Origin of the sequence: Pseudomonas edaphica (genome assembly GCF_965277385.1) — a bacterium.
Taxonomy (GTDB): Bacteria; Pseudomonadota; Gammaproteobacteria; order Pseudomonadales; family Pseudomonadaceae; genus Aquipseudomonas; species Aquipseudomonas edaphica.
The window spans coordinates 1,080,000-1,137,500 of the sequence record NZ_OZ255725.1 but is presented as its reverse complement, the minus strand read 5'-3'; the positions used below and the strand labels follow the sequence as shown (position 1 = coordinate 1,137,500).

Annotated in this window: 48 protein-coding genes, 2 rRNA genes and 1 pseudogene (2 of these 51 running past the window's edge); 26 read left to right on the top strand and 25 right to left on the bottom strand. The window is 59.6% G+C overall.

Features of this window, described 5'->3' with window-relative positions; translation table 11 throughout:
* The 3 genes from ACQY47_RS04860 to mrdA form a co-directional block, all read left to right on the top strand.
* Positions 1-1,816: ribosomal RNA gene (locus ACQY47_RS04860) — 23S ribosomal RNA — on the top strand (it extends 1,076 nt beyond the left edge of the window).
* 172 nt (positions 1,817-1,988) lie between these two features.
* A 5S ribosomal RNA gene (gene rrf, locus ACQY47_RS04855) occupies positions 1,989-2,104 on the top strand.
* A 347-nt stretch (positions 2,105-2,451) separates the two neighbouring features.
* Positions 2,452-4,344 carry a penicillin-binding protein 2 gene (mrdA, locus tag ACQY47_RS04850; RefSeq protein WP_099550099.1) on the top strand — a complete coding sequence of 631 codons (1,893 nt, stop codon included), beginning with the start codon at positions 2,452-2,454 and terminating at the stop codon, positions 4,342-4,344.
* Here the strand turns inward: mrdA and ACQY47_RS04845 are convergent, their stop codons facing one another.
* Entirely contained in the window at positions 4,345-4,746 is a 402-nt protein-coding gene (locus ACQY47_RS04845; RefSeq protein ID WP_017135350.1) for a GFA family protein, read from the bottom strand.
* Positions 4,747-4,846: 100 nt separating this feature from the next.
* On the opposite strand from ACQY47_RS04845, the gene ACQY47_RS04840 reads away from it, so the two are divergent.
* Complete coding sequence (locus tag ACQY47_RS04840; RefSeq protein ID WP_099550098.1) at positions 4,847-5,314, top strand: SRPBCC family protein; 468 nt, start codon at positions 4,847-4,849, stop codon at positions 5,312-5,314.
* A 44-nt stretch (positions 5,315-5,358) separates the two neighbouring features.
* On the opposite strand, the gene ACQY47_RS04835 is transcribed toward ACQY47_RS04840, so the two are convergent.
* On the bottom strand, positions 5,359-7,581 hold the full coding sequence (locus tag ACQY47_RS04835) for a TonB-dependent receptor (RefSeq protein WP_017135348.1): 2,223 nt from the start codon (positions 7,579-7,581) through the stop codon (positions 5,359-5,361).
* A gap of 324 nt (positions 7,582-7,905) precedes the next feature.
* Here ACQY47_RS04835 and ACQY47_RS04830 point away from each other — a divergent pair, with 324 nt between their 5' ends.
* From ACQY47_RS04830 to ACQY47_RS04815, 4 genes are all read left to right on the top strand, one after another.
* On the top strand, positions 7,906-10,263 hold the full coding sequence (locus ACQY47_RS04830) for a DNA polymerase II (protein WP_428556173.1): 2,358 nt from the start codon (positions 7,906-7,908) through the stop codon (positions 10,261-10,263).
* Positions 10,264-10,335: 72 nt separating this feature from the next.
* On the top strand, positions 10,336-10,914 hold the full coding sequence (locus tag ACQY47_RS04825; RefSeq protein WP_099550095.1) for a GNAT family N-acetyltransferase: 579 nt from the start codon (positions 10,336-10,338) through the stop codon (positions 10,912-10,914).
* A gap of 13 nt (positions 10,915-10,927) precedes the next feature.
* Positions 10,928-11,548: a glutathione S-transferase family protein gene (locus ACQY47_RS04820; RefSeq protein ID WP_428556169.1), complete on the top strand. Its 621-nt coding sequence runs from the start codon at positions 10,928-10,930 to the stop codon at positions 11,546-11,548.
* 176 nt (positions 11,549-11,724) lie between these two features.
* Complete coding sequence (locus ACQY47_RS04815) at positions 11,725-12,300, top strand: DUF4174 domain-containing protein (protein ID WP_428556166.1); 576 nt, start codon at positions 11,725-11,727, stop codon at positions 12,298-12,300.
* A 59-nt stretch (positions 12,301-12,359) separates the two neighbouring features.
* Here ACQY47_RS04815 and ACQY47_RS04810 read toward each other — a convergent pair whose 3' ends face one another.
* The 15 genes from ACQY47_RS04810 to ACQY47_RS04740 all read right to left on the bottom strand — a co-directional run bounded on the left by ACQY47_RS04810 (position 12,360) and on the right by ACQY47_RS04740 (position 32,012).
* Entirely contained in the window at positions 12,360-13,766 is a 1,407-nt protein-coding gene (locus ACQY47_RS04810; protein ID WP_017135342.1) for a lipid II flippase MurJ, read from the bottom strand.
* The gene (locus ACQY47_RS04805) at positions 13,766-14,587 is read right to left on the bottom strand and encodes an acyltransferase (RefSeq protein WP_017135341.1); all 822 of its coding nucleotides are present in this window, start codon (positions 14,585-14,587) and stop codon (positions 13,766-13,768) included. Before ACQY47_RS04805 ends, ACQY47_RS04810 begins: the two co-directional genes overlap by 1 nt.
* Complete coding sequence (locus ACQY47_RS04800) at positions 14,584-15,987, bottom strand: O-antigen ligase family protein (RefSeq protein ID WP_017135340.1); 1,404 nt, start codon at positions 15,985-15,987, stop codon at positions 14,584-14,586. Before ACQY47_RS04800 ends, ACQY47_RS04805 begins: the two co-directional genes overlap by 4 nt.
* Entirely contained in the window at positions 15,987-17,090 is a 1,104-nt protein-coding gene (locus ACQY47_RS04795) for a glycosyltransferase family 4 protein (protein WP_169987004.1), read from the bottom strand. The genes ACQY47_RS04800 and ACQY47_RS04795 overlap by 1 nt, the downstream gene beginning before the upstream one ends.
* Positions 17,081-18,295: a glycosyltransferase family 4 protein gene (locus ACQY47_RS04790; RefSeq protein ID WP_017135338.1), complete on the bottom strand. Its 1,215-nt coding sequence runs from the start codon at positions 18,293-18,295 to the stop codon at positions 17,081-17,083. The genes ACQY47_RS04795 and ACQY47_RS04790 overlap by 10 nt, the downstream gene beginning before the upstream one ends.
* Positions 18,296-18,317: 22 nt before the next feature.
* On the bottom strand, positions 18,318-19,658 hold the full coding sequence (locus tag ACQY47_RS04785) for a beta-xylosidase (RefSeq protein ID WP_032865434.1): 1,341 nt from the start codon (positions 19,656-19,658) through the stop codon (positions 18,318-18,320).
* Complete coding sequence (locus tag ACQY47_RS04780) at positions 19,655-20,836, bottom strand: glycosyltransferase (RefSeq protein WP_017135336.1); 1,182 nt, start codon at positions 20,834-20,836, stop codon at positions 19,655-19,657. The genes ACQY47_RS04785 and ACQY47_RS04780 overlap by 4 nt, the downstream gene beginning before the upstream one ends.
* Positions 20,836-22,815, bottom strand: a complete 1,980-nt coding sequence (locus ACQY47_RS04775) for a GumC family protein (RefSeq protein ID WP_169987008.1) — start codon at positions 22,813-22,815, stop codon at positions 20,836-20,838. Before ACQY47_RS04775 ends, ACQY47_RS04780 begins: the two co-directional genes overlap by 1 nt.
* A gap of 70 nt (positions 22,816-22,885) precedes the next feature.
* Positions 22,886-23,713, bottom strand: coding sequence for a polysaccharide biosynthesis/export family protein (locus ACQY47_RS04770; protein ID WP_017135334.1), 828 nt, complete (start codon positions 23,711-23,713; stop codon positions 22,886-22,888).
* Between the two features lie 6 nt (positions 23,714-23,719).
* Positions 23,720-24,631 carry a glycosyltransferase family 2 protein gene (locus ACQY47_RS04765; RefSeq protein WP_099550091.1) on the bottom strand — a complete coding sequence of 304 codons (912 nt, stop codon included), beginning with the start codon at positions 24,629-24,631 and terminating at the stop codon, positions 23,720-23,722.
* On the bottom strand, positions 24,631-26,091 hold the full coding sequence (locus ACQY47_RS04760) for a mannose-1-phosphate guanylyltransferase/mannose-6-phosphate isomerase (protein ID WP_099550090.1): 1,461 nt from the start codon (positions 26,089-26,091) through the stop codon (positions 24,631-24,633). The genes ACQY47_RS04765 and ACQY47_RS04760 overlap by 1 nt, the downstream gene beginning before the upstream one ends.
* Positions 26,091-27,530: an undecaprenyl-phosphate glucose phosphotransferase gene (locus tag ACQY47_RS04755; RefSeq protein WP_017135331.1), complete on the bottom strand. Its 1,440-nt coding sequence runs from the start codon at positions 27,528-27,530 to the stop codon at positions 26,091-26,093. Before ACQY47_RS04755 ends, ACQY47_RS04760 begins: the two co-directional genes overlap by 1 nt.
* Before the next feature lie 430 nt (positions 27,531-27,960).
* Positions 27,961-30,447, bottom strand: a complete 2,487-nt coding sequence (locus ACQY47_RS04750) for a TonB-dependent siderophore receptor (protein WP_176992332.1) — start codon at positions 30,445-30,447, stop codon at positions 27,961-27,963.
* A gap of 106 nt (positions 30,448-30,553) precedes the next feature.
* The gene (locus ACQY47_RS04745; RefSeq protein WP_428556153.1) at positions 30,554-31,504 is read right to left on the bottom strand and encodes a FecR domain-containing protein; all 951 of its coding nucleotides are present in this window, start codon (positions 31,502-31,504) and stop codon (positions 30,554-30,556) included.
* Complete coding sequence (locus tag ACQY47_RS04740) at positions 31,491-32,012, bottom strand: sigma-70 family RNA polymerase sigma factor (protein WP_419789521.1); 522 nt, start codon at positions 32,010-32,012, stop codon at positions 31,491-31,493. The genes ACQY47_RS04745 and ACQY47_RS04740 overlap by 14 nt, the downstream gene beginning before the upstream one ends.
* A gap of 165 nt (positions 32,013-32,177) precedes the next feature.
* Between ACQY47_RS04740 and ACQY47_RS04735 the strand changes: the two genes are divergently transcribed.
* Entirely contained in the window at positions 32,178-32,807 is a 630-nt protein-coding gene (locus ACQY47_RS04735; protein ID WP_017135327.1) for a LysE family translocator, read from the top strand.
* Between the two features lie 50 nt (positions 32,808-32,857).
* Here the strand turns inward: ACQY47_RS04735 and inhA are convergent, their stop codons facing one another.
* Positions 32,858-33,538 (bottom strand): isonitrile hydratase, encoded by a 681-nt coding sequence (gene inhA / locus ACQY47_RS04730; RefSeq protein ID WP_017135326.1) that lies wholly within the window; start codon positions 33,536-33,538, stop codon positions 32,858-32,860.
* A gap of 90 nt (positions 33,539-33,628) precedes the next feature.
* Here inhA and ACQY47_RS04725 point away from each other — a divergent pair, with 90 nt between their 5' ends.
* The gene (locus tag ACQY47_RS04725) at positions 33,629-34,597 is read left to right on the top strand and encodes a GlxA family transcriptional regulator (RefSeq protein WP_017135325.1); all 969 of its coding nucleotides are present in this window, start codon (positions 33,629-33,631) and stop codon (positions 34,595-34,597) included.
* On the opposite strand, the gene ACQY47_RS04720 is transcribed toward ACQY47_RS04725, so the two are convergent.
* The 6 genes and pseudogenes from ACQY47_RS04720 to ACQY47_RS04695 all read right to left on the bottom strand — a co-directional run bounded on the left by ACQY47_RS04720 (position 34,567) and on the right by ACQY47_RS04695 (position 39,932).
* Positions 34,567-35,493 (bottom strand): alpha/beta fold hydrolase, encoded by a 927-nt coding sequence (locus ACQY47_RS04720; RefSeq protein ID WP_099550087.1) that lies wholly within the window; start codon positions 35,491-35,493, stop codon positions 34,567-34,569. The two genes, ACQY47_RS04725 and ACQY47_RS04720, sit on opposite strands and share 31 nt — an antisense overlap.
* A gap of 209 nt (positions 35,494-35,702) precedes the next feature.
* Entirely contained in the window at positions 35,703-36,332 is a 630-nt protein-coding gene (locus ACQY47_RS04715) for a BRCT domain-containing protein (RefSeq protein ID WP_428556147.1), read from the bottom strand.
* Between the two features lie 12 nt (positions 36,333-36,344).
* A pseudogene (locus ACQY47_RS04710) lies at positions 36,345-36,585 on the bottom strand (hypothetical protein).
* A gap of 56 nt (positions 36,586-36,641) precedes the next feature.
* A complete protein-coding gene (locus tag ACQY47_RS04705; protein WP_428556144.1) occupies positions 36,642-37,190 on the bottom strand; it encodes a GNAT family N-acetyltransferase in 549 nt (182 codons plus the stop codon).
* A 122-nt stretch (positions 37,191-37,312) separates the two neighbouring features.
* A complete protein-coding gene (locus tag ACQY47_RS04700; protein ID WP_428556141.1) occupies positions 37,313-39,139 on the bottom strand; it encodes a glycoside hydrolase family 15 protein in 1,827 nt (608 codons plus the stop codon).
* Complete coding sequence (locus tag ACQY47_RS04695) at positions 39,132-39,932, bottom strand: glucose 1-dehydrogenase (RefSeq protein ID WP_099550083.1); 801 nt, start codon at positions 39,930-39,932, stop codon at positions 39,132-39,134. Before ACQY47_RS04695 ends, ACQY47_RS04700 begins: the two co-directional genes overlap by 8 nt.
* A gap of 256 nt (positions 39,933-40,188) precedes the next feature.
* On the opposite strand from ACQY47_RS04695, the gene ACQY47_RS04690 reads away from it, so the two are divergent.
* The 14 genes from ACQY47_RS04690 (at position 40,189) to ACQY47_RS04625 (ending at position 53,785) form a co-directional block, all read left to right on the top strand.
* Entirely contained in the window at positions 40,189-40,905 is a 717-nt protein-coding gene (locus tag ACQY47_RS04690; RefSeq protein ID WP_428556137.1) for an HAD family hydrolase, read from the top strand.
* Positions 40,906-40,930: 25 nt separating this feature from the next.
* Positions 40,931-42,154, top strand: coding sequence for a transaldolase family protein (locus tag ACQY47_RS04685; protein ID WP_169987022.1), 1,224 nt, complete (start codon positions 40,931-40,933; stop codon positions 42,152-42,154).
* Positions 42,151-42,879 (top strand): sulfotransferase family protein, encoded by a 729-nt coding sequence (locus ACQY47_RS04680; protein WP_099550082.1) that lies wholly within the window; start codon positions 42,151-42,153, stop codon positions 42,877-42,879. The genes ACQY47_RS04685 and ACQY47_RS04680 overlap by 4 nt, the downstream gene beginning before the upstream one ends.
* A gap of 10 nt (positions 42,880-42,889) precedes the next feature.
* Complete coding sequence (locus ACQY47_RS04675; protein WP_017135316.1) at positions 42,890-43,615, top strand: SDR family oxidoreductase; 726 nt, start codon at positions 42,890-42,892, stop codon at positions 43,613-43,615.
* Positions 43,612-44,748, top strand: a complete 1,137-nt coding sequence (locus ACQY47_RS04670; RefSeq protein WP_428556132.1) for a hypothetical protein — start codon at positions 43,612-43,614, stop codon at positions 44,746-44,748. Before ACQY47_RS04675 ends, ACQY47_RS04670 begins: the two co-directional genes overlap by 4 nt.
* Positions 44,749-44,760: 12 nt before the next feature.
* Positions 44,761-45,531 (top strand): class I SAM-dependent methyltransferase, encoded by a 771-nt coding sequence (locus ACQY47_RS04665; RefSeq protein ID WP_428556129.1) that lies wholly within the window; start codon positions 44,761-44,763, stop codon positions 45,529-45,531.
* Positions 45,532-45,541: 10 nt separating this feature from the next.
* Positions 45,542-46,771 carry an MFS transporter gene (locus tag ACQY47_RS04660; RefSeq protein ID WP_428556126.1) on the top strand — a complete coding sequence of 410 codons (1,230 nt, stop codon included), beginning with the start codon at positions 45,542-45,544 and terminating at the stop codon, positions 46,769-46,771.
* Positions 46,768-47,382: an adenylyl-sulfate kinase gene (gene cysC / locus ACQY47_RS04655; RefSeq protein WP_017135312.1), complete on the top strand. Its 615-nt coding sequence runs from the start codon at positions 46,768-46,770 to the stop codon at positions 47,380-47,382. The genes ACQY47_RS04660 and cysC overlap by 4 nt, the downstream gene beginning before the upstream one ends.
* 94 nt (positions 47,383-47,476) lie before the next feature.
* Positions 47,477-48,121, top strand: a complete 645-nt coding sequence (locus tag ACQY47_RS04650) for a CGNR zinc finger domain-containing protein (RefSeq protein ID WP_428556122.1) — start codon at positions 47,477-47,479, stop codon at positions 48,119-48,121.
* Positions 48,122-48,212: 91 nt separating this feature from the next.
* A complete protein-coding gene (locus ACQY47_RS04645; protein WP_428556119.1) occupies positions 48,213-48,713 on the top strand; it encodes a sigma-70 family RNA polymerase sigma factor in 501 nt (166 codons plus the stop codon).
* Positions 48,714-48,745: 32 nt separating this feature from the next.
* Positions 48,746-49,696 (top strand): FecR family protein, encoded by a 951-nt coding sequence (locus tag ACQY47_RS04640; RefSeq protein ID WP_428556116.1) that lies wholly within the window; start codon positions 48,746-48,748, stop codon positions 49,694-49,696.
* Between the two features lie 97 nt (positions 49,697-49,793).
* Positions 49,794-52,199: a TonB-dependent siderophore receptor gene (locus ACQY47_RS04635; protein ID WP_177034964.1), complete on the top strand. Its 2,406-nt coding sequence runs from the start codon at positions 49,794-49,796 to the stop codon at positions 52,197-52,199.
* Positions 52,200-53,013: 814 nt separating this feature from the next.
* Positions 53,014-53,235 carry a hypothetical protein gene (locus tag ACQY47_RS04630; RefSeq protein WP_099550076.1) on the top strand — a complete coding sequence of 74 codons (222 nt, stop codon included), beginning with the start codon at positions 53,014-53,016 and terminating at the stop codon, positions 53,233-53,235.
* A 13-nt stretch (positions 53,236-53,248) separates the two neighbouring features.
* A complete protein-coding gene (locus ACQY47_RS04625) occupies positions 53,249-53,785 on the top strand; it encodes a type III secretion effector protein (RefSeq protein WP_178110951.1) in 537 nt (178 codons plus the stop codon).
* 25 nt (positions 53,786-53,810) lie between these two features.
* On the opposite strand, the gene ACQY47_RS04620 is transcribed toward ACQY47_RS04625, so the two are convergent.
* Positions 53,811-54,962: an MFS transporter gene (locus ACQY47_RS04620; RefSeq protein ID WP_017135306.1), complete on the bottom strand. Its 1,152-nt coding sequence runs from the start codon at positions 54,960-54,962 to the stop codon at positions 53,811-53,813.
* 356 nt (positions 54,963-55,318) lie between these two features.
* Here ACQY47_RS04620 and ACQY47_RS04615 point away from each other — a divergent pair, with 356 nt between their 5' ends.
* Both ACQY47_RS04615 and tssI read left to right on the top strand, forming a co-directional pair.
* Positions 55,319-56,305: a diaminopimelate epimerase gene (locus ACQY47_RS04615; RefSeq protein ID WP_099550073.1), complete on the top strand. Its 987-nt coding sequence runs from the start codon at positions 55,319-55,321 to the stop codon at positions 56,303-56,305.
* A gap of 302 nt (positions 56,306-56,607) precedes the next feature.
* Positions 56,608-57,501 carry the beginning of a type VI secretion system tip protein TssI/VgrG gene (gene tssI / locus ACQY47_RS04610; RefSeq protein ID WP_428556110.1) on the top strand. Its footprint extends 1,125 nt past the window's final position, so 894 of the gene's 2,019 nt are visible here — the first part of the coding sequence; its start codon is at positions 56,608-56,610; its stop codon lies beyond the right edge, outside the window.

The window sequence follows — 57,501 nt, the reverse complement described above, 5'->3', positions numbered from 1 at the left end:
AGAAAGCGTAATAGCTCACTAGTCGAGTCGGCCTGCGCGGAAGATGTAACGGGGCTCAAACCATACACCGAAGCTACGGGTATCACGTAAGTGATGCGGTAGAGGAGCGTTCTGTAAGCCTGTGAAGGTGAGTTGAGAAGCTTGCTGGAGGTATCAGAAGTGCGAATGCTGACATGAGTAACGACAATGGGTGTGAAAAACACCCACGCCGAAAGACCAAGGTTTCCTGCGCAACGTTAATCGACGCAGGGTTAGTCGGTCCCTAAGGCGAGGCTGAAAAGCGTAGTCGATGGAAAACAGGTTAATATTCCTGTACTTCTGGTTATTGCGATGGAGGGACGGAGAAGGCTAGGCCAGCTTGGCGTTGGTTGTCCAAGTTTAAGGTGGTAGGCTGAGATCTTAGGTAAATCCGGGATCTTAAGGCCGAGAGCTGATGACGAGTTAACTTTTAGTTAACGAAGTGGTTGATGCCATGCTTCCAAGAAAAGCTTCTAAGCTTCAGGTAACCAGGAACCGTACCCCAAACCGACACAGGTGGTTGGGTAGAGAATACCAAGGCGCTTGAGAGAACTCGGGTGAAGGAACTAGGCAAAATGGCACCGTAACTTCGGGAGAAGGTGCGCCGGTGAGGGTGAAGGACTTGCTCCGTAAGCTCATGCCGGTCGAAGATACCAGGCCGCTGCGACTGTTTATTAAAAACACAGCACTCTGCAAACACGAAAGTGGACGTATAGGGTGTGACGCCTGCCCGGTGCCGGAAGGTTAATTGATGGGGTTAGCTAACGCGAAGCTCTTGATCGAAGCCCCGGTAAACGGCGGCCGTAACTATAACGGTCCTAAGGTAGCGAAATTCCTTGTCGGGTAAGTTCCGACCTGCACGAATGGCGTAACGATGGCGGCGCTGTCTCCACCCGAGACTCAGTGAAATTGAAATCGCTGTGAAGATGCAGTGTATCCGCGGCTAGACGGAAAGACCCCGTGAACCTTTACTATAGCTTTGCACTGGACTTTGAATTTGCTTGTGTAGGATAGGTGGGAGGCTTTGAAGCGTGGACGCCAGTCTGCGTGGAGCCAACCTTGAAATACCACCCTGGCAACTTTGAGGTTCTAACTCAGGTCCGTTATCCGGATCGAGGACAGTGTATGGTGGGTAGTTTGACTGGGGCGGTCTCCTCCTAAAGAGTAACGGAGGAGTACGAAGGTGCGCTCAGACCGGTCGGAAATCGGTCGTAGAGTATAAAGGCAAAAGCGCGCTTGACTGCGAGACAGACACGTCGAGCAGGTACGAAAGTAGGTCTTAGTGATCCGGTGGTTCTGTATGGAAGGGCCATCGCTCAACGGATAAAAGGTACTCCGGGGATAACAGGCTGATACCGCCCAAGAGTTCATATCGACGGCGGTGTTTGGCACCTCGATGTCGGCTCATCACATCCTGGGGCTGAAGCCGGTCCCAAGGGTATGGCTGTTCGCCATTTAAAGTGGTACGCGAGCTGGGTTTAGAACGTCGTGAGACAGTTCGGTCCCTATCTGCCGTGGACGTTTGAGATTTGAGAGGGGCTGCTCCTAGTACGAGAGGACCGGAGTGGACGAACCTCTGGTGTTCCGGTTGTCACGCCAGTGGCATTGCCGGGTAGCTATGTTCGGAATAGATAACCGCTGAAAGCATCTAAGCGGGAAACTAGCCTCAAGATGAGATCTCACTGGAACCTTGAGTTCCCTGAAGGGCCGTCGAAGACTACGACGTTGATAGGTTGGGTGTGTAAGCGCTGTGAGGCGTTGAGCTAACCAATACTAATTGCCCGTGAGGCTTGACCATATAACACCCAAGCAATTTGACTACTCCTGACTTGGAAACAAGTAGGAGCATCATATTGCGGTGTGTGAAGACGAGATGAACCGAAAGTTCGACGCTCACAAAACACCGAAAGCTGTCACATACCCAATTTGCTGAAGCGAAGCCATTTGGCTACGACTCAGTACCCGAATTTCTTGACGACCATAGAGCATTGGAACCACCTGATCCCATCCCGAACTCAGTAGTGAAACGATGCATCGCCGATGGTAGTGTGGGGTTTCCCCATGTGAGAGTAGGTCATCGTCAAGATTAAATTCCGAAACCCCATTTGCGAAAGCAGATGGGGTTTTGTTTTGGGCGGTCGAAAAGCGCCAACTTCAAAACCTCTACGCCTTGATCAGCTCAATCGGCATCATCCCGATCGCCATTCTCACACGCGCCCGGCATAAAGCTGGAGGGTTATGTAATTGATCGCACTTGCGTGATTAAGGCCTTTTGCAGCCAAAATCGGTCCGTGTCTTACAAAACAGCATGCCGTTGGGGAAATCGATGCAAAGTGTTTCTGCATTTTTGGTATGGTGCAGCACATTTACACAAGGATTGATCTTTCAACCGCAGGACGCGGCGTCGAACTTCTTCAACGAGATGCTGTAGAAATGCCTGAACCGATACCGATCAAGGATCACGAAAAAGAAAACCGCCTGGTCAACAAGCGCTTGCTCGCCTGCGCACTCTTGGTGATTGGTATTACCTGCGCCCTGGTCGGGCGCATGTATTTCCTGCAGGTGGTGCAGTACGACTATCACTCGACGATTTCCGAGAACAACCGGGTCCACGTACTGCCGATCACGCCGACGCGCGGGCTGATTTATGACCGCAACGGCGTGGTGCTGGCCGACAACCGTCCCAGCTACAACCTGACCATCACTCGCGAGCGCACCACCGACCTCAAGGGCGAGCTGGACGCTATCGTCAGCCTGTTGCACTTACCCGCGGAAGACCGAGCAGTATTCGACAAGGCATTGAAACAAGCCCGCCATCCTTTTGTGCCGGTAACGCTGTTCTACGAATTGACCGAAGAGCAGATTGCCTTGCTGGCCGTTAACGAGTTCCGCTTGCCGGGCGTCGATGTTGAACCTCAGTTCGTGCGGCATTACCCGTTGGGCGCGCATTTTGCCCACTCGATTGGATACGTTGGCCGAATCAACGAGAAAGAATCCAAGGCCCTCGACTCGGTGGAATACCGCGGTACCCAGTCCATCGGCAAGACCGGTATCGAGCGTTTCTACGAGTCCGAGCTGCACGGCCATGTCGGCTATGAAGAGGTCGAGACCAACGCCCAGGGCCGCGTGTTGCGCGTACTCAAGCATACCGACCCGATCCCCGGCAAAAACATCGTGCTGAGCCTCGACGTCAAGCTCCAGGAAGCCGCGGAAGAGGCCTTGGGCGATCGCCGTGGTTCGGTGGTGGCCCTCGACCCGCAGACCGGCGAAGTGCTGGCCATGGTGAGTAAGCCGAGCTTTGACCCGAATCTGTTCGTCACCGGCATCAGTTTCAAGGAATATGCCGCGCTGCACGACTCCATCGACCGACCGCTGTTTAACCGCGTGCTACGCGGGCTTTACGCGCCCGGCTCGACCATCAAGCCGGAAGTGGCCATCGCCGGCCTCGACAGTGGCGTGGTGACCGCGCAAACCCGAGTGTTCGACCCCGGTTATTACCAACTGCCCGATTTTGACCACAAATACCGCAACTGGAACCACAGCGGTGACGGCTGGGTGGACATGGATGCGGCGATCATGCGCTCCAACGACACCTACTTTTACGACTTGGCCCACAAGCTGGGTATTGATCGCCTGCACGACTACCTGGCCGAGTTCGGCCTCGGTCAGAAAGTCTCTCTCGACATGTTCGAAGAATCAGCTGGCCTGATGCCTTCCCAGGCCTGGAAGCGTGCAACCCGTCGCCAGCCCTGGTTCCCGGGCGAAACCGTGATCCTCGGCATTGGCCAGGGCTATATGCAGGTCACGCCATTGCAGTTGGCCCAGGCCACCGCGTTGATCGCCAACAAAGGTGTGTGGAACCGTCCGCACTTGGCCAAGACCATCAATGGCGTGCCGCCGGTGGACGAGAACCCAATGCCTAACGTAGTGCTCAAGGATCCGCGTGATTGGGAGCAGGTCAACCACGGCATGCAGCTGGTGATGCATGACCCTCGCGGTATCGCCCGTGCAGCAGCGGCCGGTGCTCAGTACCGAATCGCTGGCAAGAGTGGTACTGCGCAGGTGGTGGCGATCAAGCAGGGTGAGCGCTATGACCGCAACAAGACGCTGGAACGGCATCGCGACAACGCCTTGTTCGTCGGTTTTGCGCCGGCCGAACATCCGAAAATCGTGATCTCGGTGATGATCGAAAACGGCGAGGCCGGTGGCCGCGTGGCGGGCCCGGTGGTGCGGCAGATCATGGACGCCTGGCTGCTTGACCAGGAAGGCCATCTCAAGCCGCAATATGCGACGCCGGCCAAGGCGCCCGGTGACCCGCACGTCTAGTCAAACCTTCCACTCATCCCAGTGCTCTACGCCTGCGTAAGCAAGCCAGGGCACATCATGGGCCGTCCAGATGTGCGAGGTGGGCCGCACGCCAGGGTCATCATCCAGTGTCGCCACCCGCACAATCACATGGGGCTGATGCCCACGCTCAGCCATCAGGTGTGACCCGCAGCGCGAACAGAAATGCCTGAGCTTGCCCGGTGAAGATTCAAACGACGACAGCAGCGCCTCACCCTGCATCCAGCGAAAGTGCTCGCGCATCACTCCGGCGGTGGCCACGAATGCGGCTGCATGCACCTTGCGGCAACTGTCGCAATGGCAGTGGCTGATGGGCATGTCCAAGCTGTCGATTTGATAGCGCACGGCTTTGCAGAAGCAACTTCCATTCAGCGGGTCAGTCATACACGTATTGCCTGATTAAGGACGGGGACAATCATCATTGCTTACAACCTGAGGTTGCGCATTGTTTGTTGTCGCCTACTTTCAATGGAGGAGGTGACTTATGCACGTGTTAGATCGCATCGAACGAAAAGTCCTGCTCAACGTACCGCGCAAGCAGATCTGGGAAGCGCTCACCAAAGCCGAGCAATTTGGCGAGTGGTTTGGCATCGCCCTCAAGGGTAAAACCTTTACCGCTGGAACAACCATCGAGGCGCCGATCACCTACCCAGGCTATGAACATGTGGTGTGGAAGGCGGAAATCGTGCGCATCCTGCCCCAAACCCTGTTCTCATTCAGATGGCACCCTTACGCTGTCGAAAAGGGCGTCGACTACGACCACGAAACTCCGACCCTGGTAGAGTTCACCCTCGAAGACCGCGCACCGGGCATCCTGCTGCGGGTGGTCGAATCCGGTTTTGACGCAGTGCCCGAACCCCGTCGACAAAAAGCCTTCAGGATGAATTCCCGAGGCTGGGACGAGCAAATGGGCAACATCGAAAATTATCTGAACCAGGCCCACCGCGCCTGAGCCAGCGATGCGCAAATCCGCTGACTCATGTGGTTACAACGCGTTTAGAAATCCACCGTCGCCGAGAACTTGGCGACCCGCGGATCACCTTGGGTCAGATAACCGCCCAGCGCCGATTCCCAGTATTTAGTATTCGCCACGTTCTCCACCGTGGCACCCAGGCTCACATCACGCTGGGCCACCTTGAAGTTGTAGCGGGCGCCCACATCGAAGCGATTCCAGGCCGGCAGGCTGAGGTTGTTCGCCGCATCGGCGTACTGGCCGCCGGTACGCAGCATACGGCCGTTGACGCTCACGCCTTGCAGACCCGGCACATCCCAATCCACGCCGGCATTAAGTTGGAAGGACGGCACGCCAATGGCGCGGTTGCCGTCGTTGGCGCCGTTTGCCGTGCCGTTGACTTCGGTGTGTATGATGGTCGCGCCGCCCAGCAGGCGCAAGCCGCTGACGGGTTCGCCGAAGACGTTCAGCTCTACACCTTTGTTGACTTGCTCGCCTTCGAAGACAAAGGTCGCGGTGCCGTCCGCATTCAGTTGGGAAAAACCCTGGGTCGGCTGTTCGATTCGGTACACACCCAGCGTTGCGCCGTAGGTGCCCATGTCGAGCTTGACGCCAGCCTCGGTCTGTTTCGAACGCGCGGGTGCAAAGGTCTGGTTGGCGTTGGTTACGATGGCGCTGCTGAAGGTGGAGGGAGCCGTCGGCCCTGACGCCAGGCCTTCGATGTGGTTGGCGTAGAGAGACACATGCTCCCATGGCTTGAACACCAGGCCATACACCGGCGTGGTGATGCCCTTGGCGTAGTTGGCGGTGCGTGTGCCGGTGCCGTAGGCGTAGCCCTGAACCACCAGCTCCTGGCGGCGCAGGCCGGCGGTGAACAGCAAACGGTCATCCATAAAGCCGAAGGTGTCCGACACCGCCGCGCTGCGGGCGAAGGTCTTGGCGGTGATGCCGGGGTCGTTCAGGTCGCTGCCGGAGGTGAAGCCGCCTTTGGCTGGAGCGGTCACATCGGCCGGGCTGTAAATATTGGTCGGCTGGCTGCCGGAGGCAAAGTCAAAGGCGTTGCGGGTCTGAGTCCAGATGCCGGTCAAGCCGAGGTTCAATTTGTGGCTGACAGCACCGGTCTGGAACTTGCCGTTCAGGCCGGCCATCAGGCTGGTGTTGTCTTCCTGATGCGCAATGTTCGAGCCGCTGACTGTGGCATTGCCCAGTGTGTCCCTCAAGGTCACCGACGAATAGCGGCCCAGCTCGTTGGTGTGCTTGGCGCCACCGGCGATGTAGGCGGTCCAGTTATCGTTGAGGTCATACTCGCCGCGCAACATGCCGAAGGTGTCTTCCAGGCTGGTGGTGCCCCAGTTCGGCGCGTAGTTGGTGTCGGCCGACGGCGCATTCGGGATATGGGTCAGCCCGCTGCCAAGCAACACCGTGTTGCGTCCGCCATTGACCTGCTGCTTCTGATAAACAAAGTCGCCGGACACCCGCAGGGCATCGCTGCGATAGTCCAGGCCGACCGAAAACAGCTTCGAACGCTGGCTTTCGTCGTCGATGGCGGTGTCGCCTTCGCGCTGGGAAATATTCACCCGCGCGCCAAAACGGTTGTCTTCGCCGAAGCGCTGGCCGATGTCCAGGTGTTCACCCACCCGGCCGTCACTGCTGATGTCGGTGCTCAAACGGCGCAAAGGCACATCATCAGCGCGCTTGGGTTGCAGGTTGACGCCGCCGCCGATGCCGGAGCCGCTGGGTGTGACGCCGTTGATGAACGCGTTGGGGCCTTTGAACACTTCAACCCGTTCCAGGGCGTCGGTGGACATGATCTGGCGCGGCAGGATGCCGTACAAACCGTTGAACGAAATATCGTCGCCGTTGAGCGGCAGGCCACGAATCACAAAGGCTTGAGCCTGGTTCGCATAGCCCGATGCCTGGCGCACGGACGAGTCATTGAGCAACACATCGCCGACGGTTTGCGCATGCTGCTCGCGGATCAACTTCTCGGTGTAGGAGGACATGCTGAACGGCGCGTCCATGATGTCCTGGTTGCCCAGCACACCTAATTGGCCGCCGCGCGCGACCTGGCCGCCAGCGTAAACCGGCGGCAATGCATTCGGTGCAGGTGCGTCGGCGCTGATGTTGGTTGCACCCAATTCCAGTGTGTTGCCGTCTGGACGGTTGTTAGTTTCTGGGGCTGCCGCGTGAGCGGCAAGGCTCAGTGAGCAGCAAAGGGCAAGCAGGGCAGGGCGAAACGGTACAGAAATTTGGTTGCAGGTGGGCATGGTCGATCCGGACGGCGAACCGTCAATGTGAGGAAAAGGGCAACAACGTTGCGCTTCCTCACTGCGCGGATACGACTCCGGCGCGAATGATAGTAATTGTCATTAATATTTCGCAACCAGTTTGTGAAATCGTTGTCCGCGCAGGCGCGAGCTGCCGACCAGCGGCGGCAAAGGTGCGTGCGGCGCACGCTTCTTCGGCCGCCTGGGCAAGGGCGATGGACCGTGCGCTGAGTACAAACGCAAAGGTAAATGCCATCGCCCATCGCGTTTGCCCGGATGCCGAGTAGAATCACGCCCTGAAAGCGATTCCTGAGGTGCGGTACGGTGGATTTACAGCAGGGTTTTGTCCTGACCCGGCATTGGCGCGACACGGCGGCGGGCACGGAGGTCAGTTTCTGGCTGGCCACCGACCAAGGCCCACGGTGCGTGCGCCTACCCGTGCAAACCTCGGTGATGTTTATTCCGCAAGCCCATCGCAAGCCGCTCGACTGGTTGCTCAAGGGCGAGCGCGAGATTGAACTGCGCCCGTTGCAATTGTGCGACTTCCATCATCGCCCTGTCCTTGGTCTCTACACCCGCCAGCACCGCCAGTTGATGGACCTGGAAAAGCGCCTGCGCGCCGCCGGTGTCGACGTCTACGAAGCCGACGTGCGCCCGCCCGAGCGTTACATGATGGAACGCTTCATCACCGCGCCCGTGTGGTTTGGCGGCACACCGGATGCCAGCGGCACCTTGCTTGAGGCGCAGATGAAACCCGCGCCGGACTACCGCCCGCCGCTCAAACTGGTGTCCCTGGACATCGAGACCACCGCCCAAGGCGACCTGTATTCCATTGCCCTGGAAGGCTGCGGCGAGCGCCAGGTGTACATGCTCGGCCCGCCAAACAAAGCCGATGCGGTGGACTTCAAACTCGACTACTGCGATACCCGCGCCCAACTGCTCGAGTGCCTCAACCAATGGCTGGCTACCCACGACCCCGATGCCATCATCGGCTGGAACCTGGTGCAGTTCGACCTGCGCGTGCTCCACGAACATGCCCAGCGCCTCAACGTGCCGTTGCTGCTCGGGCGTGGCGGCGAGGCCATGGCCTGGCGCGAACATGGCAGCCGCAACCACTACTTCGCCGCCGCAGCCGGGCGGCTGATTATCGACGGCATCGAGGCCTTGCGTTCGGCGACCTGGAGTTTCGAATCCTTCAGCCTGGAAAACGTCGCGCAAACCCTGCTCGGCGAAGGCAAGGACATTTCCACGCCGTACCAGCGCATGGACGAAATCAACCGCATGTTCGCCGAGGACAAGCCCGCATTGGCGCGCTACAACCTCAAGGACTGCGAGCTGGTCACGCGGATTTTCGCCAAGACCGAACTGCTCAAATTCCTGCTCGAACGCGCCAGCGTCACCGGGCTGCCGGCCGACCGTAACGGCGGCTCCGTGGCGGCGTTCACGCACCTGTATATGCCGCTGATGCACCGCCAGGGCTTCGTCGCGCCGAACGTGGGCGACAAACCGCCCCAGGCCAGCCCCGGCGGGTTCGTGATGGACTCGCGTCCGGGCCTCTACGAGTCGGTGCTGGTGCTCGATTACAAAAGCCTTTATCCGTCGATCATCCGCAGTTTTCTCATCGACCCGGTAGGCCTGATCGAAGGCCTCAAACATCCCGAGGACAGCGAATCGGTAGAGGGCTTTCGCGGTGCGCGTTTTTCCCGCACCCGGCATTGCCTGCCCTCGATTGTCGCGCGGGTTTCCGAAGGCCGCGAAGTGGCCAAGCGTGAACACAACGCGCCGTTGTCCCAAGCCCTTAAAATCATCATGAACGCGTTTTACGGCGTGCTTGGCTCCAGCGGTTGCCGCTTCTTCGACACGCGGCTGGCGTCCTCGATCACGATGCGTGGGCACCAGATCATGCGCCAGACCCGCGAGCTGGTCGAAGCCAAGGGTTATGATGTGATCTACGGCGACACCGACTCCACCTTCGTCTGGCTCGGCAGCGCGCATGCTGCGGAGGACGCCAGCCGCATCGGTCGGGAACTGGTGCAGCACGTCAACGAGTGGTGGCGCGCGCATCTGCACAACGAATTCGGCCTGCAAAGCGCCCTGGAACTGCAATACGAAACCCACTTCAGCCGCTTCCTCATGCCGACCATCCGCGGCGCTGAGGAGGGCAGCAAAAAGCGCTACGCCGGCTTGGTTGTACGCGCCGACGGCAGCGAAGAAATGGTCTACAAAGGCCTGGAAACCGTGCGCAGCGACTGGTCGCCGCTGGCCCGGCAATTCCAGCAGGAACTCTACCAGCGCATCTTCCATCGCCAGCCGTATCAAGACTACGTTCGCGACTATGTGCGGCGTACCTTGAGCGGCGAACTCGACGACTTGCTGATCTACCGCAAACGCCTGCGCCGCCCACTCGACGATTACGAGCGCAACGTGCCGCCGCATGTGCGCGCCGCACGCCTGGCGGATGAATATAACGACCGTCTGGGGCGCCCGCGCCAGTATCAGCGCGGCGGCTGGATCAGCTATGTGATCACGGTCAACGGCCCGCAGCCGCTGGAAGTACGCCAGGCGCCGATCGACTACGACCACTACGTCACCCGGCAATTGCAGCCGGTGGCCGATGCGATCCTGCCGTTCGTAAATGATGATTTCGGCACGCTGGTCGGCGGGCAAATGGGCTTGTTTTAAAACGCTTGCCTGTACGTGGGGCGAGCCTGCACTCTTGGCCGCTGACGACCACTCTCAGACGGCGCAGCTTCCATGACTCAGATCACGTTGACCGGCAGCACGGTCGAACTCCAGCCCCTGCAACGCGAACACAAAACCGCCTTGCTTGAAGCGGCCGCCGACGGCCAATTGTGGAACCTCAAGGTCACCAACGTGCCAGGTCCGGATACCATCGACACCTACATCGACACGGCCTTGGCCGGCCGCGACGCTGGCAGCGTGATCCCCTTCACCCTGGTGCGCGCAGGCACTGGCCAGGTGGTGGGCAGCACGCGGTTCTGGAAGGTCGATCGGGCCAATCGCAAGCTGGAAATCGGTCACACCTGGCTGGCCGAGTCCACGCAAAAAACCGGCATCAACACCGAAGCCAAGCTCTTGCTGCTGACCTACGCTTTTGAAGTGCTCGACTGTGTGCGGGTGCAGTTCACTACCGATGAACTCAACGAAAAATCCCGTGCCGCGATCCTGCGCCTTGGCGCCGTGCAAGAGGGCATTGTGCGCCACGAGCGCATCATGCCCGATGGGCGCAAGCGCAATTCGGTGCGGTTCAGCATCATCGATTCGGAATGGCTGCAGGTGAAGGCCAGCTTGCAGGCCAAACTGCAGCGATAAGGAGACAACCCCCATGTACACGCTCTACGGCATCGACGAATCCGGCTCCTGCATGATCGAAATCGCCCTGCAGCGTTGCGCGGTGGCATGGCGGCGCATCGACGCCAGCTCCTGGGAAGACGGCGAAGGCAGTGACGCCCTGGCCCGCATCAACCCACTCAAACAAATCCCCACGTTGGTGACGCCCGAGGGCCAGGTGCTGACCGAAAGCGCCGCGATCCTGATCCACCTGGGCCTGGAGTTTCCCGCCTCCGAGCTGCTCGCCGGCAACCGTGCGCAGATCCTGCGCGGGCTGGTATACATCGCCGCCAATTGCTATTCGGCGGTCGGCATCATCGACTACCCGCAACGCTGGCTCGGTAATGTGGATGAGGCCGCACAGGCGCAATTGATCAGCGGCACGCGCCGTTACCTGCACCAGGCCTGGGTGGTGTTTGCCGAGCAGTTTGCCGACCAGCTGTTCGCCCCCGGCAATGTGCCGAACGCGCTGGGCATTATGGCGGCCGCGGTGTCGCGTTGGGACGCGGCGCGGGAGGTGTTGAACAACCTCGCGCCAGGCTTTGCCCAAACGCTGGCGCGGGTGGATGCAGACCCGGTGGTGGCGCCGGTATTTGCGCGGCATTGGCCGCAATAGAACGCCTCGTAATGGTTCCGCAATCTGAAGAAACAATGACGGATAACCCCATTCGAGCCCTTGCGTGGCAGGCTTACTGACCTACGCTTCTTAACGAGGTGTAGGAATCATCCTTGAAATTGACTGTCGCAGACATGAAACTCAAGAACCCTGCATGGAATTCAAAGGAGGTGCGCATGCTCATCCGGTCGCTGACCCTGGCTACCTTGATGGCTTTTACGGGGCCGCTGTTGGCCGCTGATGATATCAACCCGCTCAAGCAGGACTTGGGCAAGGCTCGGCCGCTGGTGGTGGTGGAGCTCGATTCCGGCAACGACACCCTGGCGACCCTCAAGAAACAATTGGATGAGCCTGCTACCAAGCAGTCCTTTGAAGAGCGCAGCATGGTGTTCTACACCGTGAAGTTCGGCAGCATCGGTGCTGAAGGCGAAAAATTCGCCAAGGACCCCAAGGACAACAAGAAGCTCACGCCACCTGAAACCAACGCGCTGATCCGTGCCCTCAAGCTCGGCGCCGGCAGCGGTACAAAGGTGATCCTGATCGGCAAGGATGGCGAGAAGAAACTGGAGAAGACCGTACCGCCGGATCCCCTCGACCTGAAGGTGTTCTTCAGCACCATCGACCAGATGCCGATGGCCGAGAAAGAAGCGGCTGCTCCGGTTGTGCCAGAACCTGCGTCTGCGCCTGGCAAGAACGCTACCAAAGCGGGTAAGGCAGCCAAGCCGGCTGCACCTCAACAGCTGGATGACTGAGTCCGTGCAGGAGCTGGCTTACCAGCTCCTGCGCAGGCCGTTGCGGTGGTGGTTCCAGTTCACTGTTTCCACGGCTTGAACCACCCAGCCAACCCTCCCAATACCAGGGCTGCCGTCACGGTACTCAAGCCCAGTTGCCAGCCATCGTTTTGCAGTGGATGCAAGATGACGGCTGCAAAACCCAGTAATACCGCACTCAGCCCCCATTGCAGCGGCCAGCCCAGTTGGCCAAGCAATTGCTGGCGTTGCATCAGCAGCAGGTTGGTGACGATAACCCCGCCCAATGCCGCCAAGGCGATACCCGGTAAACCCAGAAAGTACGGCAGCAGCACCAACAGCAAAGCGTTGACCCCGCTGCCCAGCAATTCGCAGCGCAAGGGCAGGCGCGTGTCGCCGCTGGCATAGGCATAGCGGGCGAGCATGGCGTTCCAGGCGCCGAACACCAGTGGCGTCGCGAACCAGGCCAGCAGCGCCGGCAGTGGGCCGTCGGCGCTTTGGGTGGGCATCAGCAGATGAATCAGCACCGGGCTGGCGCCGATCAGTCCGAGGGCGGCCGGCAGGCTGAGCAGGGTCGCAGCATCCAGGCCGCGACGCAGCAGGGCCAGGCGCTGTTGGCCTTGTTCGCCGCTCATCATGCCCAGCAGCACCTGGTTGAGGCTCATCAGGGCGATCAATGGCAGGTTGATCAACTTGCGGGCAAGGTTGACCCACGTAACGGCACCTTCTCCCAGGTAACTGGCGATCAAGCGTTCGAGCAGCGCCAGCCCCTGGCTGGCGACATTGCTGGCCAACAATGGCCCGATGCGCCCCAACAGTTCGCGGCCCGCCAGCTTGTCGCCAGTGACTTGCCACGGTCGCCAGCCGAAAGACCAGACCGGCGCCAGCAGCGGCAGGCACATCAACACACTGCCGGCAAAAAAGCTCATGGCCAGTTCGCCGCTGTCGCTTGCGCTGCCACGGATAAACAGGTACAGCACCGGTGGCAGATTGAACAGTAAAGAGCCCAGGCCCGGCAGCACAAAACGTTGGCGTGCCTGCAAGGGAATACTGAACAACCCATGCATCACTAGGCCCGGCGCACAGGCCGCCAGCCAACGCAAGTTAGCGGCGGCTTCGGCATGGGCCTCGGCGTCCAGGCCGGGGCCGATCAGGCGCACCCACAGCGGCGCGCCCAGCGCCAGTACGGCAAACAGGGCCAGGCCCACGCCCAGCAGGCGTGGGGAAAGACTGGCCAGCCAGGCTTGCTGGCGTTGTGGGTCGCGTTGTTGATAAAGGGGCAGGGCAGCCGCCGCAAGCAAGCCGGCGGCCAGGGTCATGCGCAACGCTTCGGGCAAAAACACCGCCACCAGAAACCCGTCGCTGCGACTGCCCGCGCCCCAGGCCGCCACCAGCAGCCATTCGCGGGCAAAACCGGCGACCAGCCCGGCGAGGGTCGCGACGGTCAGCCAGAGCGTGCTGCCGAACATCAGTGGAACAGGGTGAACAGGCCCTTGCCACCCACCTTATAGTTCAGATCATGGCAGCGTTCGCCCATGATTTTGGCCCCGGAACCGCCAATGATTTTGTAGGGGGCCACAGCCTTGGCCACCACGGTATTGGCGCTGATCACCGAGCCATGCCCCAGGTGCGTGCCGTAGCCGATCAACGCCCGGCTGCCGATCCACACATAGTCGTCGATGTAGATCGGCCCGGAAATCGACCAGAACTCCGGAGCCTGCAAGTCATGACTGCCGGCGATGATCAGCACGTGGGAGGCGATTGCCACGTGGTTGCCGATCACCAGCCCGGCGCGGGCGTCCACCTGGCAATGCCAGGCGATCACCGTATCGTCACCGACTCTCAAGTTGTGGATGCCCAACACTTCGGTGTTACGCCACAAGCTTGTGCCCTTGCCGATCTTCGCGCCGCCCAGGCGCAGCCAGGCAATGCGCACATGGTGGCTGGGGATCTTGTTGATCAAAATGTTGTAGGCCATGTCCCAGGCGTTGCGCCAGCGATCCTTGATAGTTGCCCAGTTTTTGCCATAGCGCGGAAGTAGTTTGCCCGGCAGGTCCTGTTTCATACGACGGAACAAAAGGCGGGCCACCGGGTGCTCAAGGGCGGGTTCCAGGTCGATGGAGTTTATCCAGAAGCGCTTGTTGTCGCCTTCGCCCTCTTCAAACACCACGTCGTTGGCCAGGCACCAGTCCAGCGCCTCTTCCAGGTCCGGCAGGCTCACGCCTATTTCAGCGGCCAGTGTGGGGAGGCGGTCGCGCAAATCGGTGGAGTGAATCATCCGGTGCTTCATGGTTGGTTATCCTTTGGCGCAATAGCAGCAACAGGGGCGGTAATGGAGGGGCGCAGACGCACCTGTTGCAGGCTCATGCCCATCAACAGCCAGAACAGCGCGATCAGTACAAAGGTGAAGCTGAAATAGTGGTCGAAAATCCCCGTCAACAGCGCTGCCATCACGCCGCAGATACACCCCAGCCACAGGGCGTTGTCGGCGGTGACCTTGCGCACCTGGCCCAGGGGCCGCACTTCCCGCCACCACAACACAGTGACGGTGATAAACAACAGCATCCCCGGAATGCCGACCTTGTAGATGAAGTTCAGCCACAGGTTGGAGATGCCCAGCAGGTTGGTGCCGGGTACGGGTGGGTCGATCTTGAAGCCGATCCCCAGGGGATATGTCGACATTGCCTCGGGGAATCTTGCGTACTCGTCGAAGCGGATTTCGGTACTGGCATTGGTGGACGAGAAGATGGTCAGCAAGCGCTCCTGCAACGGCGGATAGAACATCACCAGCGCAACCCCAAACGCCACGCCGATACCGATGATGCGCCCGCTGTTAGGCACGCGCTTATAGGTCAGCCAGATCAGCACCAGCGCCAGGGCCACGATGGCGCCACGGGAAATACTCAGCAGCAGGCCGGCGCAACCCAGCACCGCCACCGCCAGGCCCAGCGCCCGGCGCCAGCCGCTGCGGGTCCAGCCGTAGAACAGCGCCAGGGGGATAAACAGCACCAGTACGCCACCCGTCAGGTTCGGGTGCACCCAGGGCGAGGCCATGCGCGTGTAGTTGGCGGAAAAAATATCCTTCACCGCTTCCGGGTGGGCGTACTTGAGGTCGGTGAGCACCTCGATCATCGACATGGCGTTGCGCGTCTTCAGAAACATGAAAATCGACAGCAACAGCATCGCCAGGTTGCCCAGCAGCAGGGCGACCACCACCTTGTCGCGGTCGGCGTCGGTGCGCAGCAGCAACGGCACGATAAACAGCAACGACAGGTTCATCAGCCAGCGTACCCAGTTCACCGGCCCGTTGCCTTCGGCATGGATGATGACCATGCCCCAGATAAACGGAATAGTGCTGAACAGCATCAGCCACATCAGCGCGCGCTCGGTCGGACGCCACAGGATCAAGCCGCGGGTCTTGCCGATAAACGATTGCCAGAACACCCCGACCCAGGTCAGCCCCAACACCGCTTCGCTGATGGTGGTGCGGATCCCCAGTTCCAACGTGGTGTAGGGAATGCTGGTGGCCAATACCGCGAAAATCAGCAAGCCCCACAGGGGAAAGCGGATCAGGGTCAAGGCCACACCCGCGCCGGCCACGACCAGCAAGGTCTTGATCGGCGACAGGGCCAACAGCAAAATGCCGAAGACCAGGCCCAGGAGCAGACTGATGAATTTTCCTGGCAGCATTAGCGGTCCAATTCCTTGAGCAAAGTATCCAGGCGCGAGCGATAGGCCGGTTCGGCAAATTGCCGGGCCCAGGCGCGCTGCGTTTCGGCGTCTGCCGTGTTGCCTGCGGTTGCCATTTGCTGCATGACGTTCTGCAATTGCCTGGCATCGTGTGGGTCGAAGCGCGGGGCGCCGGGCGGCGCGACTTCATCCAGGGCGGAACCGCGTGCCACCGCCACCGGCGTGCCCACACTCAAGGCTTCCACCACCGGCAGGCCAAAGCCCTCGGCATAAGACGGCTGCCATAGGCAGTCGGTATGACGGTAAAGGGCTTGCAGTTGGCCGTCGGATAAACCGCTGCACCAGTGCAGGCCCGGCAGTTCGCCAAGGGCGGACGGTACATCGCTGGCGTGGCCCACCAGTACCAGGTCCGGCACCTCAGGGTTCGCCGTACGGCAGGCCTGCCATTGGCGCAGGAAAAATGCCATGTTCTTGCGCGGCTCCCGTGTGCCCACCACCAACCAGTAACGCGCCGGCAGGTTGTCTGGCTGCGGTTCTGGCGCTGCATTCAATTCGGGCACCAGGTTGCTCAACACCCGGAACTTGGCCCGGGCCCAGGGGAATACGCGGGCGGCTTCGTTGCAGGAAAACTGCGAAGGGCACCACACCCGGTCAGCCTGCCACACCGACCAGGCAATCGAGGCACCGTCGATCAAGCGATAGGCCAGGGCCTTGAGCCTGGAGCGATGGAAGTTACGCTGAGTCAGCTGAAACAGGTCATGCAGCACCAGGACATAACGGGTGCCGGCGGGTTTGCGGCACAGCGGCAAGCCCATATTGGCCGTGGCGATGTGCAGGTCGATCTGTTGCTCATGCAAGGATCTGGGCAAAAATTTTCGCTCAAACCGCAAGCGTACCTGCGGCCGTTGCAGGCCATCCAGCGGGCTGGCCCACGGGGGGCATATGGCGGTCTGGCGTTGCGGGTGGTCCAGGGGCGCCTCAGTGAACAGCAGCACCTCAGTGTTGTCCCGCGCGCGCAGGGCATCTTCCAGCGCCAGGACCTGGCGGGCGATGCCCGACGAGGGCGCAACCGTGGCGGGGCGATAGTCCAGGGCTACGCGCATGGCTGAAATTCCTTAGAGTCGATCAAGGTGTTGTAGATGTGCTCCAGTTCGTCACCGGCCACCGCCCAGTCGTGGTACTGCCGCGCATACTCGCGTGCCGCATCGGCCAGTTGCCGGGCCAGCAGCGGCTGATCGAGCAGGCGCACGATGGCGTCGGCCAGAGCCTCGGCGCTTTCGCCCGCCAGGTAATGCGCCTGTGGTTGTACCGCCAACCCGGAAACACCCTGGGCCGTGCTGACCAGCGGCAAGCCGGCGGCCATTGCCTCCAACACTTTGAGCTTGGAGCCGCCGCCATGGCGCAACGCGGCGACAAAACCGGCGCAGCGCCGTTGCAGAGCGCACAGATCAGGAACAAACCCCAGCCACTCGACACGTTCATCCGGCCAACGGTCGCGCCAGTGTTCGGGCAAGCCGTAACCGGCCACCGCCAGGCGCGCGTTCGGACACTGCAGCCAGACCCGGGGGAATATCTCCTCAAGCAACCACTGCACAGCGTCCAGGTTCGGTGCGTATTCGTAATTGCCGACAAACAACAAACGCTGGCTCTGCGCATCGGCACTGACCTGGGCGAAGGCACGGCTGTCGACGCCATTGACCACCACGCTTACCGGCGTTGCAGTCAACGGCCGCATGGCCTGGGCGTCCGCCTCGGTCACCGCAATCACATGGGCGGCGGCATCGAACGCCTTGCGCTCCCATTGCCGGCAGCGCCATTGGTCGTACTGCACGAACGGCGCGGCCCACTTGGGGAAACGGTCATAAGTGGCGCCGCCCAGGCTTGATTCCAGGTTGTGCTCGGTCAGCACAAACTCGCGCTTGCGCTGCTGCAAGGTGCGCAGAAACGGTTGGAGGCTGTAGCTGTGTTCCACTTGAATCACGTCCCAGCGCTCGTTCAACAGTTGCGCAAATTGGGCTTGCAACGGTGCCGACAGGCCATTGACCGTGGTCAGCAGCGGCCACGGTGCGAATACGCCCGCGAGCAGGGTCATCGGGTGTTTCAGTGGCCGGCGCGGCACCACGATCAGGCGCTCGAGCAATGGTTCAAGGGCTGCGTGCGCCGCGTCATCGGCCGGTGTCTTCGATTGCGCCAGCAGCGTGATGCGATGCCCGCGCTCACTCAAGGTGCGCAGCAAATGATACTGCCGGGTCTTGCCGCCGCTGGTGGTCGGCCACGGCAGGTAGGGCACAATCCATAGGATTCTCATGTACAGCTCTCCATACCCGGGGCTACCACACCAGTATCTGCAAACTCGGCTTCACCACTGGGCGAATACCGTTGTCGTCGCTCAGGGTTTGCCGGGCTCCGGTCAGCGGGTCCAGCAGTTCTGCGCGTTTAATATCCGGCAGGCTGATGCTGCTGCCTTCGGCACTCCAGTACATCAACAGGTGTTTTCCGTCAGGCCGTGTCCAGGCCACGCTGTAGAAACTGTCCGGCACGTCCTTGAGTTGTGGCGTGGTGCCGGGTTTAAGAGAGGGACCGGTGATCTCAAGGAAGCGGGCGAGGGCGGTGTACACCGGCTTGGGTTCGCCGTCCAGGTTCAGCAGGCCGTAATGCTGGTCGCGTGGCGAGGCGCGTTGGTCGAGGTCGGACAGCGCGAACAGGAAAATCTTCTGATAGTCCTGGGACGCCATCAACGCCAGACGGCGCAAGGTGTAGTCGGCCTGCCCGTCGATACCGATCAGGTCCTGCATCTCTTTGGGGCCGGCATAGCTGGACCAGCCCCACTCGGTAGCCCATACGTTCTTGATCCCGGCACCGTGCAGCATGGTATTGAGTTGATCACCGCGCAGCAGCACTTCGTTCTTGCCCGGTTCATCGGTTTCCGGGGTCATCGAATAAGGGTGATAGGCCGCGACCATGCCCAGGTTTTGCACGCCCAGCGCGCCGAGCGCTTCGAACATCAGGGTTTTGCCACGCGGCGGCATTTGGCTGTAGTACGCCATGCCGCCCATGACCTGCAGTTTGCCAGGCGCGGCAATATTCAACGCCTGGTGACTGGCCAATAACAATTGCCCGTACTCCTTGGCGTTGACTTCGGGGCGCCAGTTGTTCGGCAGGTTCTGCTCGTTCCATACCTGCCAGGCATCAATATTGGGGTAGCGCTTGGCCAGGAGTGCCAGGCGCAGCGCATAGATTTCGGGGTCCCGCGGGCGATACTGGTCCTGGAACTTCGCGCCCTTGGGGGCGGTGGTGATAAAGGGCGCCGAGCCCACCAGGTAAAACACCGAGCGGATTTTTTCAGCGCTCAGGGTGCGGTCCAGTTCATCGAAGGTGCTGAGTTGATAACCGTCTTCTGTGGGCTCCAGGCGATCCCAGTGCAGGTCGACCCGCACCCATTGCAATCCAAGTTTCTTGTATTGCGTGATCTGCTGGCGGTACTGCTCGGGCGTGAACCACAGAAAGTGCGCGTTCACGCCGAGGAAGTCCTTCCATACCACACTGCGCTCCGGGGCCAGGTTCACCGGCTGCGCATCGACTTTTTCACTCGACAGCAGGGCGCCACCCACGGCGATTGCCAGCACCAGCGGCAGATAGCGCCACATCGGGCGAACAGATGAAATATTCATCGCAACGGCTCCTCACAAGCATCTCGAAATAGTTCGGCAAAACGTCGGGCCGTGGTGGCCCACTGGCGTTGGTGGCCGATTTCCGCTGCCCGGGTAGCCCATTGCCGGGCCTGCTGCGGGTCGAGGATCAAGCGGTTCAAGGCGTTGCTCAAGGAATCGATATCGCCCTGCTGATAGGTGATGCCATTGCCGCCGGCCACCTCTTCAGCAAAGGCACGCGCATTGGAGGTGATCACCCCGCGCCCGCAGGCATTGGCCCATGACAGCGCGCCACTGGTGCCACGCATCTGTCCCAGGAAACCGAGTTTTTTCGATTCGCGGTAGGGCAGCACCATCACATGGTGCGCCTGGATCGTAGCGGCGATCTGCGCTGATGGCAGGTCCAACTGCCAGTCCACCACATCCTCCAGGTGCAGCGCGATGATCTGTTGGCGCAGGCCGTCGAGGTAGTTGCCGGCCGGGTCGAAGGTCATTTCCGGGGCGGTGCCGCCGGCCAGGGTCAGGCGCACCTGGCCTCGGCATTGCGGGTGGGTGGCCAGTGACTGGGCCAGGGCCTGGAGCAGGTCCTCAATGCCCTTGCCGCGATAGATAAAGCCGAAATACAACAGACGCAACGGCGCAAGTGGCGGCAAGTCCTGGGCCGCGATGGGTAGGTTGCCGTGAGCAATCACCGCCACTTGCTGCGGACGCAGGCCCATGCGTTGGCGCAGGCAGTCGCCTCCCAGGTGGGTGAGGGTGATCAGCCGGCGCATACCTTTGGCCAGGCGTCGTTCTTCGTGCAAGGTCAGCGGGTCGGCCAGCAGTGCCGCCGCCTGGGGCAACGGGTGGGGCAGGCGTTCAAGCAGGGTCAAGGGGAAAAACAGCTTGGCCCGGCGCCAGATCAAGCGCTCCGGGTCATGCACCGTAGCGGTCAACGGCAGTTGTGGTTGTGCCCGACGCAGGTAGTCAAGCGCCTGGAACTCACCGAAGCGCCCACCTCCCAGTTCGGCATGGACCAGATCCACACCGTGCCAGTCAAAGGCTTGCAAGCGCCGCAACTGTTCAGCCAGGTCCTGGCAACCCGCGAGGGGGGTCACCACTTCAAGGCCCAGTTCGATCAACGCGTTGCGCAAATGCGCGGCGTAATCGGCGATCCCGGTCTGCTCCGGCGGCAGAGGTGCCAGCAATGCAATACGCATCAGGCCGCACCGCGCCAGCTGTTGATCCGCGCCAGGACCTTGGCCGGTACCTCGAAGCGGCGGCGGTTGAGGATCATGCCGTCGACTTTGCCGAACGCGGTGGTCAGCAGCGACACCGCGTTTTCGATGGTCGGTACGGTACTGGTGCGGGCTTCGATCACCAGCACGATCTGGTCGGCACGGCGCAGCGTCAGGAAGGCCTGCGGGTTGGATGACAAGGCCGAGGCATCCAGCAACAGCACTTCACCCGCCGTGGGCGCGTTCGCCCCGTCGACCGAGACGCGATGGCCACGTTCTTCCAGCAGGCGCTTGAGCTGCTCGATGATAAACGTTACACCCTCGCCATGCCGCGCCGAGGTCAGGCCCAGGGCAAAGCCTTCACTGGCGATGCGCTCCAGGGGCAGCAGGCTGTACAGGCGATAGAGGCTGGCGGTGACGGCGGCCGGCGTGGCGTCTTGCACGTCGGGGATGCTGCTCCACAACGGCACCTGGAACATCTCCTGCAAGCGTGTGCCATCGTGGATGCGTTGGTCCAGCAGGTACAGCACATAGATGGTTAAAAAGCCCACGGCCACGCCGGCGGGAATGGCGAACAACAGAATCAGCAGGCTTTTGGGAAACACACGTGACGGGTTCAGGGTGGCGTGTTCGATCAGGGCGATGTTGCTGATCTGGCTGTTGTCCAGTTCATGATCGATTCGCGCCTGTTCAAGGTTGTCCGAGTACAACGCGTAGCTTTTTTCGGCGGCGCGCAGTTGTTGGCTCAGCTTGTTGAGTTCCGGCTCATCGGTCATCGCCTTGTCACGCTGGTCGCGCAGCTCGGCGAGGGTTTTGTCGTAGTTCTCGATTTCGCCGGCCAGTTTGCGCTCTTGTAATTGGGCGTCGATCACTTGCTGCTTGATGTTGATCACCAGGCTGTTGGGCGCGGTGTTTTGCGAGCGTTCCAGGCGCGTGGCTTCCTGAGCGCTGAGGGCCTCGATGTCGCGGATATTCTGCTCGATCTGATTGACCTGCGGCGTGCCCGGCAGGTAGGTGCGCAACAGGCGTGCGCGTTCCACTTGCAGCGCATTGAGCTGGCGCTTGAGGTCCAGCTGGGTGGGGTTGAGGCTGGTTTCGCGCATCGTCACCACGTCTGCCGGCTGGCTCTTGATCTGCTGGCTGGCGTTGGCCAGGAGGCTGCGAATGCCCGAGATCTGGTTTTGTGCGCTGACCTTGGCGTCGGTGACACGGTCGATCTGGCTGGTGAGGTTCTTCAGGCGCGCATCGACACTGATCGAATCGATCTGCTTCAAACGGACTTGCAGTTGGTCCTTCAGGCTCTGGATATTTTCCGCCACCTTGGCGCGTTCGGTTTCATAGAAGGTATGCAGGCTCTTGCGCCCGAGAATCCGCGCACGTTCCTCAAGGTAGGCGTTGACCCATTCTTCGACGACTTTTTGCGCCACCGCCGGGTCGTCCCAGGTGAAGGAAATCTCGATCACCGAAGAGCCTGGCTCGTGAGCGGCTTTGAAGTTCTTCTCCAGCGAGGTCGCCAGGCGCTCCAGCGGGCTTTGTTTCTCGGCAAGGCCTACGAACTGCAGCACGCTGCGCACGCCGTTGACGACTTCGCCAACGCCCTTCTTGACGTAGAACTTGGTGACCTTCCAGAAGCCCTGCGGCGGCTCGGAGGTCATCGCCATATAGCGCTCGGCAACGATATGCACGATGGGCCGGCCCGTGAGCATTTTTTCTTCGTCGACAATCGGGTCGTGCTGGGTGCTCGGGGCAATCAGCGTCTGGCGGTTGGCGGCTTCGATCGGCAAGGTGGTGTTGTCCCGCCCCGGCTTGACCAGCAAGCGCGCGTCGGACTCGTAGCGAGCCGGCAGCAGGAAGGCACCCAGCACCGCGACGACGATCGTGGTGATCACTGCCAGTTTGAATTCGCGGCGGTAGATGAAAAACAGCCGCAGCAGGTCGCGAAGAGAGCGGATTTCGATCACAGGATCACTCCATTGCATATGGGGTTTACGAAAAACGGGAACGCTTGGTTCGAGTGATACGACGCCCGCTTCATAATCCTTGGCCTGTGTTGATGGTTGGGTTGTTGTAGATGGTGTTGCCGCTGTTTTTCACGTCGCTCTTGTTCAGGTCGTAATTCAAGCCAATGCCAATCCCCTTGTTGATCGGAAACAGCTTGGTGAAGTACATATCCACGGCCTCCACCGTCGCGCCGATGCCCGACTGCGGCACAAAGATCAAGTCGCCGCGCTGCAACGCCACCCGCGGGTGATTGGGGTTGGTCAACATGCTCTCCAGGCTGATGAAGTATGTCCTGTACTTGCCATCTGGCCCGGTGCGCAACAAGGCCACGTTGGAGGCATCCGCCGAGGGCAAAACACCACCGGAACTGAGCAGCGCCTGCTCGACGCTGACGTTGCCGGCCAAGTCGAAAAACGCCGGGTTGGACACCGCACCGCCGATAAACACCTTGTTGCTCGGTGCGCTGGCGATGTTCACCGTCACCGCCGGTTCGCGGTAGATGCGCTTATACTTCTCGGTGATTTCCTTGCCCAGGTCTTCGGGCGTGCGCAAGGCGGCCTTGACCCGGCCAATATTGGGCACCGAGATCACGCCGTCGGGGCGCACGACGAATACGGTCATGTCATCGGCCGCCGCCGGCTCCTGGGCATCGCGCACGATCCGCAGCGAGTCGCCGGTCTGGATCAGCACCTGCGGCGGTGGCAGGTCGGCCAGGGTCAGCGCCGCTTGATGGCCGGCCTTGAGCGTATTGTTGTCAGGAAGCGGCACCCGCGCGGGGGTCGAACAGCCCGCCAGCCAGATTGAGGCACTCAAGAGGCTGAGCAGGGTAAGACGGGAACGTCGGTTGGTAGTCTTCATGACGGCTCAAGTCCAGTAGGTGGAAAACATGCCCAGGCGCCGTTTAAGCGCGTTGGGCAAGTGGCGTTCAAGGTGGCCGAGGCGATAACCCAGCAATTTAAAGGCGCTGCGCACCACCACTTCCGGCGCGCGGTGCAGCGCGTTGGCCTCGCGCAATGCGCGCAGTTCGGCCAGCACATAACGTTTACCTTCGCCGCCGGCGTCGCCGAACGCCTGGCGAATCCACGCCTCGCGGCCGTAGAACACACCGATATCGAAGTAGCGCTTGAACTCGTCCAGCAAGCGGTAATCATGGGAGTGATACACCTGCGCGCTGGCGGCGTAGCGCACCTGGTAGCCGGCCAGCAACATGCGTGCGGCGACGTAGGCGTCTTCGCTGCCAATCACATCCTGGGGAAAACCACCCACCGCCTGCAGGGCGCTGCGCCGGTACACCGAAAACGAGTCGGAGCTGAAGCAGGTCTTGATCCCTAGCTGCGGTGCATCGGCCAGGCTTTTGCTGCGGCTGGCCGCCGGGTAATTGAAGTGCCGCGACTGTGCCCCCAGCACCCCTGCACCGGGGTGCGGCAGTTGCCGGCCGTAGGCCACGCCATTGAGCGGCTCCCGTTGCAATTCGGCGATCAGGTTGGCGAAGGTCTCGGCCGTGGCGGGGATCGCGTCCTGGGTCATGACGATCAAAGCGTCGCCGCCCACCTGTTCACTGGCCCAGCGCCGGGTGCCGCCGTGGTTGAAGTCGCGGGCATCAATCACCTCCACACGCGCGCCAAACTCGCGAAAGCGCGCCACGGTGTCATCGCTCGATGCGCTGTCGACCACCAGCATCTCGTCCGGTTGCAAGGTCTGCATGCGCAGCGCTGGCAGCAGGCGGTCCAGATGGCTGGCCGCGTTGCGGGTGGGGATGATCAGGGACGTGCGCATCAGGGTTTCACTTCCACCGGAGCGCGGCCGTAGATGTCGTCATAACGCACGATGTCGTCTTCGCCCAGGTACTCACCGCTCTGTACCTCGATCATCACCAGGTCGATGATGCCGGGGTTGGTCAGGCGGTGTTTGTGGCCGGCGGGAATGTAGGTGGACTCGTTCATGTTGAGCAGGATCTCGCGCTCGCCATTGGTGATCATCGCTGCGCCGCTGACCACTACCCAATGCTCGCTGCGGTGATGGTGCATTTGCAGGGACAGCGAGCCTTTGGGCTTGACCACAATGCGCTTGATTTTGAAGCGCGTGCTTTCTTCCAGCACCGTGTAGGTGCCCCACGGGCGGGTGACCGTGCGATGCAGGCTGAACGCCGGGTGATTCTGGCGCTTGAGTTCGGCGACGATATAGCGCACGTCCTGGCTGCGGTGGGCGTCGGCGATCAACAGTGCGTCCGGGGTGTCGACGATGATCAGGTCGCGCACGCCCACTGCACCGAGTACCCGCTTGGGCGAGTCGATGTAGCAGTTATGCACGTCGTGCAGGATCGCCTCGCCATTGATCTGGTTGCCATTGTCATCACTGGGGGTGAGTTGGCGCAGCGCTTCCCAGGAGCCGATATCGCTCCAGCCAATGTTGCAGGGCACGACCGCGACCTTTGCGGATTTTTCCATCAGGGCCACGTCGATGGAGATGTCCGGCGCGGTACTGAAACCTTCCGGGCTCAGTTCACGCTGGCGACTGCTGCTGTTCTGCAGGCTCTGGCTGTGCTCGAGTGCGGCCTTGGCAGCGTCCAGGACTGCCGGGGCGTGGCTGGCCAATTCTTCCAACAGGCTGGCAGCCTTGAAGCAGAACATGCCGGCATTCCACAGGTGCTTGCCGCCGTCCAAATAGCCTTGGGCGGTGGCCAGGTCGGGCTTCTCGACAAAGCGCCGGACCTGAAACCCGGCCCCTAACGCTGCGCCTTGTTCGATATAGCCAAAGCCGGTTTCGGCACGGTCAGGCTGAATGCCGAAGGTCACCAGGTAACCGGCCTCGGCCAGTGCGCGGGCTTTTTCTACCGCTTGGGCGAAGGCCGCTTCATCAAGGATCAGGTGGTCGGCGGGCATCACCAGCAACTGCGCTTCAGCGCCGAAATGCTCCTGCACATGCAAGGCGGCCACGGCGATGGCGGCGGCGGTGTTACGTCCAAACGGCTCCAGCAGCAGCTCGAGGGCCAATCGCTGGGTGTTCACCGCGCGGTAGTCGTCGAGGGTGCGAAACAGCAGGTCGCGGTTGGTTACCGTCAGGATGCTCTCCACCCCTGGCAAGTGGCTGGCGCGCAGGAAGGTCTTTTGCAGCAGGCTCTGGTCGTCGCGCATGCGCATGAAGGGTTTGGGCATGTTCTGCCGCGAAACCGGCCACAGCCGCGTGCCCGAACCACCGGAGATGATGCACGGGATCAATCCGTTAAGAGGGTTCATCAATAGACTTCCTTGGTGGAAAGGACGGCCGGAACCGTCATGAAAACGATGTACAGATCCAGCCACACCGACCATTTGGCGATGTATTCCAGGTCGTATTCGACTCGCTTCTGGATTTTGAACAGGGTGTCGGTCTCGCCACGGTAGCCATTGATCTGTGCCCAGCCGGTGATGCCTGGCTTGACCCGGTGGCGTGAGCTGTATTCGCTGACCGCTTGCTCGAACGGAACCCCGGCGGCCTTGGTGGCCGTGGCGTGAGGGCGCGGGCCGACCATCGACATATTGCCCAGCAGCACGTTGAACAGTTGTGGCAGCTCATCGATGCTGGTCTTGCGAATGATCCTGCCTACCCGGGTGATGCGCGGGTCCTGGCGTGTGGTCTGGTTCTCGGCGTTCAGGTCGGTCTGTTCGACGTACATCGAGCGGAACTTGAACACCCGGATCAGGTTGTCGTTGTAGCCAAAGCGCTTCTGGCGAAACAGCACCGGGCCCTTGGAATCGAGCTTGATCGCGATGGCCGTCGCCAGCATCACCGGTGACAGCAACAACAGGCCGATGCTGGCCAGCAGCAGGTCTTCGCAACGCTTGATAAAGGGCGACCAGCCGCGCAGCGGCAACTGCGAGGTATTGAACATCAGGATGCCGCCCACATCGGTGATGCGGTTATGCCCATAACGCAAGGCAGCCATGTCGGGCACCAGCATGACGTTCACCGACATCTGCCGCAGGCGCTTGACCAGCCCGTTGATACGCTGCTCTGCGGCCCAGGGCAGGGTGATCATGACCTGGCTGACCTGTTCGGAGCGGATCAGCTTTTCCAGGTCGCGGGTATTGCCCAGCAAGGGCAGGCGGCTCAATTCCTTGGGAATGCGCTCGGTACGGTCGTCGATAAAGCCGATCAGGCCGGAACGGATATCGCTGTTGCGCGACAGGTGTTCAGCCACATGCACCGCCGTCTCGGTAAAGCCCAGGATCACCGTACGTTGCAAGAACTTGCCGTTCTTCATCAAATGGCGATACAGGCGCAGCATCAATATCCGCTCCACGCCAAACAGCACCAGGCTCATGGAGAACCAGGCCGTCAGGTTGCGTGGGCTCAACTGTGGGAACAGCAGCAGGATCTGGTACATGAACAGCAAGATGCAAAACGCCGAGACCCAGGCCACCAGCATCACGCGAAAACGCAGGCGATTGCTGAACAGATCCTCGGAGTACACCCCCAGGGCCTGGAACAGAATGATGGTCAAGAGCGCAAAGAATACCAGGAGGCCCAGGTAGTGGTTGCGCATGTGCTCGGCGACAGGTTCCGGGTAGAACAGCAGGATAATTGCCGGCACCACAGCAGTGAGGCCGTGGATCAGTTTGACGAAGACGACAAAAAACTCAACGAAACCGGGACGAGTCAAAAACAGGCTATCGACCGACGATTTACCGCGCATAGATCAGATCCTCAATACACCACCAGAACGTTCCTGTTCGTTTTGCTCATCCATAAGGCAGGTTTGCTTTACAAGTGGTGCAAATCGAACAACTGCAGTTGCTGGGTAATACGTAATGCCTGTTCAGACGCAGGAATTTACGGAATGATGGCTAAATAGTGGCTTCCTTGAGGTTTCGTGTCAATGTTTTGGCTTTTTTCGCCGTCGCCCTCAATGGCTCTCATGAGACCCATGGTATGACGATTTATTGACATTAGAGGCCGTGTTTTCAGAAAAATCGAGAATCGATGATGGCTTTTTGGAGTGTAGGAACAAACGTGGGGATTTGCCTGCCAGCGAAAAAAGCTTTTTTTGACAGAAGCAGGGCGGGGGAAGGGGGGTTGTCGAACCAGAGCCGGCTTGCCGGCTCTGGTGCAAGGACTGGTGATGTTTAGAAGTTGCCTTTGAGGCTCAGCGTGAGGTTGCGCGGCTCTCCATAAAGATTACCCCAGCCTGAGGTACCCACGGTCTGGTAGTAGTTTTTATCGAACAGGTTGTTGCCGTTGAGCGCCACCGTCCAGGTGTCGTCCACCTGATACGCAATGCGCGCATTCCACAACGCATACCCGGCCTGCTCCAGTTTGATGGTTTGCAGGCGGTAGTTACTGCTCTGGGCGTTGACCCCTGCGCCAACTGTCCATTTTGACAGTGCACCGTCCAACTGGTAGTCGCCCCATAAACGCAGCATATGCCGGGGTACGTAGGTGTTGGACACCGCGCCTTCGGCTGCGCTGTCGATGTTCTTCAGGTTTTTGGTTTGCGTGTAGGTGTAGCCGCCAAACACTTGCAGACGTTCAAGCAATTCGCCGCTCAGCTCGGCCTCGACCCCTTGGGCGCGAACTTTGCCAGTGTCGGTGTAGCAGTAGCCGTCGGAGGAACTGCCGCAGCGGGTGATGAAATCGGTTTGGGCGGCGTTTTTTTCGATGGCGCGAAACAGCGCCAGGGAACTGTTAAGGCGCCCGTCAAACCATTCGCCCTTGATACCCAGCTCATAATTCTCACCCATTTTCGGCTTGAGGGCCGAACCGCTGACCGTGGCGTAGGAGCTTTGTGGCTGGAAGATATCGGCGTAGCTGGCGTACACCGAAAGGTTGTCATTGAGGTCGTAGATCAGCGCGGCAAACGGCGTGACCACCCCGGTTTCCTTGGTGCGCGCATCCTGGTCGGCCCACTCGCCCCAGGCCAGGTTCAAGGACTCACGGCGGTTTTCATACCAACTGACGCGACTGCCGAGAACCAGCATCAACGGTTCGGCCAGGCGCAGGCGCAAGGTGGCGTAGGCGCCGTATTGGGTGGCGGTTTCCTTGACCGTACCGCCCCGGTACATATTCGGCCAGAAGGTGTCGTTGGCCGGCTCCGGGAAGTGGTGGTCGGGTTGATAGATGCTCTGGCGAGTCGGCAGATTCCGGATCGCGTAGACGTCGTCCTGGGTGCCACGGCTGCCGTTGGCGCCGATGATCAGTTCATGCGCCAGGCCGAAGGCTTCGAACTTGCCGTCCAGGTAGGCGTCGAGGCCGAAGTCCTTGTGATCGTAGTCCATCAGCGCGGCGTAGGAATTGGCAGTGGGCGCGGGATCACCATAGGCGATAGTGCCTTCGCTGGCGGCGTACTTGGTGTCTTGCAGGTTGCGGCTATGCACGGCGGCGACCTTGAGTTGCCAGTCGTCGTTGAAGTGGTGGGTGAGGTCGGCGAAGAAGGTGGCGCGCTGGCTTTGCCAGTCGTTCCAGGATTGGCCAAGGCAGGTGGAGCGGCTCAATTTGGCGCTCTTGCCATCCTTGTAACGCGGTAGACCGCCCCAGCACGGGCTGGCGTCGATGTCTTCGTAGCTGGCGCCCAGCCCCAGGGTGGTGTCGAGGTTGAGGTCGACATCCAGCGCGGCGTAGAAGGCCTGGTCCTTGCGTTTGGAAATATCCATGTAGGAACCGCGATCCTGCTGGCTGAATGCCGCGCGGCCGCGCACGGTGCCGTTGTCATTCAAGGGGCCGCCGGTGTCGACGTCGGCCCGGTAGTTGTCCCAGGTGCCAGCGGCCAGCGACAGGCTGGAGGTCGGCTTGGCCTGGGGGCGTTTACGCACAAAATTGACGGCACCACTGGCGGTACCGGCACCCTTGAGCATGCCGGCTGCGCCCTTGAGCACTTCCACGCGGTCGTAGATCGCCATGTTGGCGCTGAAACTGTCGGCCTGTACGTAGTCTTTGCCCATGTCCAGCGGTACGCCGTCGTACTGGTATTGGCCGAGCATCTTGAAGCCACGGGAATAGAAATATTTACCGCCCATGGGGGATGCGTAGGCGGTGATTCCCGGGGTGTGTTCCATCACGTCTTCGATGGTGGTGAGGTTCTGGTCGTCCATCAGTTGGCGGGTCATCACACTGACCGATTGCGGGGTTTCCCGCAGGCTATGTTGACCTTTACCGATGGTGACCGCGCCCGTGGTGTAGGAACCGCTGCCATCGGTGGTGGCACCCAGACGCTCGCCGGTGACGGTGGTGGCGCCCAGGTTCAGCGCGCCGGTCTCGGCGATGTGTGGCAATAGCAGCCAAGTGCTTGCGCCTTGACGTTGTGCCTGCAAGCCGTGGCCACGCAAGAGTTCGCCCAAGGCTTGCTCGCGCTCATAGCGCCCGTTCAAGCCTGGGCTCGACTTGTTGGCGACGCTGGTAGCGTCGTAGGACAGGCTGATGCCGGCCTGGCGGGCGAACTGGTCCAGCACGTTGGCCAGCGCACCTGGGGCAATCTGCCAATCGCGTGCCTGGGTGTCGTTGGCGAGTGTTTCGGCCATCACGGCCAGCGGCAGGGCGCCGCCGCTCAGGCAGGCGCCCAGCAGGGCGGCCTGCACCGCGCGCTTGAGGGGGGAACGTTGGGAAGGGAACGCTTGCATGACCGCGGGATGCTCCTTTAAGGAAGTGAACAGAACCGGCCTGTTGATCGGCCTTTCCTTACAGGTCGAGCGGCAATGAGAAATAACCTCATTTATTTTTTATGCACTAAGCGCGGGACGTAACCGTCACCCAATAACGGCTGCGATAGGTGACGTTGACCGCCAGCGACTGCGCCACCAGGTTGAGCACCTGGTCGGTGTCATCCAACTGGTAAGTGCCCGATACGCGCAACCCGGCCACGGCCTCGCTGCAGCGCACCAAACCGTTGCGGTAGCGGCTCAGCTCGGCGAGGAAATCATCCAGGCGCATGTTGTGGGCGCTGATCACGCCGTCGCTCCAGGCCCAGGGATCCAGGCCGTTGGCGATCGGTGGGCGCAGGTGGGTGCGGTCGAATAGCACCTGTTCGCCGGGGTTGATCAGTTGGCGCGCGCTGCTGTCGTGCAGGTCGGCATACACCGCCACGCTGCCTTGTTGCACGGCGAGCAACGTGCCTTGGCCTTCTTCGCGCACCAGAAAGCGCGTGCCGAGGGCACGCAGGTAGCCGTCACGGGTTTGTACCCAGAACGGTCGACTGTCGGCGCCGGTGTTGATCAGCATTTCACCCTGGCGCAGGTGGACCCGGCGCCGTTCGGTACTGAGCGCAACGTCGATCGCACTGGCGCTGTTGAGCTGGATCTGGCTGCCATCGTTGAGCGTCACCCAACGACGCTCACCGGTGGCGGTGCGGTAGTCGGCCATCAGCACGGGCAGGGGCGTGTAGTCGCGCCCGAGCCAGGCGAGGCCAGCGGCGCCGGCAAACAGGCCCAGCACCTTCAAGGTGTCACGGCGGCTGATGCGTTGGCGTGCGCCTTTGAGGGCATGGCGCCCGGCACCGGCGGGCACGTGGCTGAACTCATCGCTCATGGTGGCCACCCGTTGCCACACCCGTTGGTGCTCGGGGCTGCTCTGCAGCCACTGTTCGAACGCAGCAGTGCTGACGTCATCGGCGATGTTGAAACGCAGCCGGATCATCCACTGGATGGCCTGGTCGACCAGGCGCGGGTCAAAGTTCGGCATAACGTAACCGGTAGCAGGCATGCAGGGCTTTGGCCAGATCGCGCTCAACCGTGGCCTTGGACACGCCCAAACGCAGGGCAATTTGTGCGCAGGTCAGGCCGTCCAGTTGCGCCAGCAAAAACGCTTCGCGCACCCGTGGCTTGAGCTGGTCGAGCAAGCGGTCGATGCGCTCCAGGCTGTCAAGGATCAACAGGCGGGTTTCTTCCGACGGCACATCCACTTGCGGGAAGTGCGCCAGGCTTTCAAGGTAGGCGCGCTCCAGCTCGCGGCGCCGGTACTGGTCGATCATCAGGCTGCGCGCAATGCTGCTCAGGTAGGCGCGCGGTTGTTGCAAGGTCTGTTGTTTGCGCGCGTTGAGCAGCCGCACAAAGGTTTCCTGCGCCAGGTCAGCGGCATGTTCACGACAGCCCGTACGCCGGCTCAACCAGCCGCGCAACCAGGAAGAATGGGCATGGTAGAGCTGGCCGATAGCGGCAGAGTCCAGAGGATGGTCGCTCAACAGGGGCATCCTGACGCAGGGTCTTATTGATAATGTTTCGCATTCTAATCGTTGGTTGTGGCAATGAGCAATCACCCGACATGACCGTTGGCGAAGAATGTATCCAGCACAATTTTTTGTTGCCGCACGGCGCGCCGTTTAATCTGCAGGCTTTCTCTGGTGGAGGGCTTGAGCATGATCGACCTTGCAACCCTTGCGGTGTTTTCCGGCGCTGTTTTGCTGTTGCTGCTGTCGCCGGGGCCGAACATGGCGTTTGTGATCAGCCATGGCGTGAGTTATGGCTGGCGCGGTGGCGTGGCTTCAAGCCTGGGAATCTGCGTGGCGGATTTGCTGTTGACCGCCTTGACGGCCAGTGGGGTCACCGCCTTGGTCGCCAGTTGGCCGCCGGCGTTTGATTTGATTCGTTACGCCGGGGTGATCTACCTGCTGTGGCTGGTGTTCAAGACCTTGCAAAAAAACACCGGCCTGGACATGAGCCAGGTCCGGCGCGTGCGTTTACGGCATGTGTTTGTGCAGGCCATGCTCAACAGTTTGCTCAACCCTAAGGCGTTGCTGTTTTTCATGGTGTTTCTGCCCCAATTCGTCAGGCCCGAGGCCGGCTCCATTGCGGTGCAGCTGTGGGTGCTGGGCGGCGTTTTGACCCTGATCGCCGGGGTTTTCCACGCCTTGCTGGGCATTTTTGGCGGGGCGATCAGCCGAGTGTTTGCGGGCAGCAGCCACAGCGCCAGGCTGCAGAAATGGGGCCTGGCGACCGTGCTGACGCTATTGGCGGCGCGGTTGGCGTTTATGTCCCGGCCTGCCTGACCCACCGCCATTACAGCACTACCGCCACAGAATTTGCTGCGCAGGTGCCATCAGCCCAGCCGCGCCGCCGCCCGCGCCACAATTTCACCGCGCACCCGACGCGATTCCGCCGTGCGCTTGTGGGCTTCTTCCAGCACATGTTCAGGCGCGGTGCTCGGGCTGCCCGCGTCAAACGGCGGTGCCGGCGCGTATTCGATCTGCAGTTGCACAAGCTGTGCGGCGGCTTCACTGTACAGCTCGGCGGCCAGGGTCAGTGCGAAATCGATCCCCGCAGTAATCCCGCCACCGGTGAACAGGTTGCCGTCACGCACCACGCGCGCTTGCACCGGGATGGCGCCCAGCGGGGCGAGCAGGTCGTGGTAAGCCCAATGGGTGGTGGCTTTACGGCCGCGCAGCAAACCGGCCGCGCCGAGCACCAGTGAGCCGGTGCATACCGAGGTCACGTAGCGGGCGGTCTGCGCCTGGGCTTTGAGGAAGTCGAGTGTTTGCGGGTCTTCCATCAAGGCCCCGACGCCGGAGCCGCCGGGCACGCACAGCACATCCAGGCGCGGGCAGTCGGCATACGTCGTGGTCGGAGTGAACACCAGTCCGGTGCTGGAGGTGATCGGTGCCAGGTCTTTCCACACCAGGTGCAGCTTCACATCCGGCAGCGACCCCAGCACGTCATAGGGGCCGGTAAGGTCAAGCTGCTGGATACCGGGGAACAACAGAAAACCGATCTGCAAGGTCATGAATCAAGCTCCGATAAAGGGGTGGACGGCTTCACTGTAGAGGCCTAGGCTTTGGCGAATACGCCATTGAGCCCACAAATCACGCCAATCATGACCCGGATCATCCACGTTCTCGCTTTTGAAAATGCCCAAGTGCTCGACGTGACCGGGCCGTTGCAGGTGTTCGCCTCAACCAATGACCTGGCGCGCCAGCGCGGCCTGCCGTTGCCTTACGCGGTTTCGGTGGTCGCCGCGCAGGATGCGCCGGTGATGACCTCCGCCGGCCTGGCGTTGGTGGCCGAGCCGCTGCCCGCGCTGGATACACCCTGCGACACACTGGTGATCGCAGGCGGCTGGGGCGTGTATGGCGCTGCCGAAGACCCCGCGTTGGTGCAGTGGGTGCGCGAAAAGGCCAGGCACACACGGCGCATGACGTCGGTGTGCACCGGGGCTTTTTTGCTCGCCGCCAGCGGCTTGCTCGACGGCTGCCGCGTGGCCACCCACTGGACGCGCTGTGAAGAGCTGGCGCGCAAGTTTCCCGCGCTGACGGTGGAGTCCAACCCGATCTTTATCCAGCAAGGTGCGGTGTGGACCTCCGCCGGTGTCACCGCCGGCATCGACCTGTGCCTGGCCCTGGTGGAAGAAGACCTGGGCCGCGCCGTCGCCCTGGAAGTGGCGCGGCATTTGGTGGTGTTCCTCAAGCGTCCGGGCGGGCAATCGCAATTCAGCGCGACGTTATCGCTGCAAAAGGGCGACAGCCGTTTTGCCGACTTGCACGCCTGGATGGCCGAAAACCTTACCCTGGATTTGAACATCGCCACGTTGGCCGCCCAGGCTGGCATGAGCGAGCGCAGTTTTGTGCGCCACTACCGCACCGAAACCGGCCAAACCCCGGCACGTGCCGTCGAACTGATCCGCGTGGAAACGGCGCGGCGGCAGTTGGCCGACAGCACGGCGTCGATCAAACGCATTGCCGTGCAGTGCGGGTTCGGCTGCGAAGAAACCTTGCGCCGCAGCTTTCTGCGCGCGTTATCGGTGACGCCCCAGGCTTACCGCGAACGCTTTTCGCCGGTGTCGTGAGCGAGCAGTTCAAACAGCGCCTCAAGGGTCACCTGCGGCGCTTCCTGGAACACATTGTGGCCAACGCCCGGCAACACCTGGCGCCGATACTCGCCGCTGAAGCACGCCACATCGTCGTCCTCGACCGGGGCCGGGCCGACGCCATCATCGGCACCGCACAGCGAAATGCTCGGCACCGAGATCGGCGGTTGCAGCGCCAGTGCCTGTTCGATCGCTTCCAACGCCGGGTCGCCGGGGGCGTACATGAAGCGATGGCGATAGGAGTGAATGACCACCTCGACAAAATCCGGGTTATCAAATGACGGCGCGGTCTTGGCGTAGAGGCTCGGCCCTTCGGCCCAGGTCGGCGACCACAGCTTCCACAGCAGCTCGCACAGCTCGCGGCGATTGGCGGTCAAACCGTCCACACCGCGCTGGGTGTGAAAGTAAAACTGATACCACAAGCGATGCTCTGTCTCGGGCGCACCCGGCTTGAGTGAGTTGGCGATGTCCTGAATGTTATAGCCATCTCCCGTCACCAACCCACGTACGCGCTCGGGCCACAGCGCGGCGACGATACACGCGGCGCGGCCACCCCAGTCATATCCCGCCAAAGTGGCTTGCGGGATGTGAAGGGCATCCATGAAGTCCAGCAAATCCTTGGCCAACGCCGCCTGTTGGCCGGAGCGCATGACCTGCTCATTGATAAACCGCGTCGGGCCATAGCCGCGCAGGTAAGGCACCAGCACGCGGTAGCCACGCTCGGCCAGCACCGGCGCGATGTCATCGTAGCCACGCGGGTCGTAGGGGAAACCGTGCAGCAGGATAATCGGCGCGCCGCCTTCGGGGCCGTGGGCTTCATAGGCCACGTCGAGCATGGAGGTGCGCACGTAGAGCAACTGGGCGAGTGGGTTCATGGTGCAAATACCAAATGATTGATCGAACGATAGATACCTGTGGCGAGCGAGCTTGCTCGCCACAGGTCAGGGTCAGGCCAACGTTGCTGGAACTCTAGCTCAAGCCGATGACGGTGCATTGCACGCTTGAAGTCAGTTGCCTGACTTGTCTAGCCCGTCGGTTGCGGTGCGCCAGTCTGGGACGTGAATGAGGATGGAAATGATGGGATTCAACCGAACACCACCTGTTGCCAGTGGGTTTCGCTGATGATTGCGATGGGAACGCCGCTGTTTCGCAACTCCACTGCTTTCTTGATTTTCGTACCGTAGGAACTGTGGAGCCACTGCTCATTGCCAATGCTGCCCACCACCAGGAAATGGACTTTTTTACTAACAGAGTTTCCGATCACGCCTCCTCGTTCGAGTACGAGCGACTCGCAGTCTTTGCGAGGGCCGTATGCCATGACTCCTGTAAACAGGAAAACCCTGCCCTGCCAATCGAGCTCAGGAACCGGGTCGTTCAACGGCAGGCTGCTAACGCCTGTCGTGCGCTGAGGCGCCCCAATTGGAAGGCCCGAGAATTGATGCAGCATTTCCAATAGCTCGTTCGACTCATCTTCATCCAGCACACCGTCGCTCAGCATATTGGCGAGACGTTGATAAAGAATGTTAACGACCGGATCTTCAAGTTGTATCAGATGGGTCTCTATCCAAGTTTTGAGAAACTCGGCTTCCCTTTGGTTGATTTTTCCATCAGCCGTCAAGCCGGCGGTAATCCCGACCAATGCATCGGCAGAGCGTCGGTCAATACGTGCCTGGTGAAAGAAAATGCTTCGCTCGAATTCCTTATGAAGATCCATGCGTCCTGCTCCTTAACCTTCAGATTCCGTGGTCTGATTGATGTACTTCGCTTTGTCGGGCGTGAACGTAACCATCATGTGAGTACGCGAGCACGTTTTAGGGACCTCCTGCTCAGGATCAATATCCAGTTGCCAGTGCCCGACCAACCTCCCAACATTTGATCAAGCCTTTATCGTAGCTTTCCCACGTTTCGCTGCAGCTCAATATAGGTCGGATCGGTGTGCTTACATCTCTTTCTAGGCACAGGATCATATTCATTCCTTGAATATCAGGGCGCGTTAAGTGGCATCGGTATCGTTATAGGCCTCTCAGTGGTTGTCTATACACTCTTGCGCCAATAACCCCAGCACCCTCAGGTCATGCCGCTGGCCATTCCAGAACCCTGCGTCTCGTAATGTGCCTTCGGTTTTAAAACCCAGGCGTTTCAATAGCGCTAGAGAAGCAGTGTTCTGCGGGTGCACCAAGGCTTCGATGCGATGCAACTGCATATGCTCAAAGCCCCAATCGAGCATGGCCTGCAAGGCTTCGCTCATCAAGCCCTGCCCACGAGCAGCAGGTGCCAGCTCGCAGGACAAAGCGCAACTGTTCCAGGCGCGGTTCCACTTGAACAGGCCGCAGCTGCCGATCAACTTGCCTTGGTGTTCAAGGCCCCAACGTGTGCCTGGGTTTGGGTGGGTGCGCCACTGGGCGAACGTTTCGATCAGGGCTTCGGCCTGGGGGAGGTCAGTCATCGGGTCGGCGCCGAACCAGCGTATGCTCGCGGCATCCGCGTGGATGGCGAACAGCGCGGGGGCGTCGCTCACTTGCAGTTCTCGCAGGTGCAGGCGCGGGGTAGCGAGGGCAGGAAATCCGCTCATGGCGCTAGTGTCGCGAAAACCGGCTCGCGATCAATGATTTTGGCAAAGGATGCCACCCCACATCTACCTCCAAGTTTTCCGAGCAGTCTAACGACGGGACTGCCCATTGTGCACAGCCCACCTCAGGGTTGCCACACGGTCTTTTCCCCACTGAGCTTACGGTCCAAAAACGTCGCCGCACTGATCAATGCCAGGTGGCTCAGCGCCTGGGGCGTATTGCCCAGGTGACGGGCCTGGCTGTCGAACTCTTCGGCGTACAGGCCCAGTGGGTTGGCGTAGCGCAGCAGTTGTTCGAATTCCAGGTGGGCTTTCTCCACTTGGCCGGCGCGGGCCAGGCATTCGACGTACCAGAACGAGCACGCAGTAAAGGCGCCTTCGGTGCCTTGCAGGCCGTCGATCTGGCTGTCGTCGTTGCGGTAGCGATAGACCATGCCGTCACGCACCAGGCTTTTCTGGATTGCTTGGAGGGTCGACAGCCAGCGCGGGTCGGTGGCCGCGACGAAGCGCACCAGCGGCATCAGCAGCATCGAGCCATCCAGTGCGGTGCTGCCGATATGTTGCACAAAGTGCCCGCGCTCTTCGTTCCAGAAATTGCTCCAGATATCGGCGTAGATGGCCTGACGGGTCTGGTCCCAGCGTGCGAATGGGGCCGGCAGCGAGCGTTTGGAGGCCAGGCGGATTGCGCGGTCCAGCGCCACCCAGCACATCAGCCGCGAATGCAGGAAGTGATGCTGCTCGCCGCGCATCTCCCAAATCCCGACATCTTTCTGGTTCCAGATTTCGCAGACCTGGTCGGCCACTTCCACCGTGTGTTTCCAGCCTTCGTGGGAAATCGCCTCGCCATATTTGTTAACCAGGTACACCGCGTCCATCAGCTCGCCGTAGATATCCAACTGGATCTGGTCGAACGCCTCATTGCCGACGCGCACCGGCTTGGCGCCGCCGTGCCCGGTCAAGTGATCGAGTGTGGTTTCCGGCAGCTCCTGGCGCCCATCAATGCCGTAGAGGATATTGATTTTGGTCGGCTGGCCGCAGCAATCGCTGACTCGGCCTTTGAGCCAGCGCATGTAGCTGTTGGCTTCCTCGACAAAGCCCAGGCGCATAAACGCGTAAACGGTGAACGAGGCGTCGCGGATCCATGTGTAGCGGTAATCCCAGTTGCGTTCGCCGCCGGGTGATTCCGGCAGGCCGAAGGTGGCGGCAGCGATGATTGCGCCGTGTTTGCGTGAGGTCAAAAGCTTCAAGGCCAATGCCGAGCGGTTGACCATTTCACGCCAGCGCCCACGGTAATTGGATTGCGCGATCCAGCCGCGCCAGAACTTCAGAGTGCGTTCCAGGTACAGGTCGGTGCAGTCATTGGTGACGCGTGGGTCGTCGGCGCCACCGAGGACAAATTCGGCGCCTTCCTCCTGGCTCAGGCTAAAGCTTGCGACTGCCGCGTGGTCTTCGAGGTTCAGCGGATGGCTACCGACCAGGCGCAGGGCGGGCTGGCCGTCAGCCGTAAACAGCACGCCATCGTTATCGGCCTTGGCCTGCGTCGCTGCGCGGGCGTAGTCATGGCGCACGGCGCAGCGCAGGTGAAGGGTCGCTTTGCCACTGACCACACGCACGCGGCGAATCAGCAGCGGCAGTTCATCGACGTCTTCGCTGACGGTCAGCAGGTCGGTGATTTCTACCACCGCTTCATCACTCAGCCAGCGGGTTTGCAGCACATTGGTGTCGGGCAGGTAGATTTGCTCGCGACGTGCGTTGGGCAGGTCGGGGGTGAGTTGGAAAGCACCGGCCTCGGGCGAGTCCAGCAGCGAGCAGAAGATCGACGGGCTGTCGAATTCCGGCCAGCAGAAAAAGTCGATGCTGCCTTTGTCGTTCACCAGCGCTGCGCTACGCATATCGCCGATGATGCCATGGGCATCGATGGCGCTCTGTTGTTCATTCTTGAAATCAACCATTGCCACGAAACTCCGGATAAAGGCTCATGCCGCCATCAATAAACAAGGTGCTGCCCACCACGTAATCGGAGGCATCACTGGCCAGCCAGACCACCGCATTGGCCACGTCTTCCACATCGCCTACGCGACCGTAGGGAATCAACTTGAGCAGTTCTTTTTCAGCCGCGCCTTCAGTGGCCGCACGGTTAATTGCCGTACGAATCGCCCCTGGCGCAATGCCATTGATGCGGATGCGCTGTTCACTGACTTCCTGGGCGAGGGTGCGCATCAGCATCTCCACACCGCCCTTGGAGGCTGCGTAATTCACATGCCCGGCCCACGGGATGAGCTGGTGCACCGAACTCATATGGATGATTTTGCCGGCCGCCCGCGAGACGCCGTCGCGAATGCCTTGGCGATTGAAGATCCGTACGGCGGCGCGGGCGCACAGGAACTGACCGGTGAGGTTGACGCCGATCACGGTGTTCCAATCGTCGAGGGTCATGTCGACCAGATTGGCGTCTTTTTGCAGGCCCGAGTTGGCCACCAGAATGTCCAGGTGACCGAAGGCCTCAAGGGTCTGGGCGAACAGGCGCTCCACGTCGGCTTCTTTGGACACGTCACCGCCGATGGCAATTGCCCGCCCGCCGCCTGCGTTGATCTGCGCAGCGAGGGCTTCGGCTGGCGCCGCCTGGGAGTTGTAGTTGAGCACCACGGCCGCGCCGGCTTCGGCCAACGCCTTGGCTGCGCCTGCGCCGATGCCGGAACTGGCGCCGGTGACCAGGGCCACTTGTTGCTGCAAGGAGATCTGCATTGCCCACCCACCGTTCTATGAGAGTCCTTTGTGCTGACTGACACGTGTCGGTAGAAGTTCAGCAGTCGCAAATGGGTTTTTCGATTGAAGTGCTTAGGTTTTGGGAATAAAAAACACAATATAAATAATTAAAAGTAATTAATAAACCGCTAAAAATCGTTTGACAGGATTTTTCTCTAGGCGTCTTATAAGCACACCTAAATGTGCTCCGCTGGTAGTTCAGAAGTCATCGCGGATATACCTATAAGAGATGCCCATGTACCCATTGGCCTTTATAGGGGAACTACCAGTTCAGGAGGCTGCGCCTGTTCGCGTGGGCGTGCCTAAGTTAGTGATCTTCGACTGCGACGGTGTACTTGTACAAAGCGAAGAAATCACCCTGTCTGTATTGATCTCCCTGCTGAATGAACAAGCACGTCGTGACGCACCAGAGGCTACGGGACTTGACTTAGTAGAATTTATTGAGCGCTTTCGTGGGCGCAAGATTGCCGACTGCTTACGTGAAGCTGAACGGGTATTGAGTATTTGCCTGGACAGTCAGTTTGAAGAAGCTTTCCGTCAGCGTGCACGGATCGATTTGACGGCGCAGTTAAAACCTACCGATGGAATAAGAGAAGTACTGGAGGGCCTGACGCGACCTTTTTGCGTAGCCTCCAGTGCGCCCCGTAATAAAATAGAACACTGTTTACGTCTCACGGGACTGTTGTCTTATTTTAAGGGGCACATATTCAGTTGTTACGAGTTGGGGCGTTGGAAACCAGACCCTTTAGTATTTTTAACGGCGTGCGCTGCTTATAACGTCGACCCCCGTGATGCATTGGTTATTGAAGACAGTGTTGCCGGCATTCGCGCGGCGGTTGCGGCGAATATAAGCGTGTTGGGTTTTGGGCCCGTGGGCCGACATTTAATTTTGGCTGATGCCGGGGCGTTGCCTTTTTCCAATATGCGTGAATTACGCACGGCGCTAGCGTGATATGACTACTCAGGGAGGAGGCGTTGTGAAGACTTCAGGTTATACAGAGCGGCTAAAGGGTAATGATCAACGTTCGGAGGTCTGGTGGGATTCGTCGCCTGCCGTCTATGTGCCTTATAAGAAACACTTGCTTGAAAAATACCCGGCAGCGTCCGGCTGCATAGAGCAGTTAATGCCAGACACATTTTCGCAACCCGGTGGGTTCAGCAATGTGACGACAAACCCTCGACTGGTCACTGCGGTGATTCTTGAAAAACGCGAGTATTGGTTGTCGCGGTTTAATCTTGCCAAACTGGCGCCCCAAGAGTTGCGCAGGAAACTGTACGACGAAGTGATCGTGCAGGGGGCTGCGGACCTGAAGCAACGCTGGGTTCAATCCGGGCAGTGTGAAGGCTGGATTAGCGCTCAAGTTGATCCGGTCGATGTGCGCTGCGCTGAACGCATGACTGCCAGGGGAGTGGCGCTGCGTCAGTTGTCTGCGAATGTGATGGTGAAGGTCCCCGCAAGCCAGGAAGGCCTTACGACTGTCGAGCACTTAGTGGCGCAAGGAAGTTCTCTCAACATCACGTTCTGCTTCACTGTTTCGCAATTCAAGGCAGGCATCCAGGCAATAGAGCGTGGAAGGGTGACTGCACGCAGCAAGGGTGTTGACACAAGCCATTGCAAGTACGTGATCACGTTCATGATCGGCCGCTTCGCCTGTCAACCCGAGCTTGCGTTACAAGCGGCGGAGCGTGGCCTGACGCTGAGTCCAGAGGATCTGCGCTGGGCCGAGTTGCTGGTTTATGAGCAGATACAGGCGCTGGTCTCGGCGTCTTCCGTTCCAGTCAAAACCCTGCTTTCCAGTATAAAAGTCGATGTCGACGAGCGTGGAAACAAGCATTGCTGGCACTTGGAGAAGACCGGCTTGTCGGCGACGTGCTACACACTGACGCCGGAGGTGGTTGAGTTTTTGATTGAGCGCGAAAGTCGCGGTAAACCTGTATTTCCTGCAGGGGAACCCTTGAAGCCCCCGGCTTCGACGCTCGCGAAGTTGTTTCGTATTCCGTACTTCTGCGAAGCCTACTGCCTGGACGGCATTGAGCCTTATGACTTTTGCAATCATGAGGCTTTTATCAACACGTGCAATGAGGCCAACAGTGCGCACCGACGCTTGGCCGATTTTTGCACTCGACTCTGCCCCCCTGTGCACGCTTTCAGCCGCTCGCTCAGTGCGATCATGGCGGCCGAATACGGGGTGCTCGTATGAACAAGATGGTCGGGTTATGGGCGCACCCCCGTTCTCGTTCAACGGTGTTGGAGCGCGTGTTTATCGAGCGCAAAGACTTTGAAGTCTTCCACGAGCCGTTTGCTCATATGGCATTTTCTGCAGACTCTGCCATTCCTTCGGATGAATGGGATCATAGTTTTCCAACCACGTATCAGGGCATAAAAGAACGACTGGTCAAGGCCAGGGAGACGGCCAGCGTATTTCATAAAGACATGTGTTATCACTGCCTCGATGACTTAAAAGTAGACGTGGACTTTCTGGCGCAACAAGACAATATCTTTCTTATTCGGGAGCCCGCCAGCAGCATTCTTTCGCATTATCGAATACACCCCAACATGCCGTTGCAAGCCATCGGGCATAAAGCCTTGTATGAGATCTTTTGTGTGGTCACCAAACTCACCGGCAAAGTGCCCTATGTGATTAATGCTGATGACCTGGCGGCAGCGCCGGAGCGCGTGATTGGCAAACTGTGTGACTATTTGGATATTGAATTTCTGCCGCAAGCCATGGTGTGGAAACGCGAGTGCCCTCCGCAATGGAAAACCTGGCGAAGTTGGCACGTCGCCGCAGAAAACAGTGAATGCATTATTTCGTCGAGTAAGACTCAGCCCGATAAAGAGGTTCTCGATAATACGCCAGCGTTAAAAGCGATGTATGACTATCACCGGGTTTTTTACGCGCGCATGAACGAATTCTGTCAATAGGAAACAGGGCATGAAAAAATTGATTATTACCGGTGCCGCTAATGGAATTGGTAGGGCGACACTGGAACAGGCGATTGTTGATGGTTACTTTGTGATTGCCGTCGATAAGGACGTGGATGCGCTCAACACCTTGCAACAGACTTACAGTGCGAGTGTATTAGAGACACAGGTTGCCGATCTTTCCAGTGACGCTGTGATCAAGGGCTTTATTCCAAGCCTGTATGAGCGTCATGCCACTATCTATGGGTTAATTAATAATGCAGGGCTGTATCACGGCAAAAGCATTTATGCCTATTCCGATAACGAAGTGGATGAAATGCTTAACGTTAACCTTAAAGCCTTGGTTTACCTCTCCAAAGATTTCGCCGAACGCGAAATGAAGCACGAAGCACCGCGCAGTATCGTCAATATCACCTCAGTGGCAGGGGAAGTGGGCAGTTGTGATGCCCTGTACGGCGCCACGAAGGCTGCAGTGATCGGTTTGACCAAGGCCAATGCCTGGAACTTCGCCCCTTTTGTGCGGGTAAACGCGGTGTCTCCGGCACTGATTCACGACACGGCCATCTACGACACTATTCCTGAATATCGGCGGGCTGAATACGCGCGCCAGGAAATTCTTAAAGACCCCATCCTGCCCAGTGGTGTTGCTGAGGTCATTTTGCTGTTGGTCGGTGAAGGTTTTCGTCATATGACCGGCAAGGTTATCCCGGTTGATAACGGAGCCTACCCACGGTGAGCCAGCCCATACCGAAGAAAAAGTTGCTGTTGGTGGGCGCAGGTAATTTGTGCCTGCACATTCTCAAGATTCTGGCGCCCAGGAACAGGTTCGAGTTTGTCGTGCTGGGGCGCAACGAAGAAATGACCATCCGGATGTGTAACCTGGTGACGCTGTCGTGCGCACAACTGGAGCAGTATGTTGCTATCTCGCCAGTGATCGCGGACTTGACGGATATCGGCAGCGTTACCCAAGTGCTTCGGGAACATGCGCCGGACATCATCGTGAACTGCGCCTCGTTGCAGTCATGGAGAGTGATCACCGGGTTGCCCAAACACTCGTTCGAACAACTTGACCAGGCACAGTTCGGTCCCTGGTTACCCATGCACCTGACACTGATGCATGACTTGATGCAGGCAGTGAAGGCTTCCGGTATCGCGACCCTGACCGTCAATGCGGCCTTTCCTGACGCCGTCAATCCGATTCTGGCCAGGGTCGGTCTGGCCCCTGACATCGGGGTGGGTAATGTCGCCAACCTGATTCCGGCCGTGCGTTTCTCCATCGCGCGGTTGCTGAAGTGTTCTCCCGCTGACGTGGAGGTGATGCTGTATGCCCAGCATTATTTCAGCCACTACGTGCCACGGGGCGGACGGCCCCCGCGTGCCAGCTATCGCTTGTTGTATGAGGTTCGCGGCCGGCGCGAAGTCGCTCGTCTGTCCGATGAGGTGATTTTTTCTACGGTGAAATCCGAGTTTCGTCGCTTGGGCGGGGTTGATGGGCAGTTTCTAACCGCGTGTTCTGCGGTCACCGTGATCGAAGGGCTGTTCTCACCGACGCCGGTACTGGTGCACGCGCCCGGTCCGTTGGGGCTTCCAGGCGGCTATCCGGTCTGGCTTCAGGACGGACGCATCAATGTGCAGTTCTCCGACAAATGCCCCTACGACGACGCGGTGCGCCTTAACAGCATTTGCCAAAGCCACGACGGTATCGACGAAATCCATTGTGACGGCTCGGTCACCTTCAACCCCAGGTGCATGGCAATCATGCAGACGATGCTGGGGTACTCCAAGGACATCATGTCGGTTCGGCAGTCCGCGGACTGTGCTCGGGAGTTGGCGGGAAAGTACCTGTCTTTCAAGAATTCAATCGGCTAGGAGCGGTGTGCCATGAGTCAAATCCTGGGGTATGAACACGAGGAAGTAGCCAATTACTCAACTCAATATTCGCCAGACTTTGTCGAACGCTGGGACGCGTTGATTGATTGGGAAAAAAGAAAGGCCGGCGAGAAGGGGTTCTTTGAGCAGTTGCTGAAAAGTCACGGTGTGAGTTCGGTGCTGGATGTATCCACGGGCAGTGGTTTTCATGCCGTGCAACTCAAACAGGCAGGTTTCAAGGTGGTCGCTACGGACGGTAGCGGCACGATGTTGAAAAAAGCCCGGCAGAACTTCCTTGAACGTGAATTGGCTATTGAATCCCACCATATGGAGTGGCTTGACCTCGACCCGGACGTGCTGGGCACGTTCGATGCCGTAGTGTGCCTGGGCAGTTCACTGTGCCATGTGTTTGAGGCGCACGACCGCATGAGCGTGCTGCGCAAGTTCAGGGCATTGCTCAAGCCAGGCGGTGTGTTGATTGTTGATCAGCGTAATTTTTTTGCTATCCGCGCGGGCAACTTCAAATCCAGCGGCAATTATTATTACTGCGGGGCCAGTGCGTCGGTCAGCCTGGGAAGGGTCGATGCACAGGTGTGCGAGTTCATTTACGACTTTGAAGATAAACACCGCTACAGCCTGAAAGTGTATCCGTTATTACCCAAAGAACTGGCCGACGAGATTCAGGCTAGCGGCTTCTCTGCCCATGAAGATTACGGTGATTTTCAGCGTGACTTCGACAGGATGAATTGTGATTTTGTCATCCACACCGCCCGCGCCGTGTGAGGGCGTCATGATGAGCACACTCGTACAGAATAATTCTCGCGCGCTGGACAGCGTGGTGCTGGCAGTCGTACTGACAGGGTTTGTGGCCAGTACCTATGGGTTCGGCGTTTACTTGTTCGCCAACCTGGTCGTTGATATGCGCCGAGATATCGGCTTTGACTACACCACTGTGGGCTTGATCACCGGCGGCGCACAGATCGGCTTCCTGCTGTTTTCTTCGGTCACCAGTTACATCAGCCGTTTTTTCGAAGGTTGGAAAATCAGCCTGGTATCCACCGTGGTGACGTCTCTGGCCCTGCTGGGCTTGAGCGTCAGCGACAGCATTTGGTTGTCGGGTGGGTTGTTGATTTTGCTGGGAGGGTGCTCCGCTTCGGTTTACATCCCGCTGGCAGAAATCGTCACCAAGGGTTTCAGTCCAGGTAATCGCTCCCGGGTCATGGGGCTGATCTCCAGTGGCACCAGCTATGGCGTGTTCATCAACGGGTTACTGGTGTCGTTTCTCACCTTGCAGGGTGGCTGGCGCTCGATCTGGTTGACCGCCGGCCTTGTGTCATTGGGCCTCTGTTTCGTGGCCTGGTTTCTGTTGCGTAACATGGGGGCGGAGCAGGCGGCTGGTTTTTCAGGTGAGCGCTCGCGGTCGCTCGATGGCCACACGCCATGGCTGAGCCGTTCGCTGTACCTGATCTGGGGCATCGCCTTTCTCAATGGGATGGCACTGCTGCCGTTTCAGACTTACCTGGCACCTTACCTTCGCGATGAATTAGGCGTTTCGGTACAGGACGCAGGGTTTATCTGGACGACGATCGGCGCTGTGGGGATGGCGTCGGGCTTTTTGGTGGGGTGGGTTGCGGACAAAGTGGGTGCCAGGGCGGCCTTGGCCATTTGCTTTCTGAGTGCGGGTCTGGCAGCCATGCTGGTGTTCAGTTTTAACGCTATCGCGTTGTTCTATTTGGCGGCTTTTTTGTTTGCGCTGGCGTTCTACCCTATCTTCGGGCTGGTCCCCAGCTATATCGGACAAATCGTTCCGGTCAACCGGCTGACGCAGGCATTTGGCATTGCCAATGTGCTGATTGGCCTGGGTGGCGTGTGCGGTAACTTTCTGGGCGGACTGTCCAAAGACCTGACAGGCTCGTTCGCGACAGTCTATTGGGTGGTTTCGCTGCTTCTGTTATTGCAATGCGTGATGGTGTTCATGTTGGGCAAACAGCCTGTTTCGCTGACGGAGGGAGAACGGTCATGAGCTATTTTGCACAGGGCCCACAACAGAATTTGCATGAGTTTGCGTTCAGCCACGCGCGTGCCGAACAGTCACTTATGAAGCAAATACCTAGGGTCATTTGGATGACTGGCCTTTCTGCCTCCGGGAAATCGACCATTGCCGATGCGCTGGATATTGCCTTAAGGGCCCAAGGCCGGTTTACCTGCATCATTGACGGCGATTCGGTACGCAGTGGGCTTTGTCGTGACTTGGGGTTTACCGACAGTGATCGGGATGAAAACATTCGGCGGGTCGCTGAGGTGGCGGGTTTGATGGTGGAGGCGGGACTTATCGTCATTGTCGCGCTGATCTCGCCGTCATCGGCCAGTCGGCATTACGCGCGCTCGATTATTGGCAACGACCATTTTGTAGAAGTCCACGTGGATGCCCCACTGGCAACTGTCGAACAGCGGGACCCTAAAGGTTTGTATAAAAAGGCGCGATCCGGGCTGCTCAAGAACTTTACGGGTATTGATTCGAACTACGACACTCCGCTGTTTCCTGAAGTGCATCTGCAGACCCACGTGTTTTCGGTTGAACAATCGGTCGGGATCATTCTTGATTGGATGGCGCGTGCGCAGGCCCCTGCTTAGCCATTGGTCTTCCAGCTACGGGGTGACGACTTCGACTCCAAGAAACGAGGTATTCTCTGCCAAGGCAGAGCGTGCAGGTTTTTCGGGAGTTGGAATGACACATTTCACGGGCACTGCAAAATCAATCCGGCTGATCGGCGGCGCCCGGGTATTGGATTTTATCAATACCACTAATGGGCGCAGGCCGTATTCCACACTTAAGGTGACGGAAGAGCGGCTCACCAGTTTAAAGTTCTTCATTGAGTGGGCATTACACGCCTCTTTGCTTTCTGAGCAAGAGTACGATGCATACTCGCCTATGGTGTTTGACTCGCCTATATCCTTCCAGCCAGACCTGGACGCTGTTATTGCATTCCGAGAGCGTCTGTACGGCGTCTTCCACAACCTGTCATTACGCCAGAACGTCACCGATGAGGCATTACAGCAGATCAATCTGCACTACCAACAAGGCGCGGTGTGGCGAGTATTGCGCTCCATTGACGGGATGCCCGCATGGGGTTGGCGCACCTGCGCATCTGCGCAGGAGTTGACGTCGATGCTGATCGCACGCCTGGCAACAGACGCGACGCAACTGCTGGTATCGAGTGAACTTCACGCGTTGAGGTGCTGCAGTTGCGCGGATTGCGATTGGATATTTCTCGATCTCTCCAAAAGTAAACAACGTAAGTGGTGCCAGATGAGTGTGTGTGGCAGCCGAGAGAAACTGAGCCGACTCAAACAGGCGGCCAGTCATCTTTAGTTGCAACGCAGTAAGGCGAGCGATGGGAAGCAATTGCTCCGCTTAATAGGAAGCATTACTATTCACGCCCCCGCCTCCCAGTGCTCACGCGATGATTCCTCAGCCGCCCCGCAGAACAGGCTTTTTCGAGCATTACGAAGAGTTGATCGGAACCTGGACACGCCGCCTGAGAAACCGTCAGCAGGCCGAAGACCTGGCTCACGACACCTTCGTGCGCGTGCTTGAGTCGCGTTCGAGCGACGTTGAGCAACCGCGCGCCTATCTGCATCAAACGGCGCGCAACATTGCGGTGGACGCTTACCGTCGCGAAGACCGGCGTGAGGCGCTGGCATTGGACGCCTTTGATCAGCGTTCGCCCCACAACGGTGACCCGGAGCATGTCATGCACGCGATCCAATTGGCGGACTCCATCGAGCGGGCCTTGGCCGAGTTGCCGCTTAACTGTCGTAAGATATTTATCTGGCAGAAAATCGAGGGCCTCACCCAGCAAGAAATCGCCGTACGCCTGGGCCTGTCTAAAAACATGGTGGAAAAGTATATGATCCGCACCTTGCGGCATCTGCGCGACCGCCTGGACGGGATGGCCCCATGAGCTCTGCCCGTTTTGAAACAGGATCTTCCACGATGGATAGCCGTGCTCGCGACGAAGCCGCGCAATGGTTTGTACGCCTGCAAAACGCCGAGTTGAGCCCCGAAGAACAACAGCGTTTTGAGGCGTGGTGTGACGAGCAGCCTGAGCATCAGTACGAATTTGAAGTGCTGCAAGGCCTGTGGAGCGCCGCCGACCTTGTGCCCACGGCGCGCTTGCAAGCGCTGTGCGAGGCCCCGGTCGAACGCCCCAAACGTCGCGCTATTGTGCGTTACGCCGTGGCTGCCAGTGTGGTGGCCATCGCCTTGGGGCTTGGCCTGTTCAGCGGGCTTGATCATCCCAAACCCTATAGCGCTGAGTTCAGCACGCGCTTGGGCGAGCATCGCCAAGTGGCATTGCCCGACGGTTCAGTGATGGACCTGAACAGCCGCAGCGTGGTGGCGGTGCACTATGAAAAGGGCCGACGCGGCGTAGAAATCAAACAGGGCGAAGCCATGTTCAGCGTCGAGCACGACACCCGCCGCCCATTTGTGGTGGCCGCCGGGGCAGGGCAGGTGACGGTCACCGGCACGCGTTTTGATGTCCGCCGTGATGACGACCAGACCCGCGTGGTGGTCGAGGCCGGCACGGTCAAGGTGCAGGGGCGTGCGTCGGATCAGATCGTGATGCTCACGGCAGGGCTGGGCACGCATGTCGATTCTACCGGGCAAGTCGTTACGGCGTATGCCGTGAATGCTGATGAGCTGACAGCCTGGCGCACGGGCAAGTTGGTGTTCAACAACGCCACCCTCGGCGAAGTCGCGCGGGAAGTATCGCGCTATCGCGAGCAGCCGTTGCGGGTCAACACGGCGGCGGTGAGCAACCTGCGGCTGACCAGCGTGTTCAAATCCAGCGACACCGACGCCTTGCTCAAAGCGCTGCCACATATCCTGCCAGTGGCCGTACGAGCCTTGCCGGACGGCAGTCAGGAAATTATTTCACGCTGATATTCAGGTTTTTTTCGAGTTCTTCGTCTTCTTCTGCAACTGCAACTGGTTTGCATTAACAGTCGCACACTCTTGCGATCACAGGACTAGGTTCGACGTGAAAAAACTTGTCGTGAACAACAATAAAGTCTCCCGTTGGGCGCCCCTGGCGCTGGCGCTTGCGGTCAGTTCCGCCCTGCCTGCGGCCTCTGCGGCCGACGGCATCCATATTCGCTCGCAGCCGCTGGGCGCTGCTCTGAGTCAACTGGGCCAGCAGACTTCCCTGCAAGTGTTCTTCAGCCCTGACATGGTCGCGGGCAAGCATGCGCCTGCAGTGGACGGCAACCTGTCTCCCGAGCAGGCTCTGCGCCAATTGCTCCAGGGCAGCGGCCTGGATTACCAGATCGATGCCGGTTCCGTGACCCTTCGCCCACTGCGCAGCGGCACGGGGGAAGCCGGCTCGCCGGTGGAGTTGGGCGTCACTGACATCAAAGTGGTCGGCGACTGGCTGGGCGATGCCAATGCCGAAGTGGTGCAGAACCATCCGGGCGCACGTACTGTGATCCGCCGTGAAGCCATGGTGGAGCAGGGGGCGATGAATGTCAGTGACGTGCTGCGCCGCGTCCCTGGCGTGCAGGTGCAAGAGGCCAACGGCACCGGTGGCAGCGATATTTCCCTCAACGTCGGCGTGCGTGGCCTGACCTCGCGCCTGTCGCCGCGCTCCACCGTATTGATCGACGGTGTGCCGGCGGCGTTCGCTCCGTATGGTCAGCCGCAACTGTCGATGGCGCCGATTTCTGCCGGTAACCTGGACAGTATCGACGTGGTGCGCGGCGCAGGTTCTGTCCGTTATGGGCCGCAGAACGTCGGCGGCGTGATCAACTTCGTGACACGCGCGATTCCTGAGCAAGCCTCGGGCGAAGTCGGCACCACCCTGGAAACCTCTGCCCACGGCGGCTGGAAACACGTCGACAATGCCTTTGTCGGCGGTACTGCCGATAACGGCATGGGCGTGGCGTTGCTGTATACCGGGGTAAATGGCAACGGCTACCGCAACAGCAACAACTCCAACGACATCGACGACGTGATCCTCAAGACCCACTGGGCGCCGACCGATCAAGACGATTTCTCGCTGAACCTTCACTATTACAATGCCAACGCCGATATGCCCGGCGGCCTGACCCAGAAGCAATTTGACGCCAACCCGTATCAGTCGGTGCGCGATTGGGACAATTTCAGCGGCCGTCGCAAGGATGTGTCCTTCAAGTACCTCCGCCAGATCGACGACCGTACCCAGGCCGAAGTGCTGACCTATTACATCGACAGCTTCCGTGGCAGCAACATTGCCAACCGCGACCTCAAGACCATCAGTTCCTACCCGCGCAGCTACTACACCTTCGGCATCGAGCCGCGGATCTCCCATGTGTTCGACGTGGGCCCGAGCACCCAGGAAGTCAGCGTCGGTTATCGCTACCTCAAAGAAGGCATGCATGAACAGGCCAGCAGCCTCAATCTGGTCAACAACGTGCCGACGCCGGGTGGGCAAAATGACGGGCATGTTTACCAGGATCGCACTGGCGGCACCGTCGCCAACGCGTTCTACATCGACAACAAAATCGATATCGGCAAGTGGACCGTCACGCCGGGCATTCGCTTTGAACACATTGAAACCAACTGGCATGACCGCCCGGTGGTTGCCTTGAACGGTGTGCGCACCGTGGAAAAGAATCGCAAAATCAATAGTAACGAGCCGTTGCCGGCGTTGAGCGTGATGTACCACATTTCCGATGCCTGGAAAGTCTTCGCCAACTACGAAACCTCATTCGGCAGCCTGCAGTACGCGCAGATCGGGCAGGGCGGTCGCGTCAACCAGGCGGCTGACGGCCTGAACCCGGAAAAAGCCAAGACCTACGAGATCGGCACACGCTACAACGACAGTGTCTGGGGCGGCGAAGTGACGCTGTTCTACATCGACTTCTCGGATGAGCTGCAATATGTGAGCAACGACGTGGGTTGGACCAACCTCGGCGCCACCAGGCACCAGGGTATCGAAACCTCGGCCCACTACGACCTGTCGAACCTGGACCCACGCCTCGATGGCCTGACTGCCAACGCGGGCTTCACCTACACCAAGGCGACTGCCGAGGGTGATGTGCCGTTCAAGGGCCGCGACCTGCCGCTCTACTCCCGTGAAGTGCTGACGGCGGGCCTGCGCTACGACATCAATCACTGGACCCATAACCTGGACGTCTATGCCCAATCCGGTCAGCGTGCGCCGGGTACTGGCACCACCTACATCACCCAGGGCACCGCCGATGGGCAGTACGGCGATATCCCCGGTTATGTCTCGGTCAACGTGCGCAGCGGGTATGACTTCGGCGCGCAACTGTCGAACCTGAAACTGGGTGTGGGCGTGAAGAACGTCTTTGACCAACAGCACTACACGCGATCCAGTGACAACAACGCCGGGTTGTACCTCGGTCAGCCGCGTACGTTCTTCGTGCAGGCGAGCGTCGGCTTCTGACCGACCGTTTGTAAGAAAAATCGCAGCTCAAGGGCTGCGATTTTTTTTGACTTGTTTTTCAAGGTGCTCACCAAGCTGCCCGGGCCCGGGCAGGAACTGTTTCCGCGCGTTTGCCACACAGGTTGTAACCAGCGACGTTGATCGTACTGGTCGTTTTCAGACGCTGAACCAGGGGCCAGACATGACTTCACCTTCGTTTCAATCCGGCCAGACCGATGGCCGGTGCACCTTTGATGGCTGGCATGAAGTTGCTTGCTCGACATCGTCAAGTAAGGAAGACACCTGCGCAGCCTTGTCGACGGTATACGCCACCGAAACGCTGCGAATGAAAGCATTTGTGGGTCAAAAAAAATTCCAGGCGCCCGTCGCAGATGATTTTGCCCGCGGGCTGCATGCGTCAGGGCCTGCCGACAACGCTAACGCTCACTGCTTGAGGCGCCCCATTTTTCGCTGGGCTGCGCTGATCAATGGCCTCTGCTCCCGGTGGCGTGGGCAAACACCTGGGTGATCCAGTGTTACATGCTGTTATTGGGATGCTCCTGCTGGCCGGAACTATCGCGTGGCGCTAACCACATATCGGTTGCTTGCTGCCCAGAGGGCGAATCGATGATTCGGGCCACTCTGGTACTGACTTTCAGGCAAGCATGGATCTGCAAAAGGCGAGAGATGAAGCATGAAGATTGAGGGTGCAATACTGCGCGCGCAGCCAATCGGCCTGGGCGGGCCAGAGGTAGGTCGGGTTTCATCGTCCCGCGTTTTTCATTCGCCCGGCGATGAGTCATTCGCAACGCGGGAGTTGCCGTCGCAGCGACCCATGTTGTGGCGTGGAGGCTTGTCTTCGCTGCGCCAGCAGGCGCTGCAAAATGCACCCACGGCTCGCGCCAACACCACACCGCCAGGTCCGAGTTCCACTGATAGCCAATTGGCGGGCGAGCTGGAGAAACACTTTGGCGAGCTGCACGGTTTTTTAAAAGAAGGCCGCTTGACGCAGGCGTCGTTGCGCCAGATCGCAGCTCAAACCTTGAGTGGAGAGTAAGGTGCGCGACCGTATGATCCTGCTGGTCAGGGAAATTCTCAACCGCCCGCTGCTGAACGACGCGATCATCGACGGCGCGGGATACATCACCCGCGACAGCCTGAGCGCAGCCGCTGCAGCGTTGCTGGGTAACAGCTCCCCTGGCGCCTTCAGCCAGGACCCTTTTCATGATCAGGGCAACGCCGAGGTCGTAATGGCTTTGCAAGGCTATTTCAAACAGTTGCGGGACATACCCAAAGACCGCACGGTATTTTTTGAAGCGCTTGAATACGTGGAAATAACCCAGCTCAAAATCGTGATGAGTGATCCTGACGACCTCGATTCGCAGGGCCGCCCCCTGTTGGAGCCCGCTACTGGGCTACCGAGGAAAAAGTACAGTGAACACTGCGTCTACACCGCCAAAAATATCATTGAGCGCCCAGGCCTGCTGCGTTCGCTGGAGCGTGCCAACAACATGCGTTTGCTGGGGCGTCCCAGGCATGAGGGTTGGCTTTGTAACAAAAGCCTGGAACGCTGGCTGGAACAATACGAAGCGCACAAAGCCAGATAGCCCATGGCCTTGTGCGGTGAGCTTGTTACACCTTGAGAATTTTACCGCTGATGGCCACCCCGGCCAGCAGCAGCGCAATCAGCACAAAGGCCGTGCTCAGGCTACTGCCGTGGGCGATAAACCCGATAACTGCAGGCCCAGCGAGAATACCGGCATACCCCAGCGTGGTGATGGCCGGCACGGCGATATGTTCCGGCATGACCGTTTGTTTACCGACGGCGGTGTACAGCACCGGTACGATATTCGAGCAGCCGGCGCCCACCAAGGCATACCCCAACAGCGCCGTTTCCCAGGCCGGCAATAATGTCGCGAGCAACATGCCGGCAGTCGCCAGCGCGCCGCCAATGACGATCACGCGGGTGGCGCCCAGGCGGCGGACAATCGAATCACCGGTCAGGCGCCCTGCGGTCATGGTCAAGGCAAACGCCGCGTAACCCAAGCCTGCGTAAGCTTCATCCAGACCGCGTTCTGCATTGAGAAACACCGCGCTCCAATCCAGCACGGCACCTTCGGCCAGGAACACGATGAAACACAGGCAGCCGATAAACAACACCACACCGTGCGGCACGGCAAACGCCGGGCCTGAGCTTTCGCTGCCGTAGGGCAGTAGATGAGGCCCGGCCTTGAACAATGCAAGCGCCATTATGACGATCACCACCAGGGTCGCCTGCAACGGCGACAAGCCCAGCCCCAGCAACCCGGCAACCCCTGCTGCGCCGACGATGCCGCCAAGGCTGAACAACCCGTGGAAGCCCGACATCATGGTTTTGCCGCTGGCACGTTCAACGATGACCGCCTGCAGGTTGACCGTCGAATCCACAGTGCCCAGGCCCCCACCGAACAGGAACAGCCCGGCGATCAGCAAGGGGATTGAACTGACCGTGGCGAGCATCGGCAGTGCCAGGCAGATCATGATTGTGCCGGCGGTCAGCACCCGGCGGCAGCCGAAGCGTGAAGCCAGGGCGCCAGCCATCGGCATGGCGATGATCGATCCGACGCCCAGGCACAACAGCAACAGGCCCAGCGTGCCTTCATTGAGGTTTGCCCGTGCCTTGGCGTAGGGCACCAGCGGCGCCCAGGCCGCGATACCGAAGCCGGCGATGAAAAAGGCAATGCGGGTCGACATTTGTTCCAGCCGTCCGGGAACCACGGGCGCTGGGGTGGGGATGGCAGTCATGAAAAATCCTTGGTTTTGCGTTCAACGAACGATGTCCGGCGCGACATCCTTGCACATCATGCCCTGTCGAGCGAGCCGGGTTCCCTTGAAGAGAGGGGCTGACACGCAGGTGCAGGTTTATTGTTACAGCAGCGGAACGTCATGGACGGTGGCGACCACACAGAGGCTATCGGATTGTTGGGCGGTGGTCTGGAAGGTGCGTAATCTGCGTGAAAACGGATGAACCCCAGGTTTTTGCGTTGGATTACCACCTTCCAGTCCACTTCCCACTGCGCCGGTTTTCTGTAATACGCTGCTACCAAGTGTGTAGGCAATCGGAGAAATTTTCCGGTGAATTTTCTTGGGAAGGTGTCTCGATGACTCTGTTCTATGACGCGCGGGGCAATATTTACGGTGTGGCCAGCCCCGACTACCTACGCAGCAGGGGCATTGCCGTGCCTGAATGTGCCGACCGCGCTGCCAGCACTCGAAAAGAGTGGGCAGCATTGGCTATCGCGTCGGAGTGTGAATGGGGCACGTTACCGCGTGCGGCCACTCCCAAGGCACACCGCTGCGATGGTTTGCTGGTCGGGCCGTTCCAGTCTGCGCCGCCGTTTGACGTGTTGATCGTCAATACTGATGGCACGCTCGCCGAACGCAGTGGTAACGGGTTGACGATTTTTTCCCAGGCGCTGACGGATCAAGGTTTGATGACGCAAGGGTGTGAGTTGCAGGTGCATCACGACAAGCAGGATTCAGTCTCTGTGCTGGTGACCTATTCACAACCGGCGATCTTTGAACAGGTTGCAGGCTTCTGGCTGGCCTTGGGCCGGCCGAGTTTCGGGCCAGCAGCGGTGGCCGCTACCGGTACTGGCGCAGCAACATTGGGGCAATGTGAGTTCAGCCATGTGGCTGCACTGGCGGCGATTGACCCGCAATGGGCCGTCAGCCAGTTCGTCCGTGTGGGCAATCCTCATTGTGTGACGCTCGTCGAGCACGCACAGGCCTTGCCGGACAATCAGTCGATGCACCAGCCCGCACTGTTTGAGTCGTTACGGGCCATTGCATTTGCACCGCCAGGTGGGCGCGGCCAACCTTGTTTGGCGGGGATCAATCTGCAATGGGCCGCACATGCTTCGGGCAATCGGGTCATCGCGCGGGTATTTGAGCGAGGAGAAGGCCCCACCGCGTCCTCGGGTACCAGCGCGAGCGCAGTTGCCTGCGCGGCATGGCGCGCGGGTTGGGTTGACGCCGGCGAGGTGGCTGTGGTCATGCCAGGTGGCACAGTGCCGGTGCGTTTACAGTGCCAGGCCGAAACGCTGCTGAGCGTCAGTCTGTTCGGGACTGCATGCGTGCAAGCCTGAAGGCGCAGAAGTGGCTGATATCTTGAATGCGTGTCAGCCGTTTCTTTATCGGTTAGTTGTGTGGTTAAAGTTGGCGTAAGAAGTTTCTTGTTGTTGAATGCTACTAAATTCTGCGAATTTATTATTTTGTAAAAGACACGTCCTACCACGTTGTGCGAAACGTCTTTTTTATTTTTAAAGGGTCAAATTCCGCCTGAAATCGCTAAGATTTATTGGGTTCAGGCGCTTTTTCCCGGCAGTTCAATCAATGCCCGATGGGGGGAGGCCTTTCAGTCAAATAATTGATGATGGGTAACTTAGGGATGGTTGAAACATCTGCCGCGCCACGTTTCAAGTTGATACTTCCAGACATAAACAATGACTTTCAGGTACTCGCTTTCAAAGGCCGAGAAGGCCTTGATCAGCCTTACTTCATTACCGTGCACTTAGTCAGCGAAAATCCCTCTCTGGATCTGGAGGCGCTGCTTCACCAGCCGGCTTATCTGGACTTTGGCGAATCCGGTGCGGGGCTGCATGGGCGCATCTACGCTATCGGCCGTGAGGGGCCCGGCGTTCGGCTCACTCGCTATCGTCTCACCCTGGCACCACGCCTGGCGTGTCTTGCCCATCGACACAACCAGCGGATCTTCCAGCAACGCAGTGTGCCGCAGATTATTGCGGCGGTCCTTGAGCACCACGGCATTCTGGCGGACGCCTATGCCTTCGAACTGGGCCCTGTGGCCTACCCATCCCGTCCGTTCTGCGTTCAGTACGCGGAAACCGACCTGCACTTTATCCAGCGGTTGTGCGAGGAGGAGGGTATTCACTACCACTTTCGCCATGGCCCGAATAATCACGTGCTGGTGTTCGGTGATGACCAGACGGTGTTTCGGCGTCTGGCTGCACAGCGATTTTGCGCGACGCACGAGCTGGCAGCCAAAACGAGAGCTATCCGGCAGTTCGACGTGCGCCTGGAGACCCGTACCCAGCTGACGGTGCGCCGTGATCATGACTTCGAGCATCCGTCGCTGCGCCTGGAAGACAAGGCCGGGCCTGCATTGACGCAGCGCCTTGAGGATTACCATTACCCTGGTGGTTTCAGCGACCATGCGCGAGGTCGGCAATTGGCGCAAAGGGACTTGGAGCGGCATCTGCGTGACCGCCATCGTGCCGTGGGCAAAAGTGATCAACCGGCGCTGGGCAGCGGCCATTTTCTT

Coding starts and splice junctions, on each gene's coding strand:
- mrdA (WP_099550099.1), top strand. CDS start 2,452: ATGCCTGAACCGATACCGATCAAGGATCACGAAAAAGAAAACCGCCTG.
- ACQY47_RS04845 (WP_017135350.1), bottom strand. CDS start 4,746: ATGACTGACCCGCTGAATGGAAGTTGCTTCTGCAAAGCCGTGCGCTAT.
- ACQY47_RS04840 (WP_099550098.1), top strand. CDS start 4,847: ATGCACGTGTTAGATCGCATCGAACGAAAAGTCCTGCTCAACGTACCG.
- ACQY47_RS04835 (WP_017135348.1), bottom strand. CDS start 7,581: ATGCCCACCTGCAACCAAATTTCTGTACCGTTTCGCCCTGCCCTGCTT.
- ACQY47_RS04825 (WP_099550095.1), top strand. CDS start 10,336: ATGACTCAGATCACGTTGACCGGCAGCACGGTCGAACTCCAGCCCCTG.
- ACQY47_RS04820 (WP_428556169.1), top strand. CDS start 10,928: ATGTACACGCTCTACGGCATCGACGAATCCGGCTCCTGCATGATCGAA.
- ACQY47_RS04815 (WP_428556166.1), top strand. CDS start 11,725: ATGCTCATCCGGTCGCTGACCCTGGCTACCTTGATGGCTTTTACGGGG.
- ACQY47_RS04810 (WP_017135342.1), bottom strand. CDS start 13,766: ATGTTCGGCAGCACGCTCTGGCTGACCGTCGCGACCCTCGCCGGGCTG.
- ACQY47_RS04805 (WP_017135341.1), bottom strand. CDS start 14,587: ATGAAGCACCGGATGATTCACTCCACCGATTTGCGCGACCGCCTCCCC.
- ACQY47_RS04800 (WP_017135340.1), bottom strand. CDS start 15,987: ATGCTGCCAGGAAAATTCATCAGTCTGCTCCTGGGCCTGGTCTTCGGC.
- ACQY47_RS04795 (WP_169987004.1), bottom strand. CDS start 17,090: ATGCGCGTAGCCCTGGACTATCGCCCCGCCACGGTTGCGCCCTCGTCG.
- ACQY47_RS04790 (WP_017135338.1), bottom strand. CDS start 18,295: ATGAGAATCCTATGGATTGTGCCCTACCTGCCGTGGCCGACCACCAGC.
- ACQY47_RS04785 (WP_032865434.1), bottom strand. CDS start 19,658: ATGAATATTTCATCTGTTCGCCCGATGTGGCGCTATCTGCCGCTGGTG.
- ACQY47_RS04780 (WP_017135336.1), bottom strand. CDS start 20,836: ATGCGTATTGCATTGCTGGCACCTCTGCCGCCGGAGCAGACCGGGATC.
- ACQY47_RS04770 (WP_017135334.1), bottom strand. CDS start 23,713: ATGAAGACTACCAACCGACGTTCCCGTCTTACCCTGCTCAGCCTCTTG.
- ACQY47_RS04765 (WP_099550091.1), bottom strand. CDS start 24,631: ATGCGCACGTCCCTGATCATCCCCACCCGCAACGCGGCCAGCCATCTG.
- ACQY47_RS04760 (WP_099550090.1), bottom strand. CDS start 26,091: ATGAACCCTCTTAACGGATTGATCCCGTGCATCATCTCCGGTGGTTCG.
- ACQY47_RS04755 (WP_017135331.1), bottom strand. CDS start 27,530: ATGCGCGGTAAATCGTCGGTCGATAGCCTGTTTTTGACTCGTCCCGGT.
- ACQY47_RS04750 (WP_176992332.1), bottom strand. CDS start 30,447: ATGCAAGCGTTCCCTTCCCAACGTTCCCCCCTCAAGCGCGCGGTGCAG.
- ACQY47_RS04745 (WP_428556153.1), bottom strand. CDS start 31,504: ATGCCGAACTTTGACCCGCGCCTGGTCGACCAGGCCATCCAGTGGATG.
- ACQY47_RS04740 (WP_419789521.1), bottom strand. CDS start 32,012: ATGCCCCTGTTGAGCGACCATCCTCTGGACTCTGCCGCTATCGGCCAG.
- ACQY47_RS04735 (WP_017135327.1), top strand. CDS start 32,178: ATGATCGACCTTGCAACCCTTGCGGTGTTTTCCGGCGCTGTTTTGCTG.
- inhA (WP_017135326.1), bottom strand. CDS start 33,538: ATGACCTTGCAGATCGGTTTTCTGTTGTTCCCCGGTATCCAGCAGCTT.
- ACQY47_RS04725 (WP_017135325.1), top strand. CDS start 33,629: ATGACCCGGATCATCCACGTTCTCGCTTTTGAAAATGCCCAAGTGCTC.
- ACQY47_RS04720 (WP_099550087.1), bottom strand. CDS start 35,493: ATGAACCCACTCGCCCAGTTGCTCTACGTGCGCACCTCCATGCTCGAC.
- ACQY47_RS04715 (WP_428556147.1), bottom strand. CDS start 36,332: ATGGATCTTCATAAGGAATTCGAGCGAAGCATTTTCTTTCACCAGGCA.
- ACQY47_RS04705 (WP_428556144.1), bottom strand. CDS start 37,190: ATGAGCGGATTTCCTGCCCTCGCTACCCCGCGCCTGCACCTGCGAGAA.
- ACQY47_RS04700 (WP_428556141.1), bottom strand. CDS start 39,139: ATGGTTGATTTCAAGAATGAACAACAGAGCGCCATCGATGCCCATGGC.
- ACQY47_RS04695 (WP_099550083.1), bottom strand. CDS start 39,932: ATGCAGATCTCCTTGCAGCAACAAGTGGCCCTGGTCACCGGCGCCAGT.
- ACQY47_RS04690 (WP_428556137.1), top strand. CDS start 40,189: ATGTACCCATTGGCCTTTATAGGGGAACTACCAGTTCAGGAGGCTGCG.
- ACQY47_RS04680 (WP_099550082.1), top strand. CDS start 42,151: ATGAACAAGATGGTCGGGTTATGGGCGCACCCCCGTTCTCGTTCAACG.
- ACQY47_RS04675 (WP_017135316.1), top strand. CDS start 42,890: ATGAAAAAATTGATTATTACCGGTGCCGCTAATGGAATTGGTAGGGCG.
- ACQY47_RS04665 (WP_428556129.1), top strand. CDS start 44,761: ATGAGTCAAATCCTGGGGTATGAACACGAGGAAGTAGCCAATTACTCA.
- ACQY47_RS04660 (WP_428556126.1), top strand. CDS start 45,542: ATGAGCACACTCGTACAGAATAATTCTCGCGCGCTGGACAGCGTGGTG.
- cysC (WP_017135312.1), top strand. CDS start 46,768: ATGAGCTATTTTGCACAGGGCCCACAACAGAATTTGCATGAGTTTGCG.
- ACQY47_RS04650 (WP_428556122.1), top strand. CDS start 47,477: ATGACACATTTCACGGGCACTGCAAAATCAATCCGGCTGATCGGCGGC.
- ACQY47_RS04645 (WP_428556119.1), top strand. CDS start 48,213: ATGATTCCTCAGCCGCCCCGCAGAACAGGCTTTTTCGAGCATTACGAA.
- ACQY47_RS04640 (WP_428556116.1), top strand. CDS start 48,746: ATGGATAGCCGTGCTCGCGACGAAGCCGCGCAATGGTTTGTACGCCTG.
- ACQY47_RS04630 (WP_099550076.1), top strand. CDS start 53,014: ATGTTGTGGCGTGGAGGCTTGTCTTCGCTGCGCCAGCAGGCGCTGCAA.
- ACQY47_RS04625 (WP_178110951.1), top strand. CDS start 53,249: ATGATCCTGCTGGTCAGGGAAATTCTCAACCGCCCGCTGCTGAACGAC.
- ACQY47_RS04620 (WP_017135306.1), bottom strand. CDS start 54,962: ATGACTGCCATCCCCACCCCAGCGCCCGTGGTTCCCGGACGGCTGGAA.
- ACQY47_RS04615 (WP_099550073.1), top strand. CDS start 55,319: ATGACTCTGTTCTATGACGCGCGGGGCAATATTTACGGTGTGGCCAGC.